This is a genomic window from Bradyrhizobium sp. CB2312, from assembly GCF_029714425.1.
GTDB lineage: Bacteria > Pseudomonadota > Alphaproteobacteria > Rhizobiales > Xanthobacteraceae > Bradyrhizobium.
Genome location: NZ_CP121668.1, coordinates 171334 through 227641 on the forward strand (window position 1 = coordinate 171334; position 56308 = coordinate 227641).

At 65.0% G+C, this 56308-nt stretch carries 54 protein-coding genes and 1 pseudogene (1 of these 55 cut by a window edge); 31 read left to right on the forward strand and 24 right to left on the reverse strand.

The window, feature by feature from the left end; all coding sequences use genetic code 11:
- Positions 1–25 precede the first annotated feature (25 nt).
- Both QA642_RS00805 and pncA read left to right on the forward strand, forming a co-directional pair.
- On the forward strand, positions 26–967 hold the full coding sequence (locus QA642_RS00805) for a hypothetical protein (protein ID WP_283082951.1): 942 nt from the start codon (positions 26–28) through the stop codon (positions 965–967).
- A gap of 269 nt (positions 968–1236) precedes the next feature.
- On the forward strand, positions 1237–1959 hold the full coding sequence (gene pncA, locus QA642_RS00810; protein WP_283082952.1) for a bifunctional nicotinamidase/pyrazinamidase: 723 nt from the start codon (positions 1237–1239) through the stop codon (positions 1957–1959).
- A gap of 141 nt (positions 1960–2100) precedes the next feature.
- Here the strand turns inward: pncA and grpE are convergent, their stop codons facing one another.
- Entirely contained in the window at positions 2101–2700 is a 600-nt protein-coding gene (gene grpE / locus QA642_RS00815; RefSeq protein ID WP_283082953.1) for a nucleotide exchange factor GrpE, read from the reverse strand.
- Positions 2701–2809: 109 nt separating this feature from the next.
- On the reverse strand, positions 2810–3898 hold the full coding sequence (hrcA, locus tag QA642_RS00820) for a heat-inducible transcriptional repressor HrcA (protein ID WP_283082954.1): 1089 nt from the start codon (positions 3896–3898) through the stop codon (positions 2810–2812).
- Positions 3899–4067: 169 nt separating this feature from the next.
- On the opposite strand from hrcA, the gene rph reads away from it, so the two are divergent.
- Genes rph through hemW form a run of 3 tightly spaced genes read left to right on the forward strand, consistent with a single transcriptional unit; the run spans position 4068 to position 6628 of the window.
- A complete protein-coding gene (gene rph, locus QA642_RS00825) occupies positions 4068–4781 on the forward strand; it encodes a ribonuclease PH (protein ID WP_283082955.1) in 714 nt (237 codons plus the stop codon).
- A 10-nt stretch (positions 4782–4791) separates the two neighbouring features.
- A complete protein-coding gene (rdgB, locus tag QA642_RS00830; protein WP_283082956.1) occupies positions 4792–5427 on the forward strand; it encodes an RdgB/HAM1 family non-canonical purine NTP pyrophosphatase in 636 nt (211 codons plus the stop codon).
- A 16-nt stretch (positions 5428–5443) separates the two neighbouring features.
- Positions 5444–6628 carry a radical SAM family heme chaperone HemW gene (gene hemW, locus QA642_RS00835; RefSeq protein WP_283087126.1) on the forward strand — a complete coding sequence of 395 codons (1185 nt, stop codon included), beginning with the start codon at positions 5444–5446 and terminating at the stop codon, positions 6626–6628.
- A gap of 118 nt (positions 6629–6746) precedes the next feature.
- Here the strand turns inward: hemW and QA642_RS00840 are convergent, their stop codons facing one another.
- Positions 6747–7982 (reverse strand): penicillin-binding protein activator, encoded by a 1236-nt coding sequence (locus tag QA642_RS00840; protein WP_283082957.1) that lies wholly within the window; start codon positions 7980–7982, stop codon positions 6747–6749.
- 339 nt (positions 7983–8321) lie between these two features.
- On the opposite strand from QA642_RS00840, the gene rsmI reads away from it, so the two are divergent.
- Genes rsmI through gshB form a run of 3 tightly spaced genes read left to right on the forward strand, consistent with a single transcriptional unit; the run spans position 8322 to position 10615 of the window.
- Positions 8322–9272 (forward strand): 16S rRNA (cytidine(1402)-2'-O)-methyltransferase, encoded by a 951-nt coding sequence (gene rsmI, locus QA642_RS00845; protein WP_283082958.1) that lies wholly within the window; start codon positions 8322–8324, stop codon positions 9270–9272.
- A complete protein-coding gene (locus QA642_RS00850; protein ID WP_283082959.1) occupies positions 9259–9660 on the forward strand; it encodes a YraN family protein in 402 nt (133 codons plus the stop codon). The genes rsmI and QA642_RS00850 overlap by 14 nt, the downstream gene beginning before the upstream one ends.
- 10 nt (positions 9661–9670) lie before the next feature.
- Positions 9671–10615: a glutathione synthase gene (gshB, locus tag QA642_RS00855; RefSeq protein WP_283082960.1), complete on the forward strand. Its 945-nt coding sequence runs from the start codon at positions 9671–9673 to the stop codon at positions 10613–10615.
- Positions 10616–10639: 24 nt separating this feature from the next.
- On the opposite strand, the gene QA642_RS00860 is transcribed toward gshB, so the two are convergent.
- The gene (locus QA642_RS00860) at positions 10640–11482 is read right to left on the reverse strand and encodes an AraC family transcriptional regulator (RefSeq protein ID WP_283082961.1); all 843 of its coding nucleotides are present in this window, start codon (positions 11480–11482) and stop codon (positions 10640–10642) included.
- A 405-nt stretch (positions 11483–11887) separates the two neighbouring features.
- Here QA642_RS00860 and QA642_RS00865 point away from each other — a divergent pair, with 405 nt between their 5' ends.
- The 5 genes from QA642_RS00865 to QA642_RS00885 all read left to right on the forward strand — a co-directional run bounded on the left by QA642_RS00865 (position 11888) and on the right by QA642_RS00885 (position 17248).
- On the forward strand, positions 11888–12265 hold the full coding sequence (locus QA642_RS00865) for a hypothetical protein (protein ID WP_283082962.1): 378 nt from the start codon (positions 11888–11890) through the stop codon (positions 12263–12265).
- A gap of 554 nt (positions 12266–12819) precedes the next feature.
- Positions 12820–13638 (forward strand): Flp pilus assembly protein CpaB, encoded by an 819-nt coding sequence (gene cpaB / locus QA642_RS00870; protein WP_283082963.1) that lies wholly within the window; start codon positions 12820–12822, stop codon positions 13636–13638.
- Between the two features lie 13 nt (positions 13639–13651).
- Positions 13652–15175, forward strand: a complete 1524-nt coding sequence (locus QA642_RS00875) for a type II and III secretion system protein family protein (protein ID WP_283082964.1) — start codon at positions 13652–13654, stop codon at positions 15173–15175.
- Positions 15176–15227: 52 nt separating this feature from the next.
- A complete protein-coding gene (locus QA642_RS00880; RefSeq protein WP_283082965.1) occupies positions 15228–15962 on the forward strand; it encodes a CpaD family pilus assembly protein in 735 nt (244 codons plus the stop codon).
- On the forward strand, positions 15959–17248 hold the full coding sequence (locus QA642_RS00885; protein ID WP_283082966.1) for an AAA family ATPase: 1290 nt from the start codon (positions 15959–15961) through the stop codon (positions 17246–17248). The genes QA642_RS00880 and QA642_RS00885 overlap by 4 nt, the downstream gene beginning before the upstream one ends.
- A gap of 34 nt (positions 17249–17282) precedes the next feature.
- Here the strand turns inward: QA642_RS00885 and QA642_RS00890 are convergent, their stop codons facing one another.
- A complete protein-coding gene (locus QA642_RS00890; protein ID WP_283082967.1) occupies positions 17283–18056 on the reverse strand; it encodes a tetratricopeptide repeat protein in 774 nt (257 codons plus the stop codon).
- Positions 18057–18136: 80 nt separating this feature from the next.
- Positions 18137–18382 carry a PilZ domain-containing protein gene (locus tag QA642_RS00895; RefSeq protein WP_011083489.1) on the reverse strand — a complete coding sequence of 82 codons (246 nt, stop codon included), beginning with the start codon at positions 18380–18382 and terminating at the stop codon, positions 18137–18139.
- A gap of 225 nt (positions 18383–18607) precedes the next feature.
- On the opposite strand from QA642_RS00895, the pseudogene QA642_RS00900 reads away from it, so the two are divergent.
- From QA642_RS00900 to QA642_RS00915, 4 genes and pseudogenes are all read left to right on the forward strand, one after another.
- Positions 18608–20145: pseudogene (locus QA642_RS00900) on the forward strand (YifB family Mg chelatase-like AAA ATPase).
- A 109-nt stretch (positions 20146–20254) separates the two neighbouring features.
- Positions 20255–20722, forward strand: coding sequence for a hypothetical protein (locus tag QA642_RS00905; protein ID WP_283082968.1), 468 nt, complete (start codon positions 20255–20257; stop codon positions 20720–20722).
- 152 nt (positions 20723–20874) lie between these two features.
- Positions 20875–23100 carry a PAS domain-containing hybrid sensor histidine kinase/response regulator gene (locus QA642_RS00910; protein ID WP_283082969.1) on the forward strand — a complete coding sequence of 742 codons (2226 nt, stop codon included), beginning with the start codon at positions 20875–20877 and terminating at the stop codon, positions 23098–23100.
- 200 nt (positions 23101–23300) lie between these two features.
- Positions 23301–23930, forward strand: coding sequence for a histidine phosphatase family protein (locus tag QA642_RS00915; protein ID WP_283082970.1), 630 nt, complete (start codon positions 23301–23303; stop codon positions 23928–23930).
- A gap of 12 nt (positions 23931–23942) precedes the next feature.
- On the opposite strand, the gene coaA is transcribed toward QA642_RS00915, so the two are convergent.
- The 7 genes from coaA to hisB all read right to left on the reverse strand — a co-directional run bounded on the left by coaA (position 23943) and on the right by hisB (position 28736).
- Positions 23943–24899, reverse strand: coding sequence for a type I pantothenate kinase (coaA, locus tag QA642_RS00920; RefSeq protein ID WP_283082971.1), 957 nt, complete (start codon positions 24897–24899; stop codon positions 23943–23945).
- An 84-nt stretch (positions 24900–24983) separates the two neighbouring features.
- Positions 24984–25310, reverse strand: coding sequence for a phosphoribosyl-ATP diphosphatase (locus QA642_RS00925; protein ID WP_283082972.1), 327 nt, complete (start codon positions 25308–25310; stop codon positions 24984–24986).
- Between the two features lie 77 nt (positions 25311–25387).
- A complete protein-coding gene (gene hisF / locus QA642_RS00930) occupies positions 25388–26161 on the reverse strand; it encodes an imidazole glycerol phosphate synthase subunit HisF (RefSeq protein ID WP_027561669.1) in 774 nt (257 codons plus the stop codon).
- 3 nt (positions 26162–26164) lie between these two features.
- Positions 26165–26902 carry a 1-(5-phosphoribosyl)-5-[(5-phosphoribosylamino)methylideneamino]imidazole-4-carboxamide isomerase gene (gene hisA, locus QA642_RS00935; protein ID WP_283087127.1) on the reverse strand — a complete coding sequence of 246 codons (738 nt, stop codon included), beginning with the start codon at positions 26900–26902 and terminating at the stop codon, positions 26165–26167.
- Positions 26899–27549 (reverse strand): imidazole glycerol phosphate synthase subunit HisH, encoded by a 651-nt coding sequence (gene hisH / locus QA642_RS00940; RefSeq protein WP_283082973.1) that lies wholly within the window; start codon positions 27547–27549, stop codon positions 26899–26901. The genes hisA and hisH overlap by 4 nt, the downstream gene beginning before the upstream one ends.
- Positions 27546–28076 (reverse strand): DUF2628 domain-containing protein, encoded by a 531-nt coding sequence (locus QA642_RS00945; protein ID WP_283082974.1) that lies wholly within the window; start codon positions 28074–28076, stop codon positions 27546–27548. The genes hisH and QA642_RS00945 overlap by 4 nt, the downstream gene beginning before the upstream one ends.
- 66 nt (positions 28077–28142) lie before the next feature.
- Positions 28143–28736 carry an imidazoleglycerol-phosphate dehydratase HisB gene (hisB, locus tag QA642_RS00950; RefSeq protein ID WP_283082975.1) on the reverse strand — a complete coding sequence of 198 codons (594 nt, stop codon included), beginning with the start codon at positions 28734–28736 and terminating at the stop codon, positions 28143–28145.
- A 244-nt stretch (positions 28737–28980) separates the two neighbouring features.
- On the opposite strand from hisB, the gene hslV reads away from it, so the two are divergent.
- The 5 genes from hslV to QA642_RS00975 all read left to right on the forward strand — a co-directional run bounded on the left by hslV (position 28981) and on the right by QA642_RS00975 (position 33531).
- Positions 28981–29541, forward strand: a complete 561-nt coding sequence (hslV, locus tag QA642_RS00955; RefSeq protein WP_235542088.1) for an ATP-dependent protease subunit HslV — start codon at positions 28981–28983, stop codon at positions 29539–29541.
- A 186-nt stretch (positions 29542–29727) separates the two neighbouring features.
- On the forward strand, positions 29728–30213 hold the full coding sequence (locus QA642_RS00960) for a GNAT family N-acetyltransferase (protein ID WP_283082976.1): 486 nt from the start codon (positions 29728–29730) through the stop codon (positions 30211–30213).
- Positions 30210–30827, forward strand: coding sequence for a DUF2585 domain-containing protein (locus QA642_RS00965; RefSeq protein WP_283082977.1), 618 nt, complete (start codon positions 30210–30212; stop codon positions 30825–30827). Before QA642_RS00960 ends, QA642_RS00965 begins: the two co-directional genes overlap by 4 nt.
- Positions 30828–30876: 49 nt before the next feature.
- The gene (gene hslU, locus QA642_RS00970; RefSeq protein WP_283082978.1) at positions 30877–32181 is read left to right on the forward strand and encodes an ATP-dependent protease ATPase subunit HslU; all 1305 of its coding nucleotides are present in this window, start codon (positions 30877–30879) and stop codon (positions 32179–32181) included.
- A 225-nt stretch (positions 32182–32406) separates the two neighbouring features.
- Complete coding sequence (locus QA642_RS00975; RefSeq protein WP_283082979.1) at positions 32407–33531, forward strand: hypothetical protein; 1125 nt, start codon at positions 32407–32409, stop codon at positions 33529–33531.
- Positions 33532–33536: 5 nt separating this feature from the next.
- On the opposite strand, the gene QA642_RS00980 is transcribed toward QA642_RS00975, so the two are convergent.
- The 3 genes from QA642_RS00980 to QA642_RS00990 are packed head-to-tail and all read right to left on the reverse strand — an operon-like array spanning position 33537 to position 36320.
- Positions 33537–34127 carry a Smr/MutS family protein gene (locus tag QA642_RS00980; RefSeq protein WP_283082980.1) on the reverse strand — a complete coding sequence of 197 codons (591 nt, stop codon included), beginning with the start codon at positions 34125–34127 and terminating at the stop codon, positions 33537–33539.
- On the reverse strand, positions 34124–35647 hold the full coding sequence (locus tag QA642_RS00985; protein WP_283082981.1) for an MltA domain-containing protein: 1524 nt from the start codon (positions 35645–35647) through the stop codon (positions 34124–34126). The genes QA642_RS00980 and QA642_RS00985 overlap by 4 nt, the downstream gene beginning before the upstream one ends.
- Entirely contained in the window at positions 35625–36320 is a 696-nt protein-coding gene (locus QA642_RS00990; RefSeq protein WP_283082982.1) for a Tim44/TimA family putative adaptor protein, read from the reverse strand. The genes QA642_RS00985 and QA642_RS00990 overlap by 23 nt, the downstream gene beginning before the upstream one ends.
- 408 nt (positions 36321–36728) lie before the next feature.
- Between QA642_RS00990 and secB the strand changes: the two genes are divergently transcribed.
- Positions 36729–37217 carry a protein-export chaperone SecB gene (secB, locus tag QA642_RS00995; RefSeq protein WP_283082983.1) on the forward strand — a complete coding sequence of 163 codons (489 nt, stop codon included), beginning with the start codon at positions 36729–36731 and terminating at the stop codon, positions 37215–37217.
- A 22-nt stretch (positions 37218–37239) separates the two neighbouring features.
- Here secB and dnaQ read toward each other — a convergent pair whose 3' ends face one another.
- The 4 genes from dnaQ to QA642_RS01015 are packed head-to-tail and all read right to left on the reverse strand — an operon-like array spanning position 37240 to position 40057.
- On the reverse strand, positions 37240–37956 hold the full coding sequence (gene dnaQ, locus QA642_RS01000; protein ID WP_283082984.1) for a DNA polymerase III subunit epsilon: 717 nt from the start codon (positions 37954–37956) through the stop codon (positions 37240–37242).
- A 30-nt stretch (positions 37957–37986) separates the two neighbouring features.
- Positions 37987–38586, reverse strand: a complete 600-nt coding sequence (coaE, locus tag QA642_RS01005; protein WP_283082985.1) for a dephospho-CoA kinase — start codon at positions 38584–38586, stop codon at positions 37987–37989.
- A 23-nt stretch (positions 38587–38609) separates the two neighbouring features.
- Positions 38610–39218 carry a Maf family nucleotide pyrophosphatase gene (locus QA642_RS01010; RefSeq protein WP_283082986.1) on the reverse strand — a complete coding sequence of 203 codons (609 nt, stop codon included), beginning with the start codon at positions 39216–39218 and terminating at the stop codon, positions 38610–38612.
- A complete protein-coding gene (locus QA642_RS01015; RefSeq protein ID WP_283082987.1) occupies positions 39218–40057 on the reverse strand; it encodes a pyruvate, water dikinase regulatory protein in 840 nt (279 codons plus the stop codon). The genes QA642_RS01010 and QA642_RS01015 overlap by 1 nt, the downstream gene beginning before the upstream one ends.
- Before the next feature lie 459 nt (positions 40058–40516).
- Between QA642_RS01015 and hemJ the strand changes: the two genes are divergently transcribed.
- The 7 genes from hemJ (at position 40517) to QA642_RS01050 (ending at position 49242) form a co-directional block, all read left to right on the forward strand.
- Positions 40517–40951: a protoporphyrinogen oxidase HemJ gene (gene hemJ / locus QA642_RS01020; RefSeq protein WP_283082988.1), complete on the forward strand. Its 435-nt coding sequence runs from the start codon at positions 40517–40519 to the stop codon at positions 40949–40951.
- Between the two features lie 249 nt (positions 40952–41200).
- Positions 41201–42466: a transcription termination factor Rho gene (gene rho / locus QA642_RS01025; RefSeq protein ID WP_011083462.1), complete on the forward strand. Its 1266-nt coding sequence runs from the start codon at positions 41201–41203 to the stop codon at positions 42464–42466.
- Between the two features lie 316 nt (positions 42467–42782).
- The gene (mnmE, locus tag QA642_RS01030; protein ID WP_283082989.1) at positions 42783–44132 is read left to right on the forward strand and encodes a tRNA uridine-5-carboxymethylaminomethyl(34) synthesis GTPase MnmE; all 1350 of its coding nucleotides are present in this window, start codon (positions 42783–42785) and stop codon (positions 44130–44132) included.
- 527 nt (positions 44133–44659) lie between these two features.
- Positions 44660–46540 carry a tRNA uridine-5-carboxymethylaminomethyl(34) synthesis enzyme MnmG gene (gene mnmG / locus QA642_RS01035; protein ID WP_283082990.1) on the forward strand — a complete coding sequence of 627 codons (1881 nt, stop codon included), beginning with the start codon at positions 44660–44662 and terminating at the stop codon, positions 46538–46540.
- A gap of 141 nt (positions 46541–46681) precedes the next feature.
- Positions 46682–47323 carry a 16S rRNA (guanine(527)-N(7))-methyltransferase RsmG gene (gene rsmG / locus QA642_RS01040; protein WP_283087128.1) on the forward strand — a complete coding sequence of 214 codons (642 nt, stop codon included), beginning with the start codon at positions 46682–46684 and terminating at the stop codon, positions 47321–47323.
- 29 nt (positions 47324–47352) lie between these two features.
- Positions 47353–48207 carry a ParA family protein gene (locus QA642_RS01045; protein WP_283082991.1) on the forward strand — a complete coding sequence of 285 codons (855 nt, stop codon included), beginning with the start codon at positions 47353–47355 and terminating at the stop codon, positions 48205–48207.
- A 147-nt stretch (positions 48208–48354) separates the two neighbouring features.
- Complete coding sequence (locus tag QA642_RS01050; protein WP_283082993.1) at positions 48355–49242, forward strand: ParB/RepB/Spo0J family partition protein; 888 nt, start codon at positions 48355–48357, stop codon at positions 49240–49242.
- A gap of 289 nt (positions 49243–49531) precedes the next feature.
- On the opposite strand, the gene holA is transcribed toward QA642_RS01050, so the two are convergent.
- The 3 genes from holA to leuS all read right to left on the reverse strand — a co-directional run bounded on the left by holA (position 49532) and on the right by leuS (position 53835).
- Positions 49532–50560, reverse strand: coding sequence for a DNA polymerase III subunit delta (holA, locus tag QA642_RS01055; RefSeq protein ID WP_283082994.1), 1029 nt, complete (start codon positions 50558–50560; stop codon positions 49532–49534).
- Between the two features lie 112 nt (positions 50561–50672).
- Positions 50673–51224 carry an LPS assembly lipoprotein LptE gene (lptE, locus tag QA642_RS01060; protein WP_283082995.1) on the reverse strand — a complete coding sequence of 184 codons (552 nt, stop codon included), beginning with the start codon at positions 51222–51224 and terminating at the stop codon, positions 50673–50675.
- Positions 51211–53835, reverse strand: a complete 2625-nt coding sequence (gene leuS / locus QA642_RS01065; protein WP_283082996.1) for a leucine--tRNA ligase — start codon at positions 53833–53835, stop codon at positions 51211–51213. The genes lptE and leuS overlap by 14 nt, the downstream gene beginning before the upstream one ends.
- 191 nt (positions 53836–54026) lie before the next feature.
- Here leuS and QA642_RS01070 point away from each other — a divergent pair, with 191 nt between their 5' ends.
- Positions 54027–55073, forward strand: a complete 1047-nt coding sequence (locus tag QA642_RS01070; RefSeq protein ID WP_283082997.1) for a GGDEF domain-containing protein — start codon at positions 54027–54029, stop codon at positions 55071–55073.
- Positions 55074–55169: 96 nt separating this feature from the next.
- Here the strand turns inward: QA642_RS01070 and QA642_RS01075 are convergent, their stop codons facing one another.
- Positions 55170–56308: the 3' portion of a diguanylate cyclase gene (locus tag QA642_RS01075; RefSeq protein WP_283082999.1), read on the reverse strand. 565 nt of this gene lie beyond the right edge of the window; the window shows 1139 of its 1704 coding nt (coding positions 566–1704); its start codon lies beyond the right edge, outside the window — the gene reads right to left on this strand; it ends in the stop codon at positions 55170–55172.

Sequence of the window (56308 nt, forward strand, 5' to 3'; positions counted from 1 at the left end):
TCAATGTGAACCAATCAGAGTCCCCATGAAGCTGATCCGCCCCCTCGCTGCGCTCGCCCTCGTGATTGCCTCGGCGCTGCCGGCCCTTGCTGCCGACGCCGTTTACCCGCCCGGACTTCGTCTCGGCATGGTGCCGCTGGTCGGGCTGAGCACGGCCAAAACCTTTCCGGGCTTCGAGAGCGAGGACGGCAGCGTCAAGGTGCTGATCACCGAGCTGCCGCCGGCGGCCTATGGCGAGGTGGTGAGCGCCTTCAATTCCAATCCGGCCGGCACTGGTGGCGTCAAGCAAGACAAGATCGAGACCCCGGCGGGTCTTGCCTATTTCACCACCGAAAGCGGCAAGGCCGGCGACACCCCGGTGAAGCGCTATTCGATGATCGTGCCGGGCGCTGGCTTCTCCGGCTATGTCGCGGTCCAGATTCCGGAGAACGCGACCAAGATCTACACCGACGAGGCGGTGCGGCAGATGTTCGCCAGCGCCACCACCCGCAAGCAGGTCTCGGCCGAAGAGCAGATCGCGCTGATGCCGTTCAAGATCACCGATCTTGCCGACTTCAAGGACATCCGCACGCTGGCGCCGGGCTCCAGCATCATCCTCGCCGACGGCAACGAGAGCGCCGGCTACGAGCAGAAGCCGTTCATGATCCTCGGCCTGATCGGCGCCACGCCGCAGCAGGCCGACGACCGCGCCCGCTTCGCCCAGGAGGCGGCGCTCCAGATCCCCGGTGTGCGCGAGTCGCGCGTCACCATGTCAGAGCCGATCCGCATCAATGGCCAGCAGGGTTTTGAGACCCGGATCGACGGCGTCAGCGGCAAGGACAAGATCCCGGTGACCGTGGTGCAGTGGATCCGCTTCTCGACCGGCGGCGCCTCGCTGCGCATCATCGCCAGCGCCCCGCGCGACCAGTGGCAAGCCGCCTTCACCCGCTTCCGCGCCGTGCGCGACGGGATCCAGCCGAAGGGGTAGCGGCATCTCCGAACGAGATGCGCTCCCTCCCCCGCTTGCGGGGGAGGGCTGGGGGGAGGGTGTCTCGGCAATCGAGAACCCCCAAGGGGAGAAAGCCCTCACCCGCCGCGCTCTGCGAGCGCAGCGACCTCTCCCGCAAGCGGGAGAGGTGCAGCGAGCACGCCGCAAGAGCCCAACCCCTCACCAACGCCGGCTGCATTTTCGGGCTTCAGTTCGCTCGCGCGCGGAACTAGGCTTTGCCTCCATTGGCTCACAAGGGGAGGCGAACGATGCTGGATCGGCGACAAATCCTGGCGGCGCTTGGGACGACGGCGCTCGCGGCTCTCACTCCGACCGCACTCTTCGCAGCGGCATCGATCAAGCCGGACGACGCCTCCGCGCTGCTCGTGATCGACGTGCAGAACTGCTTCCTGCCTGGCGGCAGCCTCGCGGTGAAGGAGGGCGAGCAGGTGGTGCCCGTCATCAACAGAATCGCGAAAGGTTTTGCGAATGTGGTGATGACGCAGGACTGGCACACGCCCGGCCACATCTCGTTCGCCTCGGTGCATTCCGGCAAGAAACCGTTCGAGACCGTCGATCTTCCCTACGGCAAGCAGGTGCTGTGGCCAGACCATTGCGTGCAAGGCACCGACGGCGCCGCGCTGTCGAAGGACCTCGCGATCCCGCATGCCGAGCTGATCATCCGCAAGGGTTTTCACAAGGACGTCGACAGCTACTCGGCCTTCCTCGAAGCCGACGGCAAGACCTCGACGGGCCTTGCCGGCTACCTCAAGGGCCGCAAGATCAAGCGCGTCTTCGTTGTGGGATTGGCGACAGATTTCTGTGTTGCCTGGACCGCGCTCGACGCGCGCAAGGCTGGCTTCGAGGTCTATGTCGTGGAGGATGCCTGCCGCGGCATCGACACGCAGGGCTCGCTGGCCAAGGCCTGGGCCGATATGGCCAAGGCCGGCGTGAAGCGGATCCAGTCGGCGGATATCGCGGTGAGCGCGTAGCCGGCGCGCATCCGCCAGACCCTCATCCTGAGGAGCGCGCTCCTTAGCGCGCGTCGAAGGATAGAGGCCCGCTGCTGCAGCCGGACCTGCATGGTTCGAGACGGCGCTGACACGCCTCCTCACCATGAGGGGTTAGAGCGCTCAGTTGACGTCGTTGCTGTTGGCCGCGGCCTTCGCGCCGCCCTTGGCGACACCGACTAGGGCCGGGCGCAGCACGCGCTCGCCGATGGTGTAGCCGGCCTGCACGACCTGCACCACGGTGCCCGACGGCACCGACGCATCGGGCACTTCGAACATCGCCTGCTGGAAGTTCGGGTCGAACTTCTGGCCCTGCGGGTCGAACTTCTTCACGCCATGCTTTTCCAGCGCGTTGAGCAGCGATCGCTCGGTGAGCTCGACGCCCTCGATCAGCGAGATCAGGCCGGGATCGGCCGCGGCCCGCGCCTCGGCCGGAACGGCATCGAGCGCGCGCTGGAGATTGTCGGCGATGTCGAGCACGTCGCGGGCAAAGCCGGTGATGCCGTAGAGACGGGCGTCCGCGACCTCCTTGGTGGTACGCTTGCGTAAGTTCTCCATCTCGGCCAGCGTCCGCAGCATGCGGTCACGCGCCTCGGCGGCTTCCTTCTGCAGCAGCTCGACCGAACCCGGCTCGGGATCGTCGGGCATGATGTAGGGTTTCGACACCACGGGCTCGCCGGTCGGTGCGGTCGTGTCTTCGGGTTGCCGGTCTCGATCGGTCATCGGCTCAAATCTCGAACTCGTTTCCAGGGATTGTTGGCAAGGATTGTTGGCCCGGATATCGTGCCTAAGCGCACGAAAATCAAGCGCCCGTGATCGGCACAAATGCCGGTCAGCCGCCCAGAAGGCGGCTGACGATGCGGGCGGCGTAGTCCACGGTCGGGATCACGCGGGCATAATTCAGCCGCGTCGGCCCGATCACGCCCAAAACGCCGACGATATGACCGGCGGCATCCCGGTACGGCGAGATGATCGTGGAGGAGCCGGACAGCGAGAACAGCTTGTTCTCGGAGCCAATGAAAATCCTCACGCCCTCGGCGGTCTCGGCGCGGCCCAGCAGGTCGATCACGCCGCGCTTGGTCTCGAGATCGTCGAACAACAGGCGCACCCGCTCCAGATCCTCCAGCGCGTGCAGATCTTCGAGCAGATTGGCGTGGCCGCGGACGATGAGCTGGCGATCCTCGTTCTCGCCGCCGGACCAGCTCGCGATTCCGGCCGAAATCACCTTCTGCGTCAGCTGATCGAGCTCGGCGCGAGCCTCGCCGAGCGCAGTCTCGAGCTCGAGCCGCGCTTCGGCGAGCGTGCGGCCGCGAATGCGCGCATTGAGGAAATTACCGGCTTCCGTGATCGCGGAGGAGGGAACTCCGGGCGGCAGCGCCAGCACGCGGTTTTCGACCTGGCCGTCTTCGCCGACCAGGATCACCAACGCCTTTTCCGGTTCCAGCCGGACGAACTCGATGTGCTTCAGTCGCGCATTGGATTTTGGCGTCAGCACCACGGCTGCGGCCCGCGTGAGACCCGATAGCCGCGTCAAGGCCTGATCCAGCGCCGCCTCGACCGACTGTGCCTGGCCGACCGATGCGAGCTGGCTCTGGATCGACGCGCGCTCGGCCTCGTTGAGATCGCCGACCTGCATCAGGGCATCGACGAAGAAACGCAGGCCGAGTTCCGTCGGCAAGCGGCCGGCGGAGGTATGTGGCGCGTAGATCAGGCCGAGCTGTTCCAGATCGGCCATAACGTTGCGGACCGAGGCCGGCGACAGCGGCATCGCGATCAGCCGCGAGATATTGCGCGAGCCGACGGGCTCGCCGGTCGCGAGATAGCTTTCGACAATTTGACGAAAGATGTCGCGGGAACGCTCGTTGAGCTGGGCGAGGCCTGCGTGCGGCGCGATCAGATGGATCGGATCGTGATGGGCCACAGACGGTAACTCCTCTCAGATGCTCATAATTTGTCCATCCAGGACGGTTCTGACAAGCGTGGCGTTTGCGGGGTGGAAAACCGGGGGTGAAAAAACCTTGCCGCCCACCCTCACCCCACCTACAAGCACCGCGAACCGCCCATTTCCGCGAGTTTTTGGAGGATTTCCCATGCGGCCAAGCCGCCGTGCGCCCGACGAATTGCGCCCCGTGACGCTGGAGCGTGGCGTGGTCAAATATGCGGAGGGCTCGTGCCTGGTGAAATTCGGCGACACCCATGTGCTGGTCACCGCCACGCTGGAGGACCGCCTGCCGCCATGGCTGAAGGGCCAGGGCCGCGGCTGGGTCACCGCCGAATACGGCATGCTGCCGCGCGCGACCTCGGAACGCACCCGCCGCGAGGCCTCCGCCGGCAAGCAGAGCGGCCGCACCGTCGAGATCCAGCGCCTGATCGGCCGCTCGCTTCGCACTATCGTCGACCTCGAAGCGCTCGGCGAGCGCCAGATCACGGTCGATTGCGACGTGCTCCAGGCCGACGGCGGCACCCGCACGGCCTCGATCACCGGTGCCTGGGTCGCGCTCGCCGATTGCATCAACTGGATGAAGGCGCGCAACATGATCAAGGCCAACGTGCTGCGCGACAACGTCGCCGCGATCTCCTGCGGCATCTACAACGGCACGCCGGTGCTCGACCTCGATTATGCCGAGGATTCCGAGGCCGAAACCGACGCCAATTTCGTGATGACCGGCGATGGCCGCATTGTCGAGGTGCAGGGCACCGCGGAACGCGAGCCGTTCACGCAGGACGAGTTCCTCAAGCTGATCGCCCTGGCGCAGAAAGGCATCGCGCGTCTGGTGGACTTGCAGAAACTGGCCGTGGCGTAGTCAATAAGCCATGCACCGCCGAATCACCGGAAAGCTCGTCATCGCGACCCACAATCCCGGCAAGCTCGCCGAGATGAAGGAGCTGCTCGCGCCTCACGGCATCGAGGCGGTGTCGGCCGGAGAGCTCGGCCTGGACGAGCCGGAGGAAACCGGCAACGATTTCCGCAGCAACGCCGCGATCAAGGCGATCGCGGCGGCAAAGGCGACGGGGCTTCCGTCCTTCGCGGATGATTCCGGCATCGTGGTCGACGCGCTCGACGGCGCGCCCGGCATTTTCTCCGCGCGCTGGGCCGGTCCGACCAAGGATTTCAACGCGGCGATGGCCCAGATCGAGCGGCTGCTGCAGGAGCGCGGGGCAAGCACGCCCGCAAAGCGCACCGCGCATTTCGTTTCCGCGCTCTGCGTCGCCTGGCCCGACGATCATCTCGAAGAGGTCGAGGCGCGCGTCGACGGCACGCTAGCTTGGCCGCCGCGCGGCACCGCCGGTTTTGGCTACGATCCGATGTTCCTGCCTGACGGGCACGACCGCACCTTCGGCGAGATGACCAGCATCGAGAAGCACGGCCTGCCGCCGCTCGGCCTTGCCCTGTCGCACCGCGCCCGCGCCTTCGTGAAACTGGCGGAGATCTGCCTTGAGCCGCGCTAGAGCGTTTTCGAGCGAAGTGGATACCGGTTCGCGCCAGGAAAACGCGTCGAAACAAGAATCCGAAGCCTTCGGCGTCTACGTGCACTGGCCGTTCTGCCTGTCGAAGTGCCCGTATTGTGACTTCAACAGCCATGTCCGCCACGCCGCCATCGACGAGGCACGCTTTGCCTCCGCTTTCGCGCGCGAGATCGAGACCACGGCCGAGCGCGCGCCCGGTCGCGAGGTCACCTCGATCTTCCTCGGCGGCGGCACACCGTCATTGATGCAGCCTGCAACCGTCGGCGCCGTGCTCGATGCCATCGGCAAGCATTGGATTGTTGCGAGCGACGTCGAGGTGACGCTGGAAGCGAACCCGACCAGCGTCGAGGCCACACGCTTCGCCGGCTATCGCGCCGCCGGCGTCAACCGCGTCTCGCTCGGCGTGCAGGCGCTGGACGATGCCTCGCTGAAGGCGCTCGGCCGCTTGCACAGCGCGCGCGAGGCGCTCGATGCCGTCGCCATCGCGCGCCGCTCCTTCGACCGTTATTCGTTCGACCTGATCTACGCCCGCCCCGACCAGACGCCGGCGATGTGGGCCGACGAGCTGCGTCTCGCCATCAATGAAGCGGCCGAGCATCTGTCGCTCTATCAATTGACGATCGAGGAAGGCACGCCGTTCTTCGGCCTGCACCAGGCCGGCAAATTGAAGACACCGGACGAAGCCGTCGCGCGCGCGCTCTATGACGTGACGCAGGAAACCTGCGACAAGCTTGGGCTACCCGCCTACGAGATCTCCAATCACGCGCGGCGCGGCGCCGAGTGCCGGCACAATCTGGTGTACTGGCGCGGCGAGGAATATGCCGGCATCGGGCCGGGCGCGCATGGCCGTCTCGACATCGACGGCGTGCGCCATGCCACCGCCACCGAGAAGCGTCCCGAAGCGTGGCTGCTGCGGGTCGAGACCAATGGTCACGGCGTCGTCACCGACGACCTCCTCAACAGCGAAGAACGCGCCGACGAATTTCTGCTAATGGGATTGCGCCTCGCCGAGGGCATCGACCCCGCGCGCTACAAGGCCCTCGCCGGTCGTCCGCTCGACGCCGGCCGCATCGCGCTGCTGCGCGAGGAAGGCGCGATCACCGTCGATGCAACGGGCCGCCTGCGGGTGACGAGCAGCGGATTCCCGGTGCTCGATGCAGTGGTCGCGGATCTCGCGGCGTAGCAAGCTCTTGTGGGGTGGGCAAAGCGAAGCATGCCCACCGTTCCATGCGACTTAGCTGAGAGATGGTGGGCACGGCGCAAGTGCGCCTTTGCCCACCCTACGGCACCGTCGTCCTGAACTATGCCCCAAAGCTCTTCGGCGAACCCGCGACCGCAACGCCGCCGCCGGTCGTCACCTTCATCACCGCAAGGCCGCGCTCGTTGGTGCCGTCGGCGCGGAAGCGGAACAGGCCGTCGATGCCGGCAAAGCCCGAGGCGTTGGTGAGCACATCCGCCGAGAATCGCGTGGTGCCCTGCGTGCGGGCGAGCGCGGCGACGAGGGCGACGGCGTCATAGGCAAGCGTCGCGGTGCGCACCGGCTCGGCGCCGTATTTGGTTCGGTAGCGGCCGGAGAAGGCGCGGAAGCCGGCCGGATCGGGCGCGGCGTAAAGACCGCCTTGCAACGCCGAGCTGGCATAGACGCGCGGATTGTCCCACAGGCCGGTGCCGAGCAGCTGGATGTTGCGCAAGTTCGCGCCGGCCGCGGTCATCGCATCGGCCACCGCGACGACGGCATCGCCGTCGTCGGCAATGAACAGCGCATCGGCGCTGCCGATCTGCTGCGCCACGGCGCGCGCCGGGGTGGCGCGATCCGCGCCATATCTTTCGAATGCGACAACGCGTCCGCCACGCCGCGGCACCGCCGCCTTCACCGCGGCCTCGACGACATTGCCATAGGCATTGTCGGGCACGAGGACGGCGACGGAGCGTTTGCCGATGCTGGCGGAGTACTCGATGATGCGATTGACGTCGGACTCCGGCAGGAAGCTCAGCAAATACACGCCGCGGCCGGCGATGCTGGAATCGGTCGAGAACGCGATCACGGAAATGCCGCGCGTGCGCGCGACCTGAGCCACCGCCGGCACCGACTGCGCGAACAACGGTCCCAAAATGATCTCGGCCCCTTCCTCGACCGCCTGCTGCGCGCCGGCCTGCGCGCCCTGCGGGGTGCCATTGTCGTCCTTGATCAGCAGCTGGATGTTCGGGTTCTGGAACTCAGCCAGCGCCATCTCGGCCGCATTGCGCATCGATTGCGCGGCAAGGCCGGCATTGCCGGCGGCCGAGAGTGGCAGGATCACGGCAACCTTGACCCCGCCGGTGCCGGCGGTCGTCGCCTGCTGCGGCGGCCCGGCCGGCTGGGCCGGGGGCGGGGAGGAGCTGCTGAAGGGATTGGAGAACTGGCTGAGGCTCTGCTGCACGCCGGCGCAGGCCGAGAGCAGGGGGGCGCCGAGCAACAAGCCTAGCGCACCCCGCCGGGTCGCCCCGGACATTCGGGGCCCCTCAACGGGAGATTTCGGATCACGCGGGCCCAGCATTGCAGCTTCTCTTCTAACCGGCGATCGCCAGCCGGTCACAACATTCATGGCCGCGACAGAAGCCGCGGATTCCGACATATTGTCGGCAAATAGTTAACCAAAACAAAAGGATAATGACCGCTTAACGCGCCCGCACCTGTAAGTCCTGGCTGTCCGCCGACCGTCACGACAGCATCAAGGCGGCGTTTCCGCCGCGAATATGACGCTGACACTTCATACCCTCTCGAATGTGATCCCGGATGGATCACATTCCCGTCCTTCCGTATCTTGGGCTTGGCCACGATCTTTTTCGGAGAACCGGTTCCCAGCCCCGGGGATCATGCCTAAGTTCGATTCATTATGCGCGCAAAGCCGGCCCCGATAAATACGCCTGAAGGCCCAGACGCCGCTCCACGCGGCTTCTCCATCGACGCCTATCGGCTCCCGGCCCCGAAGGCGGCGCCGGGCCTCTATCTGGTCGCGACCCCGATCGGCAATCTCGGCGACATTACGCTGCGCGCGCTCCAGACCCTTGCCGGCGTCGACGTCATCGCCTGCGAGGACACCCGCATCACGCGCCGCCTGACCGAGCGCTACGATATCGCCGCCCAGCTCAAGCAATATCACGAGCACAACGCCGAAGTGGCGCGCCCAAAAATCCTGGAGGCGCTTGCCGCGGGCGGCTCGGTCGCGCTGGTGTCGGACGCCGGCACGCCGCTGATCTCTGATCCCGGCTTCAAGCTGGTGCGCGAGGTCTGCGCCGCCGGCCATGCCGTCTATGCGCTGCCGGGCCCGTCCTCGGTGCTGGCGGCGCTGTCGGTCGCCGCGCTACCGACCGACCGTTTCTTCTTCGAGGGTTTCTTGCCGGCCAAATCAGCCGCGCGAAAATCGCGTCTGGCCGAGCTCGCCCGCATCGATGCGACCCTGGTGATGTTCGAATCCGGCAACCGCGTGCAGGATACGCTGGCCGAGCTCGCCGAGATCATGGGCAGCCGCGAGGCCGCGATCTGTCGTGAGCTGACTAAGCTGCACGAGGAGATTTCGCGTGCAACGCTCGCCGAGCTGGCACGTGACGCCGAGGGGCTGGAGACGCGCGGCGAGTTCGTGCTGGTGATCGCTCCGCCGGCGGCCGACGCCGAGGTGCTGAACTCGGATGCGCTGGACGATCTCCTGCGCGAGCAGCTGGCCGCGCACAGCGTCAAGGACGCGGTTGCGCATGCGGTCGCGCTCTCGGGCCGGCCGCGCCGCGAGGTGTATGCCCGCGCGCTCGAGATCGCCAAGGATCTGCGGGGCGGTGATGGCGAAGGCTAGGGGCGATGCGGAACCGAAAGTCGCCTCGCCCGAGCGCGTCGCCGCGTTCCGCACCGGCATCTCGGCCGAAAGCCGCGCCGCGGCCTATCTCATCGCCAAGGGCTACCGCATCCTGGCCAAGCGTTACCGCACGGCGCATGGCGAGATCGATCTCGTGGCGCGCCGCCGCAATTTGATCGCCTTCATCGAGGTCAAGGCCCGCGCCAGCCTGGATGACGCGGCTTACGCGGTCACCCCGCGCCAGCAGCAGCGCATCATCGACGCCGCGCAAGGCTGGCTCGTAGCGCATCCCGAGCATGCCGAATTCGAATTGCGATTCGACGCCATGCTGATTGCGCCGCGCTCACTTCCGCGCCATGTGTTGGCGGCATTCGACGCCTCGACCTGAAAGGCAGACCATGAAACTCAACGTCGCCGTCCAGATGGACCCCATCGCCCGCATCAACATCAAGGGCGATTCCACTTTCGCGCTGCTGCTGGAGGCGCAGAAGCGCGGCCATGGCCTGTCCTATTACACGCCCGACAAGCTCTCGATGGTCGGCGACGAGCTGGTCGCGCCGGTGCAGCTTCTGACAGTGCGCGACGAGTCCGGCGACCATTTCACCCTCGGTGAGCACAGGCGCGAGGCGCTCAACGGCTTCGACGTGGTGCTGCTGCGCCAGGATCCGCCGTTCGACCTCGCCTACATCACTTCGACCCATTTCCTGGAGCGCATTCATCCGAAGACGCTGGTGGTCAACGATCCCGCCTCGGTGCGCAATGCGCCGGAAAAGCTGTTCGTGATGAATTTCCCGCAGCTGATGCCGCCGACCCTGATCTCGCGCGACTTAGACGAGATCAACGCGTTCCGCGACAAGCACGGCGCCGTTGTGATGAAGCCGCTGCACGGCCATGGCGGCGCGGCGGTATTCCGCGTGATGCCGCAGGACATGAATTTCGGCTCGCTGTTCGACATGTTCTCGGTCACCTTCAAGGAGCCCTGGGTGATCCAGCAGTTCATCCCCGAGGTGAAGCACGGCGACAAGCGCATCATCCTGGTCAACGGCGAGTTCGCCGGCGCGGTGAACCGCGTGCCTGCCGCCGACGATCTCCGCTCCAACATGGTGCGCGGCGGCGCCGCCAAGGAGACCGAGCTCACGCCGCGCGAGCGCGAGATCTGCGCGACGATCGGTCCGGCGCTGCGCGAGCGCGGACTGCTGTTCGTCGGCATCGACGTCATCAACGACAATCTCACCGAGATCAACGTGACCTCGCCCACGGGCATCCGCGCCATCGCGCGGCTCGGCGGCCCTGACGTCGCGGCGAAGATCTGGGATGCGATCGAGCAGAAGCGAAAGAAATAGCTTCGGAGCCTTGGGTCGGCTCCTTCAGCCGAAAAATCCCCGAGCGCGCCGGGCTGTGTCGGACGGATACAATCCAAAGGCCGCACGGTAGGACGCCGCAAACCGGCCCATGTGGGTAAAGCCCCACTTCAGCGCGACTTCACTGACCGGAAGCAGATTCTCCGGTCGCGACAGCTCGTCGTGGATCGCTTCGAGTCGAATTCTGCGCAAATAGGCGACCGGCGTCGTTCCGTGGATCCGGCGAAATCCCGATTGCAGCAACCGACTGCTGATCCCGACGTTCCCGGCAATATCGGCGATCGTCAGCGGCAGATGCAGGTTGGCCCGCATGTATTCGACGGCCCGCCTGACGTGACGGGGCGGCACATCCATGGGCTGGCGGTTCAACCGCTCGATCAGCCGATGCGGCACGTTTTGGAGGACTAGCTGGATCACGGCCTCCGACAACAGAGCGCTGGCTTTCGGCGAACGTGCCAGGATCCCGTCATGGAGGCCGGTCGTGCTGGCGCGAACGAGCTGAAGCAGCATCTGCCCGGCGCTGGTGGACAGCTCGATCTTGGGCGCGAGATTGAGGTCTTCCAGAGCCGTGCCCGCGAACGTCGCGGACAGCACCTTGGTGACGACGCCGGTATGCACCGTCAGCGTCACGCTCGAATACCGTCCATCCACCGCTTCGACCCGCTGCTTCTGCAACGTCGGAAGCGATACGATGGCGATGTCGGAGTCCATACGTTGCACGTTTTTTCCGGCAATGAGCATCTCGGCCTTGCCGGCATTGAGAAGGCTGATCGCAAGCTCTCCCGATGAATTGCCGTAGGCGTAGCGCCAGTCCCACCCCGCGGACAGCTCCGCCCTCACGACATCCATGCCCGCACCAATCGCGACATCCGCATGCCAGCGAAATGATCCATCCGGCCGCGGCGAGGAATGCGCATTGATTCCGTGAGGCCGCAGTATCTCGAGCAACTCCTGAAACGACGACCCTGATCGCGCGGGAGGTGCGGCAAGTATGTCTTCGACCATGCAAATCCCAATCGTTGGTCTTTTGCTGTCCTAGCACAACTCGGGTGAATTCAGATCGCGCTCTCAATATCCGATTTCCGAAAGAGGATATCCAGATCGCGCATCGATCGGCCTAGCCGGAAACCGAAGGCTTCCATCCCGAACGCGCCGGAGTCCATGGACTTGCGGCGCGATCGGCCTAAATCGCTTCGACCACCTCAAACAGGTTATGGAAGCATGCTTACCAGAACAATTTGCGCGGTCACGCTGATGGCCCTTTCGTCGATGCCGGCGCGGGCCGACAGCTGCGCAGACCACTATCAGATGAGCGGCGTTCCGCTGGTGACGGGCACGACCCACAAGGTCTGGATGATCTTCCCGTCGGTCAATCCCACCCTTGCCCTCGACAGGGTCTCCCGTGCCGTCATGGCGGAAGGCTTCGTCAACGTGAACGTGGACAAGGCGCTTGGCACGCTGACCACTCAGCAGGAAACGACCGGATCCGGGCGGCCGCAGACACTTCGCGTCGTCGTGCGCAAGGACGTCAAAGGCAGCCGCGTCGATGCGGTCTTCATCATGCCGCCGGGACAGGTGGCTCCAGGCATCAGCGCCAACCTCTGCCGTGTCGTGGACGCAGCCGGCCAGTGAACGCCGCGTTCAAGGGAAGCGGGAGGCAGGCGGCCACCTGCCGCCACAGCATATGAAGCAGGAAATTCGATGCGAAAACGCGCTCCATTAGCTCTGTCCGAGCGACGCGCTCCATCACCGTCACCCTGAGGTAGCCGCTCCTTCAGCGGCCCTCGAAGGGCGGTCGCCCGGCTGCATCGGGGCCGTTCATCCTTCGAGGCTCACCCTGCGATGCGATGCATCGCAAGCCTCGCACCTCCAGCGACAATGGCTTTGCCATTGCGCGAGGATGACGGATTACGTCTTGATCACCGCGCGGCATCAGCTCGCGCATCACTAACCACCCGTTCACCAAGATGCCTCGCGCCTCATGCGAACGCAGGAGCGGGCCCGCGTGAAACTACGGGGTCGCTGGCCGACCGGATAACGCGGCGTTCACCATCTGCCCAAAACCAGCAGCGTGACCGGCGATCACATTCGGGCTCGCAACACCCCTTATACTTTTCCTCCCTACTCATCGACGCAGGGGAACCCGCCAGGTGCGGTTCGAGTGCCCCGCGTAAGAGTAGCAGCGTATGAACACCGCACGCATCATCGTTCTCGTCATCGCACTGGGCGCCGGCGGCGTCGCTGCGTATCTAGCGAGCGGCTATCAGAACGCGCCCGCGCCCGTCGTTCCCGTCGTCGAGAAGCTGCCGACGATCGAGGTCCTGGTCGCCAAGAACGACATCCAGCTCGGTCAAGCCGTGAAGCCCGAGGACCTGGTATGGCAGGCCTGGCCGGCGGCGACCGCGAGCAGCGCCTTCATCCGCCGCGACAGCAGGCCCGAGGCGCAGACCCAGCTCGCCGGCTCGATCGCGCGCGTGCCGCTGATGCAGGGCGAGCCGATCCGCGAGCAGAAGCTGGTCAAGGCCGATGGCTCCGGCTTCATGGCCGCGATCCTGCCGTCGGGCATGCGCGCCGTCTCCACCGAGATTTCCGCCGAGACCGGCGCCGGCGGATTCATCCTGCCGAACGACCGCGTCGACATCGTGCTGACCCGCCGCCTGAAGAATCCTGACGGCGCCAACAGCAATGGCCCGACCGGCGGCAACGACCTCATCCTGTCCGAGGTCATCCTGACCAATATTCGCGTGCTCGCGATCGACCAGGCGCCGAAGGAGAAGGACGGCCAGAACGCCGTCATCGGCAAGACCGTCACGCTCGAGCTCAGGCCCGACCAGGTCGCCACGCTCTCGGCCGCACGCCAGGGCGGCACGCTGACACTCGCGCTGCGCAGCATCGTGGATGCCAATGCCATCGACGGCACGCCTGAGGAGGCGGTCAGGCGTCCGGGCGGCGTGAACGTGATCCGTTACGGGGTGCAGGCGCGGCAGCTGACGTCACAGAAGTGATGATGGGGATAGCATGAACTACGGGGAAGGTCGGATGGGCCTGCGCATTCGGGGGAAGCGCGCGCGCTCGTCCTTAGCAGGGGCAATGCTGATGCTGGGGCTGGTCGCGGCCCCCAATTTCGTCGCTGCGGCGGATGCGCCGGTCGGCGATCAGGCGCCGATGCAGGCGCCACCGGATCTCGCGGTGTCTCCGGTCGCGACCATCGCGCCGGCCCGCACGCGTTTCCTCTCGCTTGGTGTGGGCAAATCCGTGGTCATCGACCTGCCGCGCGAGGTCAAGGACGTGCTGGTGGCCGATCCCAAGATCGCCAACGCGGTGATCCGCTCGGCCCAGCGCGCCTACATCATCGGCGGCCAGGTCGGCCAGACCAATGTCGTGTTCTTCACCGCCGACGGCCAGCAGGTCGCCGCCTACGACATCGCGGTGAAACGCGACCTCAACGGCATGCGTTCGGCGCTGCGCCAGTCGCTGCCGGGCGTGCAGATCGAAGGCGTCGGCGACAGCGTGATGCTGACCGGCTCGGTGTCGAGTCCGGTCGAGGCCCAGCAGGCCGGCGACGTCGCCGCCAAGCTCGTCGGCGGCGCGGACAAGGTCGTCAACAACATCGTCGTGCGCGGCCGCGACCAGGTGATGCTCAAGGTCGTCGTCGGCGAAGTCAGGCGCGACATCGTCAAGCAGCTCGGCGTCGATCTCAGCGCCAGCCTGAACGCCGGCACCGCGGTCGTGAATTTCAACAACTCCAACCCGTTCTCGGTCTCCGGCGGCCCGCTCGTCAGCAGCAACGGGCTCGGTGTTACCGGACTCGCAAAAGGCGTCGCCACCGTCAACGCCACGATGCGCGCGATGGAAAGCGCCGGCGTGATGCGGACGCTGGCCGAGCCGAGCCTGACGGCGATCTCCGGCGAGTCCGCCACTTTCATCGCCGGCGGCGAATTCCCGATCCCTGCGGGCTATTCCTGCGATCCGGTCACCCACGTCTGTACCACCCAGATCACCTACAAGAAGTTCGGCATCTCCCTGAACTTCACGCCGGTCGTGCTCAGCGAGGGACGTATCAGCCTGCGCGTGATGACCGAAGTCTCGGAGCTGTCGAATCAGAACGCCATCTCCGTGACGCAGGCGGTGTCCGCGGGCCAGACCAGCTCGATCACCATCCCCTCGATCCAGACCCGCCGCGCCGAGACCACGCTGGAAATTCCCTCGGGCGGCTCGATGGCGATGGCCGGCTTGATCCAGCAGCAGACCAAGCAGGCGATCAACGGCCTGCCCGGCGTCGATCAGGTGCCGATCATCGGCGCGCTGTTCCGCAGCCAGGACTTCGTCAACAATGAGACCGAGCTGATGGTGATCGTGACGCCCTATGTGGTGCGCGCGGTCGCCCAGAAGGAATTGTCGCGGCCCGACGACGGCTTCGCGCCGGCCTCGGACGCGCAGACGGCGCTGCTTGGCCGCGTGAACCGCCTCTATGGCATCACGGCCCGCCGCGTCGATCCGATCGACGGCGTCCACGGCGATTTCGGCTTCATCATCGACTGAGACCGACGGCTTGGGGGCCGGGGCGAGACACGGGGCAAGAGGGGACAAGGCGATGACGAAGATGACAGCCGATCGACGTCGCAGCTTGCGGATCGCGCTGGCGCTGACGGGGCTCTCCGTCTTGCTCGGCGCCTGCAACACCACTGGCGAAATCGTCACCCAGACGGTGCCGACCGACTACCGCCAGCGCCACCCGATCGCGGTGCAGGAAGGCAAGAAGTCGATCGTGATCTTCGTCGGCAAGGCCAGAGGCGGCCTCTCGACCGCGCAGCACGCCGACGTCGCCGGTATCGCCCGGGACTGGGTGCGCGAAGGCACCGGCTCGGTCGTGGTCGACGTGCCCGTCGACACCGCGAATTCGCGCGCTGCTGCGGCGACCTATCAGGAGATCCGCGCCGTGCTCGCCTCCGGCGGCGTGCCGTCACGCGCCATCGTCCAGCATCGCTACCGCCCTGAGGATCCCGGACTGCTACCGACCATCCGTCTGAGCTATTCGAAGATCACGGCTGTCGCCGGCCCCTGCGGGCTGTGGCCGGAGGACATCGGGCCATCCATCCTCGACCCCGGCTACAACGAGAACCATCCCTACTTCAATCTCGGCTGCGCCAACCAGCGCAACCTCGCGGCCATGATCGACAATCCCGCCGACCTCGAGCAGCCGCGCGCGGAGACGCCGGCCTATACCGCACGGCGCGAAATCGCCTTCGACCGCTACCGCAAGGGCTCGACGACCGCGACCACCTATCCAGAGTCCGACAGGGCCAAACTGAGCGACACAGGCAAATGACCAGCGTCCACGACGAAGAGGCGGACGATCCGCAGCACCCTGAGGAACACATTGCGCCGGTTCCTCGCATCTCCGTGCAGGCCTTTTGCGAGACCGAGCAGACGCTCCAGGCGGTGACCGCCGCCGGCCAGGACCGCCGGCTCGCCAAGGCGCATCTCACCGCCAAGAGCGGCGGCCTCGCCGCGGCGATCGAAGTCTACGATTCGATGCCGACGCCGAACGTCATCGTGATCGAATCCGACGGCACGCGCGACATCCTCGAGGGTCTCGACGATCTCGCCGGCGTCTGCGATCCCGGCACCCGCGTGGTGGTGATCGGCAATCCCAACGACACCGCGCCCTATCGCGAGCTGGTCCGCCGCGGCGTCAACGACTATGTCGTGGGGCCGGTCGAGACGCTCGACGTCGTCCGTTCCATCTGCAGCCTGTTCTCGGCGTCCGAAGCCATCATCACCGGCCGCGTCATCGCCGTGGTCGGCGCCAAGGGCGGCGTCGGCGCATCCACGGTCGCGCATAACGTGGCCTGGACCATCGCGCGCGACCTCACGCTCGATTCCGTCGTGATCGATCTCGACCTCGCCTTCGGCACCGCGGGCCTCGACTACAACCAGGACCCGGTGCAGGGCATCGCCAATGCGGTGCTGTCGCAGGACCGGCCCGACACGGCGCTGATGGAGCGCCTGCTCGCCAAATGCACCGACCGCCTCAGCCTCCTTGCTGCACCCGCCACACTTGACCGCGTCTACGATTTCGGCGCGGAAGCTTTTGACGCGGTGTTCGACACGCTGCGCATGACCACGCCGTGCATCGTGCTCGACGTGCCCCATCAATGGTCGGGCTGGACGCGGCGCGCGCTGGTCAATGCCGACGACATCGTGATCGTGGCCGAGCCTGATCTCGCCAACCTGCGCAACACCAAGAACATGCTCAGCGTGCTCAAGGCTGCGAGGCCGAACGACCGGCCGCCGCTGTACTGCATCAACCAGGTCGGCATGCACAAGCGCGCGGAGATCGAGGTCAAGGCATTCGCCAAGACCATGGAGAGCCAGCCGCTCGCGGTGATCCCGTTCGATTCAAAGCTGTTCTCGACCGCAGCCAATAACGGCCAGATGATCGCGGAGGTCTCCAGGAGCCACCGCACCACCGAGCTATTCCAGAATATGGCGAACCGCCTCGCCGGCCGCGGCGAGGTGAAGAAGCCGAAGCGCTCGCTGCTCGGACCGCTGCTGAAGAAGCTGAAGGGCCGGTCAAGCCGCAGCTCCGCGCCCCACCGCAAGGCGTCGTAGAGACCAGGAATTGTAGGGGTGATGGAGAGGGCGGTTACTTGTCCGCCCGCTGCTGCTTCTTCGCCAGCAGCTGCCGCAGCGCGGTGACCTTGGCCGCGGCCTGGTCCGGCGGCAAATCTGCCTTCACGAGGATTTCAGCCTCGGCCTCGCGGCCCTGCAATCCCAGCACGAGCGCGAGATTGGCACGGACCCGCGCATCGTTCTGATTGCGCTGATAGGCGCGGCCGAGCACCTGTTCGGCCTTCGGCAGATTGTTTTGCAGCATGTAGGACAGGCCGAGATTGGACAGCACGGTCGGCTCGTCGGGCGCGATCTTCAGCGCCGCGGCGTAATATTGCTGCGCCTCCTCGTTGCGGCCGAGCTGATCGAGCGCCGCGCCCTGCGCCGACAGGATGCGCCAGTCCGGATCCTCGGGCGAATGCGCGCGGCCGAGCACGTCGAAGGCCTGCTGGAAATTGCCGTTGTCGGCGAGCGCGCGGCCGTAGCCGGCGAGCAGCGCCTTGTTGCTGGGATGAGCGAGCACGGCCTGCTCCAGCACCGCGACCGCCTGCGCGCGCTGGCCGCTCTCGCGTAGTGCCTTGCCATATTCCAGCGCGACGTTGGGATCACTGGGCTTGGCGCGATAGCGCTCGCGCAAGGCATCCATGTCCGACTTCGGGTCGGCCTTGGCGGCCGCCTCCGGCTTGCCGCCGAGCGCGCCGGTGACGTCCTCGAGGCCGGTGGTCTGACAGCCGCCGAGGGCAAGGGCCAGCAGCGCGGAAAACAGATATCTCGCCGGGGGAGAGGCAACGAACAAACGCTTGGACATACTCTGATCACTCGGCGACTGATCAGAGATGCTTTGCCGATTAACGCTAAAGTCCCGTTAAGGACGCGGTCCTTTGGACCTTAGTCGGTGAATTCGGCGCCGAATTCGCAGCCGATACGCCAGCGCAGGCGGCATTGGCGGGAATAGTCCGGCGCGAAGATGATGGTGAATTGCGGCGGCACTTCCAGGAATTCCGCCACGACCTTCACACCGCCGTCGGAGATATCCGTGATCGTGCAATCCCGCGGCAGCGAGCCCGCGCCAAAATGAATCTTGGCGAGCCGGCTGCACACCCGACGTTCGCTTCTCCGGCGATTTGCAAGCATTTGAACTGTTCACCCGTTAGATCACGGCCCATCCCGCAGCCCTAGGAGTACCGGACATTCGTTGGAATGTGCTGAGGACAGCCGCTCGCATTCGAGGCTTAGTGTCCGCTGCCCGTTTACCGCTTGTTAGGGCTTGCCGCGCCCCGAAAATGTTCCCGTATTGTTCTTGCGGGGCCCCGCGCCTCCTGCTACCCTCGATTGTGCAAGAGGGCAGGCTGGTTCGGCATGGTTCAACGGGTTTCTACCGTCGCCTTTGAGGGGATCGAGGCCCGTGCGGTCGACGTGCAGGTGCAGGTCGCGCCGGGCCTGCCGGCCTTTGCCATCGTCGGTCTGCCCGACAAAGCGGTGTCGGAAGCGCGCGAACGCGTGCGCTCGGCGCTGATCGCCTCGGGGCTCGCGCTGCCGGCGCGGCGGATTATTGTCAATCTGGCGTCGGCCGACCTGCCCAAGGAAGGCAGCCATTACGACCTGCCGATCGCGCTCGGGCTGATGGCGGCGATCGGCGCGATCCCGCCGGATGCGCTGACGGGCTTTACCGTGCTCGGCGAGCTCGGCCTCGACGGTTCGATCGCGCCGGTGGCCGGCGTCCTGCCGGCCGCGATTGGCGCCAATATGCGCGAGGAAGGCTTGATCTGCCCGGCGTCTTGCGGCTCCGAAGCGGCCTGGGCGAGCCCCGACATCCAGATCATCGCGGCAAGCTCGCTGATCCAGATCGCCAACCACTTCAAGGGCACGCAGGTGCTCTCGCGCCCTTCGCCAAAGGTGCACGAGGCCGCCGCCTTTACGCTCGACCTGCGTGACATCAAGGGCCAGGAGAGCGCCAAGCGCGCGCTGGAGATCGCGGCCGCCGGTGGACATCATCTCCTGATGATCGGCGCGCCCGGCGCCGGCAAATCGATGCTGGCGGCGCGCCTGCCCTCCATCCTTCCTCCGTTGTCGCCGGGCGAGCTGCTCGAAGTGTCGATGATCGCGTCCGTTGCCGCGAGATCGATGGCGGCGCGCTGACCGCGCGGCGGCCGTTCCGCTCGCCGCATCATTCCGCCAGCATGGCGGCGCTCACCGGCGGCGGCATGCGCGCAAAACCCGGCGAGATCTCGCTGGCGCATCAGGGCGTGCTGTTCCTCGACGAGCTGCCGGAGTTCGATCCGCGCGTGCTGGATTCGCTGCGCCAGCCGCTGGAGAACGGCGAGGTCGCGGTGTCACGCGCCAATTACCGCGTCACTTATCCGGCGCGCTTCATGCTGGTCGCGGCGATGAATCCGTGCCGCTGCGGCAATGCGTTCGAGCCGGGCTATGCCTGCAAGCGCGGCCGCATCGACCGCTGTACCGGCGATTACCAGGCGCGCATCTCCGGCCCGCTGATGGACCGCATCGATTTGCGCATCGAGGTGCCCGCGGTGACCGCGGCCGATCTGATCCTGCCGCCGCCGGCGGAAGGATCTGCCGAAGTCGCCGCGCGCGTTGCGGCGGCGCGCGACATCCAGCTTGCACGCTATGCCGATGCCGGCTTGCCCAATGTCCGCACCAACGCCGAAGCGCCCGCCTCTGTGCTGGAGAACGTCGCCAAGCCCGACACGCAAGGCCAGAAACTGCTGCGCGATGCCGCCGAGACCATGCGGCTGTCGGCGCGCGGCTATCACCGCGTGCTGCGCGTGGCACGCACGCTCGCCGACCTCGACAATGCCGACAAGATCGGCCGGCTGCATCTCGCCGAAGCCTTGTCCTACCGCGCACTCGCGGAGGATGTGCGGCAGATCGCCTGATCATTCCGCGCGTCAACCCGGCGGTAACGAGTTTCCTTTACGCTCTGCAAACCATAAGGCCATGCGTTCTTAGGGGACAGTTCCCGAGCGGCCTGGTGAGTAGAGTGTCATGTTGCGTTTCAAGATCCTGGCCTCGGTTGTTCCCTTGTTGGCGGCTGCGGTGTTCGCCCGCGGCGAGATCGGATCGGTCTCGCATCCCTGCATCGTCATCGGCGAAACCTCGGTCGAGCTGACATCGCTGTTCTGGACCGCCGGCGTGCATGTCGCCTTCACCGACGATCCCGAAAAGGCGACGGTGCGGGTCCAGATCACCGACGATGCGGATGCTGCGGACTTCGCCGTCGTCGACGACGGCCTCGGGTCCGAGCCGGATTCCTGCGAGGCCACTTCCTCGAACCGCCTCGTCTCGATCGCCGCACAGCCGGTCGACGGCGGCCCGGTGATCTATCTCTCCACCGAGGGGCCGGCGGATTACCGTATCTTTGTGCGCTCGCGGACGTTCTCGCAACGCGAGGCCGCGGCCCTGATCGTCGGCGCCCGCGGCGGCCACCGCCACCTCCAGGCCGCCTCGCTCTAGGTTTGAGCATGATCTTTCCGGATCATGCTCTGAGGCATTAACACCTCGTCAACCCTGTTTGGAGGCAACCCCAAAGCCTCAAACTGTTCGCAAGGTCGGCACGACATCGTCGCTCGCGCTGGCGGCGGGGTTTCGGATAAGGGTCGGTGGAGATGGATCGGACGTTCCGGATCAAGGTGCGCTTGCGCCGCTTCAGGCGGCGTCATCCCCGCATAGCCTTCGCGATCCGCTCCTTCATGATCTTCTCGGCGACCTTCGGCGGCGCCTATGGTTTCGTCACCGGCAGCCGGTCCGAGAATTCCGGCTACGATCCCCACGCCTTTGCGATCGGTGCGAGCTTCCTGTTCGCGCTCGCCTGCCTCGGCCTTGCCACGCTGAGCATGCGCCTGCGCTTCGTTAACAAGCGGATGCGCAAGCTCGCTGCGCATAACGAGGCGCTGATCGACCGCAATTGGGAGCTGAAGGAGGCCGAGGAGCGCGCCCGCAGCCTGTTCGAGCAGCAGGGCGATCTGATCGTACTGCGCGACACCCAGGGCTGCATCACCTTCGCCAATGACGCCTATTGCGCGCTCGCGGGGCAGCCGCGCGGCGCGCTGGTCGGCACCCGCTTCGATTTCGACGTGCTGGAGCAGGGCGACAGCGCCCGCGAGAGCAGCGGCACGCGCGTCCACGACCAGAAGATCGCAACTCCGCTCGGTGCGCGCTGGATCGCCTGGCGCGAAGGCTATGTCCGGCTCGATGCCGGCCAACCCGCCGAATTGCAGAGCGTCGGGCGCGACGTCACCGACCGCACCGAGAGCGAACGCGCGCTGTCGGACGCGCGCGACCAGGCCGACGCCGCCAACCGCGCCAAGTCGCGCTTCCTGGCGATGGCCTCGCACGAGATTCGCACGCCGCTGAACGGCATCATCGGCATGGGCGGCCTGTTGCTCGACACCAATCTGACGCCGGAGCAGGCGACCTATGCCAGGGCGGTGAAAACCTCTGGCGAAGCGCTGATGGCGCTGATCGAAGAGCTGCTCGACTATTCCAAGATCGAGGCCGGCAAGCTCGATCTCGAGCTGCGCCCGTTCGCGCTCTCCACCCTGATCGAGGAGATCACCGAGCTGCTGGCGCCGCGCGCGCAGGCCAGGCAGCTCGAGATCGCCGCCTATGTCGACGAGCGCCTGCCGCTGGAAGTGGTCGGCGACGCGGCGCGGCTGCGCCAAGTGCTGCTCAACCTCGCCGGCAACGCCATCAAGTTCACGGCAAAAGGCGGCGTCGCGCTGATCGTCGAGCCCGGCATCTGGCCGCACGAGATCAGTTTTCTGGTCCGCGACACCGGCATCGGCATCGCGCCAGACGCGCAGCAGCGCATCTTCCGCGAATTCGAGCAGGCCGACGAGCGCGTCGCGCGCACCTATGGCGGCACCGGCCTTGGCCTTGCCATCAGCGAGCGCATCGTCAAGCGCATGGGCGGCCGCATCACGCTGACGAGCGAGCCGGGCAAGGGTGCAACCTTCGAGGTCGCGCTGCCGCTGGCGGCATCGCAAGGCAGCGCGGGACAGACGGCATTCCCGAGCCCCGACCTCACCGGCAAATCGATCCTCCTGGTTGCCGACGGCATCGAGGCCTCGCTGATCGCGCGGCGTCTCGAGCGCTGGGGCGGCCAGACCTGCATGACCTCCGATGCGTCGGTCGTGGAAGCGCTGCTGCCGGAGCGATCCTGGCACGCCATGCTGGTCGATCGTGCGATCGGCGCGACCATCGCCGACCGGCTTGGCGGGCTGGGGCGCGCGCATGCGGCGCAGCGGCTGGTGCTGCTGACGTCGAGCTCGCGCCACGAGAAGTTTTCGGCTGATTTCACCGGCTTCCTGGTCAAGCCCTTACGCACCGCCTCGCTCGCCGCACGTCTCGCGCTGACACCCGAGGTCGCCTCGCCCGACCTCGCGCCGGAGCCACCGGCCGACTCCACCGGCGCTGCACCGGCAAAGGGCTTGTCGATTCTCGTCGCCGAGGACAACGAAATCAACGCGCTGCTGATGCGCTCGCTGCTGACAAAACTCGGCCACCGCGTCGTCATCGCCGTCCACGGCGAGGCCGCGCTGGAATCCTGGCTGGCGGCTAGCTCGGCCGGCACGCCCTATGATCTCGTGCTGATGGACATCCAGATGCCGCAGCTCGACGGCATCGAGGCAACCAAGCGCATCCGCGCCCACGAGGCCGTTACCAGCGGCCAGCACACGCCGATCCTCGCGCTCACCGCCAATACGCTGGTGGAAGACCGCTACGCCTGTTTCGAGGCGGGCATGAACGGCTTTCTGATCAAGCCGCTCGACCGGGAGAAGCTCGACGAGGCACTGGCGGGGCTGGCAGCGTCACGGCATCTGGCGATGTAGTCCCCGCTCCCTCGCCGTCATCGCGAGCGCCGCGAAGCAATCCAGAATCTTTCCGCGTAGGCAGTCTGGATCGCTTCGCTGCGCTCGTAATGACGATGCGGTGATACGCGCGCCTGCCCGACCGACAATCTTTGATTGAAATCGAACCCACTGCGCGTCATCATCCTTCGGGGGCTCGGTTTCCGACGAGGATATCGCGCATGAATGTACTCTACCGGCTCTCCGTCATTGTCTTTCTCGCTGTTAGCTCCCAGGTCGCCGCAGCGGGTACGTCGGAGCTCATCGCTGCGCTGAAGCAAGGCGGGTACGTTCTCGTCTTTCGGCACACCGCGACCGACGACAGCCAGAAAGACGTCTATCCCTTCAAGTTCGACGACATGAGTGCCCAGCGCCAGCTGAGTGAAAAGGGCAGGGATATGGCGCGTCAGATCGGAGCGGCGATCCAGGAGCGCGCGATTCCGATTGGCGATGTCTACACAAGCCGTCTGAACCGCGCGATCGAAGCCGGCAGGCTGATTACTGGCAAGGAATGCAAGCCGGTCGACGCATTGACGGACAGCAGCAATGCCAGCACGTCGGGAATGGCAAACCCCACCGCTGCGAACGCAAAGGCCGGGGCGGCCGTGCGCCAGCTCGTCGATCAATCGCCGGCGCCCGGCACGAACACCGTCCTCGTCACTCACAAGACGAACATCGCCGATGCCTTCGGCAAGGAGGCCGGGGAAGTACAGGAGGGCGAAGCCTTCGTCTACCGGGCCAACGGCTCGGGGCCCGCGACCTTTGTCGCACGCGTCAAGTCCGCGGATTGGACGGCGAAGGCCGGCAAATAGGAGGCGGCGAAGCTACAGCCGCCTGAGCGCCACGCTCTCCACCGCGTGATCCGCGCCCTTCTTCAGGATCAGCGTCGCGCGGGGCCGCGTCGGCAAAATGTTGTCTTCGAGATTGGCGAGGTTGGTGCGCTCCCAGATCGCGGTGGCGGTGGCGGTGGCTTCCTCGTCCGACAACAGCGCATAGCGATTGAAGTAGGACTTTGGATTGGTGAACGCGGTGTCGCGCAGCGCCAGGAAGCGCTTGATGTACCATTGCCGCAGCGCCGCCTCGTCGGCGTCGATATAGACTGAGAAATCGAAGAAGTCGGAAACGACGGGCACCGCCTTGCCGTCACGCGGCAGCTTGCCGGTCTGCAAGACGTTGACCCCCTCGACGATCAGGATGTCGGGCTGGTCGACCTCCGCCCATTCGTTCGGCACGATATCGTAGGTCAAATGCGAATAGACAGGCGAGCGGACATGGCGGCGGCCCGATTTGATATCGGACAGGAAACTGAGCAGCAGCGGCAGATCATAGCTCTCCGGAAAGCCCTTCTTCTGCAAAATGCCTTGCTGCTCGAGCAGGGCCTTCGGGTAAAGAAAACCGTCAGTCGTGATCAGCTCGACCTTCGGACGCGGCGACCAGCGTGCCAGCAGGGCCTGGAGCACGCGGGCCGTGGTGGATTTTCCGACCGCGACCGAGCCGGCAACGCCGATGATGTACGGGACTTTGCGATCGCGAATGTTGAGGAACTGGCGCTCGGCGTAATACAGCCGCTGCATCGCATCGACATAGATCGAGAGCAGGCGCGACAGCGGCAGGTAAATGTCCTCGACTTCCTTGAGATCGAGGCGGTCGTGCAGTGAACGCAGCCGATCGAACTCGCCCGGCTCCAGCGTCATCGGCGTATCGTCGCGCAACCGCGCCCATTCTTCGCGCGTATAGACGCGGTATGGATTGTATTGCTGCTCGGGTGCGCGGATATCCATGACGCGACCTTTCCGTTAAGAGGAGAGCATGATCCGGAAAAGTGTGAAGCGGTTTTCCGAAAAGATCATGCTCAAACAAACCCTCTAGCTGCCGCTCTTGCGCGACGCCTTCTCTTCCAACCCTGACATATTCGTACGCTTGTCCAGCGCCGCTTCCACCTCTTCCAGCTTTACGTCGCGGGACTTGAGCAGCACAAGGAAGTGATAGAGCAGGTCGGCACTTTCAGCGATCAGATGCGCGCGATCGTTTTCGACTGCTGCGATTACGGTTTCGACTGCTTCCTCACCGAACTTCTTGGCGCAATGCTCGGCGCCCTTGTCGAGCAGCTTGCGGGTATAGGAGGCCTCGCCACCGGACGCCGCGCGGGCGTCGATGGTCTCGGCGAGATGATGGATCGTGAAACGCGCCATACAGAACACTCAAATACACGTCCGGCCGAACGGGCCGGTCCCGCCGGCCTATGTAGCATTTTTATGAAGCGGAGTCGTCAGGCATCGAGGCGCATGGCTAGCCCGCGCCGGGCCATATGCTCCTTGGCTTCGCGGATGGTGAATTCCCCGAAGTGGAAGATCGAGGCGGCCAACACGGCCGTGGCATGGCCGTCGCGGATCCCGTCGACGAGGTGGTCGAGATTACCGACGCCACCCGAGGCGATCACGGGAACGGGAACGCTGTCGGCGATCGCCCGGGTCAGCGGAATGTCAAAGCCCTGCCTGGTGCCGTCGCGATCCATCGAGGTGAGCAGGATCTCGCCGGCGCCGAGCGAGACCACTTCCTGGGCATATTCGATCGCGTCGATGCCCGTGGAGTTGCGCCCGCCATGGGTAAAAATCTCCCAGCGGTCGCCGCCCGGGCGCTTGACGCGCTTGGCATCGATCGCGACGACCACGCACTGCTCGCCGAATTTCTCGGCGGCTTCCTTGACGAACTCGCGGCGCGACACCGCGGCGCTGTTGATCGAGACCTTGTCGGCGCCGGCGCGCAGCAGCGTCTTGATGTCGTTGACCTCGCGCACGCCACCGCCGACGGTGACCGGCATGAAGCAGGCCTCGGCGGTGCGCCGGACCACGTCCAGCATGATGCCGCGGTTCTCATGGGTCGCGGTGATGTCGAGGAAGGTGAGTTCGTCAGCGCCGGCGGCGTCATAGGCGATCGCGGCCTCGACGGGATCGCCGGCATCGCGCAGGTCGACGAAGTTGACGCCCTTGACGACGCGGCCGTCCTTGACGTCGAGGCAGGGGATCACGCGCACCTTGAACATGTGTCAGCTCCTGCGCGCGTCGCGGATCAGGGTGAGGGCGGCGGCGGGGTCGAGTCGGCCGTCGTAGAGCGCACGGCCGGCGATCGCGCCGGCGAGCTTTTTCGCCCGCGGCGTCAGCATCGCCTTGATGTCCTCGATCGAGGCGAGACCGCCGGAGGCGATCACCGGAATCGAGATCGCGTCGGCCAGCGCAATCGTCGCATCCAGGTTCAGACCCTTGAGCAGGCCGTCCCGCGCGATGTCGGTGAAGATGATGGCGGCGACGCCGGCATCCTCGAAGCGCTTTGCGATCTCCAGCACGGTCACCTGCGAGGTCTCGGCCCAGCCTTCGACCGCGACCTTGCCGTCGCGCGCGTCGAGCCCGACCGCAACGCGGCCGGGGAATTTCTTCGCAGCAGACTTCACCAGTTCGGGATCGCGCACCGCGGCGGTGCCGATGATGACGCGAGTGATGCCCTTGTCGAGCCAGGCTTCGACGGTCTTGAGATCGCGAATGCCGCCGCCGAGCTGCACCGGGATCTTGATCGTCTTCAGCATCGCCTCGACGGCCTCGGCATTCACCGGCTTGCCGGCAAACGCACCGTCGAGATCGACGACGTGGAGATACTCAAAACCCTGCTCGGCAAAGCTCTGCGCCTGCGCTGCTGGATTGAGGTTGAAAACGGTCGCGCGCGCCATGTCGCCTTGCTCGAGGCGCACGCACTGGCCGTTCTTGAGGTCGATCGCGGGGAAGAGAATCACGGTTTCCATCGCAAGAAGTTCGAGATCAGGGCCAGACCAAAACGCTGGCTTTTCTCGGGGTGAAACTGCGTGCCGACCGCGGTGTCCTTGGCGACGATCGCGGTGACAGGCCCGCCGTAGTCGGCGCGCGCGAGCACGTCCGCCTCGCTGGCGGGGTTGAGGTGGTAGGAGTGCACGAAATAAGCGTGCTGGCCCTTGGGGCCGAGCGGCAGCCTGTTCAGCACCGGATGCTCGCGCAGCACCTCGAGCGTATTCCAGCCCATGTGAGGGATCTTCAGGTTTTCATCGCGCGGCGTGATCTTCTCGACGTCGCCGCCGATCCAGTTCAGGCCTTCGGTGATGACATGCTCCTTGCCGCGGCTCGCCATCAGCTGCATGCCGACGCAGATGCCGAAGAACGGCCGCGCCTTGACGCGCACGGCTTCCGTGATCGCCTCGACCATGCCGTTGACCGCGTCGAGCCCGCGCCGGCAATCGGCGAAGGCGCCGACGCCCGGCAGCACCAGACGGTCGGCCTCATAGGCCTGATCGGGATCGCTGGTGACGAAGACCTTTTGCGGGTTCTCGAGGCTGCGCGCGGCACGCTCGAAGGCCTTCGCGGCGGAATGCAGATTCCCGGAACCGTAATCGATGATGGCGACGCTCATCTTGACCCTCCCGGTTCTGGAAACAAACCAATGATGCCGCCGGCCGGAATTGGCGGCGGGTTCGAGAATTGCTGACCCGGCGTGCTGCGGGTCGGCGGCGGACCGCCGCGGTCGACGGCCCATTGATCGTTGACGATGCCGTGCTGCTTCTGGCTCCAGCGCTCGAAGAAGCGGCGCTCGGCGGTGTCCTCGTCGTCGGCAATGACGACGTCGAGCTGCCGCCACTTGCCGCGCGACAGGGTCCAGCGGCGCAGGCTCGAGGCCTCAAGACCCATCAAGAGCGCGATGATGATATTTGCGAAAAAGATGGCGGGGCGGCCGACGCCGAGGCTGTGCAAGCCGGCATCGAATGCAGCCAGGAAGATGATCCAGCCGATCAGAGCCAGCCAGAGCCGATTCCACAATAGCCAGAACGGCCCCAACACCATCGCCCAGAAATGAAAACCGTCGCGCACGAACACGAACTTGTCGGTCGCGCGCAGATCGGCTCCGGCAGGAGAGGGAGCATGAACTGTGTAGACAGGCATGGCGATGCCCCGTGCTCGAGAATTGAGTAGAAAGCGCAAGCGGCGCGTGCCGCCGGCCGGAAGACGTCAGCCGCCGAGCGAGCCCTTGGTGGACGGAATCTCGCCCACGGCCTTCGGATCGATCGCGACCGCGGTACGCAGCGCTCGCGCCAGACCCTTGAAGCAGGACTCGGCGATATGGTGGCTGTTATCGCCATATAGGGTCTCGACGTGGAGAGTCACGCCGGCGTTGATGGCGAAGGCCTGGAACCATTCGCGCACCAGCTCGGTGTCGAACTCACCGATCTTGTCGCGGGGAAAGTCGGCCTTGAACACCAGGAACGGGCGGCCCGAGATGTCGATGACCACGCGCGACAGCGTCTCGTCCATGGGCATGTGCACGCCGGCATAGCGGGTGATGCCCGCCATGTTGCCGAGCGCCTGCTTGACCGCCTGGCCGAGCGCGATGCCGGTGTCTTCGGTGGTATGGTGATAGTCAATGTGCAGGTCGCCGACCGCCTTGACCGTGAGGTCGATGCGGGAATGGCGGGCGAGGAGATCGAGCATATGGTCGAAAAAGCCGATGCCGGTCGCAATATTGCCCACGCCGGTGCCATCGAGGTTCACGGAGACCTCGATGTCGGTTTCCTTGGTCTTGCGCTTGATCGTCGCGGTGCGCATGGAAAATCGGTTTCCACGTTGGTTTTGAGCATGATCTTGTCGGAAAACCGGTAGCCACTTTTCCGGATCATGCTCTTTGAGCCGAAAACGCCAGTCTCTTAACAGCCAAATGACGCCTTCGCTACTGCGGGAACGGCTGGCGAGGCCTCTACTTCTGCCTATGGTGAGCGAAATTCGGCCCGGAACGGCCCGTTGTGCCCCCGCTCCCGACCCCCTAAATCAGGCCGGACAACGAGGGTCACTTATGCAGGATTCCCAGAACAGCTCGCCGGGCTGGCACGGCACCACGATTTTGACGGTCCGCAAGGGCGGCAAGGTGGTGGTCGGCGGCGACGGCCAGGTCTCGATCGGCCAGACCGTGATCAAGTCCAACGCCAAGAAGGTCCGCAAGCTCGGCAAGGGCGACGTCATCGGCGGCTTTGCCGGCGCCACCGCCGATGCCTTCACGCTGTTTGAGCGGCTGGAGAGCAAGCTCGAGCAATATCCGGGGCAATTGACCCGGGCCGCAGTGGAGCTGGCCAAGGACTGGCGCACCGACCGCTACCTCCGCCGGCTGGAGGCCATGATGATCGTGGCCGACAAGGACGTCTCGCTGGTCCTGACCGGCACCGGCGACGTGCTCGAGCCCGAGGCCGGCGTGATGGCGATCGGCTCCGGCGGCAACTACGCGCTGGCGGCCGCGCGCGCCCTGATCGACACCGACAAGGACGCCGAGACCATCGTCCGCCGCTCCCTCGACATCGCCGCCGACATCTGCGTCTACACCAACCGCAATTTGACCATTGAAAGCCTGGTGACCGGGTAGGTCTTATCTGTGACTGAACAGCGGAGCTCCTGGCTGGCTGCAACCTCTCCCGCTTGCGGGAGAGGTCGCGCCGAAGGCGCGGGTGAGGGCTCTCTCCTCTAGGGGATTGTCCCAATGCGGAGACACCCTCTCCCCGACCCTCTCCCGCAAGCGGGAGAGGGAGTGCAGCATCATCGACGGCCCTAAATGACCGCCACCTACACCTTCCGCCCCATGACCGCAGCCGACCTGCCGCTGATCCGGCGCTGGCTGGGTGAGGCCCATGTGCGGGAATGGTGGGGCGATCCGGACGAGCAGCTTGCGCTCGTCGGCGTCGATCTCATTGAGCCCGCCATGGACCAGTTCATCGTGTTGGCCGGCGACAAGCCGTTCGGCTATCTTCAGTGCTACCGCCTGACCGCCTGGAATTCGGGCTTCGGGCCGCAACCGGAGGGCACGCGTGGGATCGACCAGTTCATCGGCGAAGGCGACATGATTGCGCACGGCCACGGCTCGGCGTTCATCCGCCAGTTTGTCGATGAGCAGTTTCGCAGCGGCCTGCCCCGCATGGTCACTGACCCTGATCCGCTCAACGCACGTGCGTTGCGTGCTTACGAGAAGGCCGGCTTCATCCGCGACCGCATGGTCGAGACGCCGGACGGGCCGGCGCTGCTGATGGTGCGCGAACCATGACGCTGGTCCACGCGCGCGAGAGCAAGGCCGCCTTCCCGGCGCTGGCATGGGTCGGCATCGCGCTGCTGCTGCTGGCGCTGCAGGCCGCGGTCCTGTTCGCGATGGGGCGTGTGCCGATCTGCACCTGCGGCTATGTCAAGCTCTGGCACGGCGTGGTGAACAGCTCGGAAAACTCGCAGCACATCGCCGACTGGTACAGTTTTTCGCACGTCCTGCACGGCTTCCTGTTCTACGGCCTGACCTGGTTGCTGTTCGCGCGCCTGCCGCTGCTGCGCCTCTCCTGGCCCGCCCGGTTGATCATCGCCATGCTGATCGAAGGCGCCTGGGAGATCGTCGAGAATTCGCCGTTCATCATCGAGCGTTACCGCGCCGGCACGATCTCGCTGGATTATTACGGCGACAGCATCGTGAATTCGATTTCTGACACGCTGTTCATGATGCTCGGGTTCCTCGCCGCGCGCGTGCTGCCGGTAACTGTAACCGTCCTCACCGGGCTCGCCTTCGAAATCATGCTGGCGCTTCACATTCGCGACAATCTGACGCTCAATATATTGATGCTGATCCATCCGATCGAGGCCGTAAAACAATGGCAATCGGGCCCGCCCATCATCTGACCTAAAATGCGGCTTGTCCTTGGCCGCCTCCCGCCCTAGCTAAGCAGACATGACAGACTTCTCCCCCCGCGAAATCGTATCCGAACTCGACCGTTTCATCGTCGGCCAGGCCGATGCCAAGCGCGCCGTCTCGATCGCGCTGCGCAACCGTTGGCGGCGGCAGCAGCTCGAAGGCTCCCTGCGCGAGGAGGTGCTGCCGAAGAACATTTTGATGATCGGCCCCACCGGCGTCGGCAAGACCGAGATCGCGCGGCGATTGGCAAAACTTGCGAATGCGCCGTTCCTGAAGGTGGAAGCGACGAAGTTCACCGAGGTCGGCTATGTCGGCCGCGACGTCGAGCAGATCATCCGCGATCTCGTCGAGGTCGCGATCGCCCAAGTCCGCGAGCGCAAGCGCAAGGATGTGCAGGCGCGCGCGCAGCTCGCCGCCGAGGAGCGCGTGCTCGACGCGCTGGTCGGCGCCAATTCCAGCTCCGCGACGCGCGAATCCTTCCGCAAGAAGCTGCGCGCCGGCGAGCTCAACGACAAGGAAATCGAGATCGAGACGCAATCGTCCGGCGGCGGCATGCCGATGTTCGAGATCCCGGGCATGCCGGGCGCGCAGATGGGCGCGATCTCGATCGGCGACATTTTCGGCAAGCTCGGCGGCCGCCCCAAGACGCGGCGGCTGACGGTGGAAGGCTCGCACGAGATCCTCGTCAACGAGGAATCCGACAAGCTGCTCGACGCCGATCAGCTGACGCTGGAAGCGATCAGCGCCGTCGAGAACAACGGCATCGTGTTCCTGGACGAGATCGACAAGATCTGCGCGCGCGAAGGCCGCGCCGCCGGCGACGTCTCGCGCGAGGGCGTGCAGCGCGATCTGTTGCCGCTGATCGAAGGCACCACGGTCTCGACCAAGCACGGTGCGGTCAAGACCGACCACATCCTGTTCATTGCCTCCGGCGCCTTCCACGTGGCCAAGCCGTCGGATTTGCTGCCCGAATTGCAGGGCCGCCTGCCGATCCGCGTCGAATTGCAGGCGCTGACGCGCGACGACATGCGCCGCATCCTGACCGAGCCCGAGGCCTCGCTGATCAAGCAATATGTCGCGCTGATGCAGACCGAGGGCGTCACGCTCGACATCACCGACAGCGCCGTCGACGCACTCGCCGACGTCGCGGTCGCCGTCAACTCCACCGTCGAGAACATCGGCGCGCGGCGGCTGCAGACGGTGATGGAGCGGGTGCTGGACGAGATCTCCTTCACCGCCCCCGACCGCAGCGGCGAGACCGTCAAGGTCGATGCCGATTTCGTGCAGAAGCACGTCGGCGACCTCGCCAAGAACGCGGATCTCAGCCGATTCATTTTGTAAATCGGCCAGGGTCGGTTATCTCTATCCGCCGTCGTCCCTGCGAAAGCAGGGACCATAACCACCAGCGGTCCTTGTTGAAAAAGATGGCGGCTCCGATTCCGGCACACACGACCTCCTGTGGTTATGGGTCCCGGGTCGCGCGGAGCCTGTCATCGGTCCGCGCTACGCGCGGACCCGGTGGCTTGTCCGGGACGACAGCGGAGTATGGTGCACGGCGGGTGCCGCGTGCTCGCTGACATCGAGAAAAATCCCTGGCGCGTCCTGCTCGCGATCAACGCGGCGGTCATCGTCGGCGTGTTCATTCACAAGATCCTGCTGCCGCCTTACGTTCCCTACATCCACCTCGTCGTCGACTACCATTTCGGCTTCATCAAGCGCGCGCTGATCGGGGCGATCGTCGCGCTGTTCACGGACAAGGTGCCGGTGTGGCTGGTGTTCGCGATCTCAGGCGCGGCGTGGTTGGTGACGCTGGGGCTATTCCTCAGGCTCTTCCAGAAGACGTTCGGCTTCTCCAATAAGACGCTGCCGCTGTTCGTCCTGATCGCGGGCTCGCCGTACTTCCTGAAGAACTTCATGCACACGCTCGGCCATTTCGACATCTATGGCTGCGTGTTCGCGCTCATCCTGCTGCTGATACCGGCCGGCTCGCTGCTGTTCGTCGCAACGGCCGCGCTGTTCGCGATCATCCTGGTGCTGATCCACCACATCCATCTGCTGATGTATGTGCCGACGATCATCACCATCGTCGGGATCAGGCATTATCTCGGGCACGGCATCACCAGAACGAATATCGCATTCGGTTTTGCGGCGCTGCTGTGCGTGAGCGCACTGTTTCTCGCGGCGCAGTTTCTGGGAACGATGCCGATCCCCGAGGCGGACTTCCTCGCCTATCTGAAGAGCCGCATGGCCGATCCGTCCCGTACCAGCCTGCTCCAGTTCAGCTACATCTGGTATCAGCCGCTGTCGAAGGAGGTGTCCGACACCTGGAAATGGCTGCCGCACAACATGCTCGGCCTGCCGGTGTTCGCGCTGCTGCTCTGGCTGCACACGCCGCTGTGGCGCTATTTCGCCGACCTGATCGCCGCGCTCGCGAGCAAGCTGCACCGGCGTCTCGTCATCGCGGCGCTGACCGGCATCAGCCTCGCCTATCTCATCATGTTCGCGATGGTGTTCGACTATTCGCGCTGGATGTCGAACTGGGCGGTCTGCATGTTCCTGATCCTGCATGCGGTGAAGACGCTGCCCGCCGCGCGCGAGACCGCGCTGATCCCGCCGGACGACAACAGGACCAACATCTTCGGCTTAGTCCTCACCCTGATCCCGCGCGTTGGGATCGTGCGACCGTTCTAGCGGATTTAAAACCTCGCCCGCCTGATCCGCACATACAGCGCACCCTCGCCGCCGTGGCCGATGGCGGCTTCCTCGAAGCCGACGACGAAGGCGCGAAATTCCGGCAGGCTCAGCCATTCCGGCACTTGCCGCCGCAGCACGCCGCTTTCGCCGCCGCTGCGACCCTTGCCGGTGATGACGAGCACGAAGGTCAAGCCGTCATGATGGGCACGGTGCAGGAAGCCGGTGAGGGCGCGATGGGCGCGGGTCTGGGTCATGCCGTGCAGGTCGAGCCGCGCCTCGATCTCGCTGCGGCCGCGCGACAGTTTTGTGCGCTCGCGCTTGCCGAGCGGCGCCAGCGGCGGCATCGCCGGCTTTGCCAGGCGCGGCGCGGGCGCAGCAGCAACCGGCCGCGGTGACGGCGCAGGCCGCGGCACCGGCGTGGCGGGTGAAGGCTCGGTGCGCGGCGTGGCCGGCGCCTTTGCCACGCGCAGTTTCTTCAGCGGCTTGACGTGTTTGGCGACGAGATCCCACAGCTCGCGCTCCTCCTCGCTCAGCGCGCGGCGGCGCGGCGAGGGACGAGGCTCCAGCACGGGCGGACGGGACGATCGCTTCATTGCTGCCGATGGGACCGATTCTTCACCGGCCGCCGCGGCTCGGAAGCGGGCTCGATCACGGGACGTGGCACCGGCAGCGGGACCGGGTTAGCAACGGCCACCGTTTCACCTCTACCCTGAGCCGCCGGCATGGCCGAATCCTTCGCGGGCCCGGTTTGCGGAAACAGTTTTGCGATCTTCTCCGACGGCCTGGGATCCGGCACCGGCAGCCGCGCGGCGCGCGCCGCGGGATCGAGCCCCTTCGGCACCAGCATGACAAAGTGCATGGGATGGCGGAGCCGCCCAGAGACGCGGCCGGCCTCGTGGCCGGCACCAAAGTAGAGATCGGCGCGCGCGGGGCCGATGATGGCCGAGCCGGTGTCCTGCGCGATCATCAACCGATGGAACGGCGTCTTGGAGCGTTCGGAATCGATCGGCAGCTCGCCCTCGATGAAGAACGGCGTGCCGTAGACATGCAGCGACTTGTCGACCGCGATCGAGCGTCCCGCGGTGAGCGGGATGCCTTGCGCGCCAATCGCCTCGTCCTTGTCGGAAAGATTGACCTCGCGGAAGAAGATGTAGGAGCGGTTCTGGCGGCGCAGCTCCTTGGCGCCGTCAGGGTTTTGCGCCATCCACTCCCTGATCCTCTGCATCGACATCTCTTCCTTCGGAATGATGCCGCGCTCGATCAGGATGCGACCGACGGCGGTGTAGGGATAGCCGTTATAGGCGTCGTAGTTCAGGCGGACCGTGCCGCCGTCGTCGAACTTGATCCGCGCCGAGCCCTGGATCTGGGCGAACAACAGGTCAGTCGGATCCTTCAGCCAGGCGATCTCGAGCCCGCGCCCGGCGATCTTGCCGTCCTCGATCTCGCCGCGATCGTAATAGGGCACGAGCTTGCGGCGGCCGATCTTCCGATACACCGGCCCTTTGTTGGGCAAGCTGACCGCGTCCTGCTTGTAGCCGCGCACGAACAGGTTCGACGGGCGGCGATAGACCGGCACGTTGAAGACGTCGGTCTGCGTGCGCGATCCCTCCAGCACCGGCTCGTAATAGCCGGTGACGAAACCGTCGGGCTCGCCAAGGCGGGAGATGCGCAGCGGCGCGAAATTCTGCTCGAAGAAGGTTTTTGCTTTCGCGTCATCGCTGAGGTCGAGCGATTTGGCGGCGCGGCAGGGCTCGTTCAGCGAAGCGCCGAGCGCCTTCGGCTCGAGAGCGCCCGTCTGTGCATTGATCGACTTGCAGCTGGCGCGGAACGTCTTGTAGGCGGCGAGATGATCGTCCTCGCTCCAACCCTTCACGTCGGCCCAGGCCAGCGGCAGATATTGCGTGCCGGGAATCTCAAATGGCAGGGGAAGCTGCGGATAGGGCAGAGCCCGCGGAGGGTGGGCAGGCAATTCCGGGAGATGATGGTGATGGCTGCGATAGTGGCGCCTCGCCGCCTCTGCGCCGAGCGAAAACGACGATAGCGCGACGACACCTGCGCAAAGCGCCGTCGCGCTATTCTTCAGAAGAGTCTTAATTCGCGCTTCCGGTGCCAACCAGCTTCCAGTTCGGATCGCGAGAGGTGGTGTCGCGGGCGAAAGTCCAGATGTCGGTGATGTCGGCCACCGTGTCGGCGCTGCCGTCGACGATGGTGCCAGTCTTGTCGCGGGTCGCCGAGATCATCTGCGAGACGAAGCGCACGGTGAGCTGGGCGGTACGGTCGCGCAGCTCGGCGCCGACGAGCTCGGCCTTGTCGATCGAGACGAAGCGGGTCTCGGTCTTCTGCTCGTTCTTCTCGCGCTCCTTGATCGCGGCGTCGAAGCTCTCATAGACCTCCGACGACAACAGGTCGCGCAGCGCGCGGCGGTCGCCATTGGCAAAGGCCAGCACGATCATCTCGTAGGCGCCGCGGGCGCCCGAGATGAAGTGGCGCGGGTCGAAGGTGGAATCCTTGTCGACGATGGCGTCGAGGCCCTGCGCCAGCGCGGTGCCCGGTTCAGTCAGGCCCTTCCAGCGATCGGAAGGCGGGGCCGGCTCGGTCGCCGGCGCCAGCGGAGCCTGGTCGATCACCTTGCCCGGCATGGTCACGACGTTCTTGTCCTGGGCGCCCTGGAGCGCGTTGCGGTCGAACGGCGGCCGCTCGTTGCCCGTACGCTGCCCCAGCACGCTGCGCAGCCTCAGGAAGATAAAGACCGCCAGCGCCAGGAAGATGATGGTGTAGATGTCCACGTCGTATTCGCTTTCTGGTCTTCTGTAGAAGGGTCTAGGATCGTCGCCGGGAAAATCAATCCGGCCAGTAGACCGTTCCATACGGGAACGGCAAGTCTACATCACCATTTTTGGCCCACGTCAGGTCCATGGGATGTAGGCACGGAATCTTGCCCGGCCAATGGCGCCTTTTGGCACAGCGGCGAGTGTAGCGCGTTTTATGCTTAAGGGGAAACCAGATCGTGCCCGGAAATCGCGCATCTTCAATCATTTAAGGCGCAATTTCGTCAAAAGGCCGGGCCGAGCGTCACAGATGTGGGCGCGGCCCGGATACCGCCATCCGGCGCCGTTCGTCCTTGTGGAACGAGGCGGCCCTATGTTAGCCAACCGCCGCGAAATTCAGCCCCAATCGGGTAAGGAGAGACTTTCATGACCAACGGTAACGGCACCCCTCCCGAGGCGGCCCAGGCTCCCCAGCTCAACGTGCTGGCGCAGTATACCAAGGACCTGTCGTTCGAAAATCCGAACGCGCCCACCTCGCTCCAGCAGCAGAGCCAGCCGCCGCAGATCAACATTCAGATCAATGTCAGCGCCAACAATCTCAGCGAAACCGAATTCGAGGTGACGCTGTCGGTCGACGGCAAGGCCGAGTCCGCGGGCAAGATCATGTTCTCGTTCGAGCTCGCCTATGCCGGCGTGTTCCGCGTCGCCAACGTGCCGAAGGAGAATCTGCATCCGCTGGTCATGATCGAGTGCCCGCGCCTGCTGTTCCCGTTCGCCCGCGAGATCATCGCGACAGCCGTGCGCGACGGCGGGTTCCCGCCCCTGATGCTGGATCCGGTCGATTTCGTCGGCCTCTATCGCCAGAACATGGAGCGGCAGATGGCTGCCCAGGGCGGTCAGACGGGCCAAGCCTGATCAGCAGGCCTAATCAGCGAGCCTAGCCGGCCGCAGCAGCGGCCGGAGCGGCGAGATACTCGTTCCAGATGGCCTTCTCGCCGAGCGTCGCGATGAAGGCCTTATGGGCCTCGCGCTCGGCTTCTGAAACCCGCGGCGCAAGCGGCACCAGCCGCTGCCGCCGCGGCGCATCGCCGGTGGCGCTGACGCGAATCTCCTCGGCGTCCGACGCCAGCAGCAGCTGCGACTGCCGCGCCCCGACCAGATCGACATAGACTTCGGCCAGAAGCTCGGCGTCGAGCAGCGCGCCGTGCTTGGTGCGGTGTGAGTTGTCGATCGAATAGCGCGAGCAGAGATCGTCAAGCCGGTTCGACACGCCGGGATGCTTGCGTCGCGCCAGCAGCAGGGTATCGACCAGCTGCTCGCGCGGGATCGCAGCGCGCTTGATGCGGTCGAGCTCGGCATTGATGAAGCTGATGTCGAACGAGGCGTTGTGGATCACCAGCGGCGCATCGCCGATGAACTCCAGAAACGCGTCGACCACCTCGTGGAACAGCGGCTTGGTCGACAGGAATTCGGCCGACAGCCCGTGCACCGCAAAGGCTTCCGCCGGCATATCCCGCTCAGGATTGATATAGACGTGATACGTCTGTCCCGTCGGCATGCGGTTGAAAATCTCGACGCAGCCGATTTCGACCAGGCGGTCGCCGCGAAGCGGATCAAGGCCGGTGGTTTCGGTGTCGAGAACGATTTCGCGCATGATCTTGAGGAAGCCGGGTGGGACGGCGAATCAGGCCCGCCGCTGCGGCATTTTAACGACCTCGGCCAGGATGTGCGCGATTTGCGCGCGCACGGGTTCAAGTCCGTGTGACGTATCCACCACGAAATCGGCCCGCTTGCGCTTCTCCGCGTCCGGCGTCTGCTTGGCTATGATGGCGTCGAGCTTGGCCTCGTCCATCGTGCCGCGCGCCAGCACCCGCTCGCGCTGAAGTTCCGGCGAGGTCGAGACCACGACCACGGCGTCGACGCGCTTCTCGCCGCCGGTCTCGAACAACAGCGGGATATCCAAAACCACGACCGGCGCCTTGGCCGCTTCCGCGTCGGCAAAGAATTTTTGCCGGGACGCGCCGAGCATCGGGTGAACGATCTGCTCGAGCTGCTTGATCGCGGCGGGATCGTGCACCACGCGCGCGGACAGCTTGGGTCGGTCGACCTTGCCGTTCACGGTGGTGCCGGGGAAGGCTGCCTCGATCGCCGGAGCCGCTTCGCCCTCATAGAGCTGATGGACGGCGGCATCGGCGTCGTAGACGGGTACGCCGGCCTCCGCAAACAAGTTTGCGGTGGTGGATTTGCCCATCCCGATCGAGCCGGTCAGTCCGAGGATTCGCATCAGCGCCGAGCCATTCTTGCCGTTCAGACCGCAACTAACCGTTCACGCCGCAGAAACGCAAGCAGCGGCAATAGCGGCAGGCCGAGAATGGTGAAATGGTCGCCCTCGATGCGCTCGAACAAATGGACGCCGAGGCCTTCGAGCTGATAGGCGCCGACGCTGGTGGTGACGGCGTCGCCGGTGGCGTCGAGATAAGCGGACAGTTCAGCATCGGTCATTTTGCGCATGGTCATGCGGGCGACCGAGACGTCCTCGAAAACGATCTTGCCGTCGCGCGCCATGGCCACGGCGGAATTCAGCTCGTGGCTGTTGCCGGCGAGATCGCGCAGCTGCTCCAGCGCCTGGGCGCGGCCGGCGGGCTTGTTGAAGAGGCGCTCGCCAAGCGCCAGCGTCTGGTCGGCGCCGATCACATAGCTTCCCGGATGATGGACCGAGACCGCCTTCGCCTTCTCGCGCGCCAGCAGCAGGCCGATCTCGCGCGGATTTGAAAGGTTGGACGCAGCCTGGATGCCGCGCTCGTCGATATCAGCGGTGACGGCCTCGAATGCGAGCCCGGCGTTCGCCAGCAGCATCTTTCTCGCGCTGCTTTGCGAGGCCAGCACCAACGGAGATGTGCCGCGCCAGAGAGCCATTATTCCGACGGCCGGTTGCGCTGGCGATCGCTGTAGAGCTTCATGATCGCCGCCGCGGTTTCCTCGATCGAGCGGCGCGTGACGTCCAGCAGCGGCCAATCGTGCTTGGCGCTGAGCTTGCGCGCAAACGCGACCTCCTCGGTGACCGATTGTCGGTCGGTGTAGGTGTCGCTGCCGGACTCGGCTCCCAGGGAGAGCAGGCGGTTCTGACGGATCTGGATCAGGCGTTCCGGCGTCGCGTGCAGGCTGACGACCAGCGGCCGTGTCAGCTTCTCCAATTGCTCGGGCACCGGAATGCCGGGAACCAGCGGCACGTTGGCGGTGCGGATGCCGCGATTGGCGAGATAGATCGACGTCGGCGTCTTGGAGGTGCGGGACACGCCGACCAGGACCACGTCGGCATCGTCGAGGCCTTCGACGTGCTGGCCGTCGTCGTGAATCATCGTGTAGTTCAGCGCGTCGATGCGCTTGAAATATTCCGCATTGAGCACGTGCTGGGCGCCGACGCGGCCCGTGGTCGCAGCGCCGAGATAGGCTTCGAACAGCTGCATCACCGGGCCGATGATCGACAGGCTCGGAACGTTGATTTCCTTGCACTTGTCCTCGAGCCTGGACACCAGATCCTTCTCGAGCAGCGTGAACAGCACGATCCCCGGCGCCTCCTCGATCTCGTCGAGCACGCGGTCGAGCTGCTTCTGGCTGCGCACCAGCGGATAGACATGCTCGACCGGGGTCACGTTGGCATATTGGGCGGCGACAGCGCGCGCCACGGTGATCAGGGTCTCACCGGTCGAGTCGGAAACGAGGTGCAGATGGAAATAATTGTTCGAGGTCGGCACAAAAACCCTTTGAATTGCGTTGGGGCGGTTTGTGGATTTCTGTGGAGCTTAACCGCTCGGAAAGGGATGTGCGACACCAGGGGCGGGACAAGTGCCAATTTTCTTCACACCGCTGCCCATCAGAACAAGTCCGGCGCCCTCGCGGCGCGGAAGCGGGATTGCGCGGACAACTCCCTTGATAAGCTGCCGACGGAGACGTGCAAGCCTTTGAAGCTGGCCAACTTATCGGAAGTCGCCCGAGCTCGCCGGGATATGTTGATGGATGTGAACAAGCGAGCGTGAACCCGCGGACGGCATTGCGTGAGTCCAATCCACGGTCACTCAGACTCAAACCTTAAGAATCTAAGATTCTAGATTTGAGGAAGGCGCTACGGACGGATATGTGTGCAGGGTAAGACCTTAACGAGTTCTTACTATCCCCAGCCTTCCCTAGGCTGGGCAGGAATCCGGGCGCAGAGCATGTTCGAAGACGTCTATCTCTGGATCAAGGCGCTGCATGTGATCGCCGTCATCTCCTGGATGGCGGGCATGCTCTATCTGCCGCGACTGTTCGTCTATCACTGCGAGGCCGAAATCGGCTCAAAGCAGTCCGAGACGTTCAAGACCATGGAACGCCGGCTGCTCAAGGCGATCATCAACCCCGCCATGATCGTCACCTGGCTCGCCGGGCTCTATCTCGCCTGGTCCGGCCACTGGTTCACTTTCGGCTGGCTGCACGTAAAACTGGCACTCGTGCTGGCGATGTCCGCGGTCCACGGCTTTTTTTCCCGCTGGGTGAAGGACTTTGCTGCCGACCGGCGCCCGCGCAGCCAGAAATTCTATCGGATTATCAATGAGGTGCCGACCGTCCTGATGATTGTCATCGTCATCATGGTGATCGTGAAGCCGTTCTAGGCAGCCGCGCGACGTTTAGCTCAGCGCTTCGTCTTGCAGAGCCGGGAGCGATTTTCTATATTATCGGCATCCCACCCAACGCAGGCGGATGTGGTTGTGTCTGAGCTTTCCAGAGGCCGGACACCGCATCAGGTTTGAAGCCTCACCCGGCACTCTCCTTGCCAGACCTGCGGACCTTACCTTCTCACGTCCGCATTTCAGAGCCTCCTCGCACCCCCCTCTCCAAGGTTACCCCACAGGACCACCCCAATGCGGGAAATTAAACTCCAGGACCTCAAGTCGAAGACGCCGGCCGAGCTCGTCTCGTTCGCGGAAGAGAATGGGGTCGAGAACGCCAGCACCATGCGCAAGCAGGAGCTGCTGTTTGCCATCCTCAAGCAGCTCTCGCTCGCCGAGACCGATATCGTCGGCGAAGGCGTCGTCGAAGTTCTCTCCGACGGCTTCGGCTTCCTCCGCTCGCCCGACGCGAATTATCTGCCCGGCCCTGACGACATCTACGTTTCGCCCTCGCAGATCCGCCGTTTCGGCCTGCGCACCGGCGACACCATCGAAGGCCACATCCGCAGCCCGAAAGAGGGCGAACGCTACTTCGCGTTGCTGAAGGTCAACACGCTCAATTTCGAGGACCCGGAAAAGGCCAAGCACAAGGTCAATTTCGACAACCTCACCCCGCTGTTTCCGAATCAGCGTTTCCGCATGGAAATCGACGATCCGACGCGGAAAGACCTATCTGCGCGGGTGATCGACATCGTAGCCCCGATCGGCAAGGGCCAGCGCGCCCTGATCGTGGCGCCGCCGCGCACCGGTAAAACCGTGCTGATGCAGAACATCGCGCACTCGATCACGCACAATCATCCCGAATGCTATCTGATCGTGCTCTTGATCGACGAGCGTCCGGAAGAAGTCACGGACATGCAGCGTTCGGTGAAGGGCGAGGTCGTGTCGTCGACCTTCGACGAGCCGGCGGTGCGTCACGTCCAGGTCGCCGAGATGGTGATCGAGAAGGCCAAGCGCCTGGTCGAGCACGGCCGCGACGTCGTGATCCTGCTCGATTCGATCACACGCCTCGGCCGCGCCTATAACACCGTGGTGCCGTCATCCGGCAAGGTGCTGACCGGCGGTGTCGACGCCAACGCGCTGCAGCGGCCGAAGCGCTTCTTCGGCGCCGCCCGCAACATCGAGGAGGGCGGCTCGCTGACCATCATCGCGACCGCGCTGGTCGATACCGGCAGCCGCATGGACGAAGTCATCTTCGAAGAGTTCAAGGGCACCGGTAACTCGGAACTGATCCTCGATCGCAAGGTCTCGGACAAGCGCACCTTCCCGGCGATCGACATCTCGCGCTCCGGCACCCGCAAGGAGGAGCTCATCACCGATCCGCAGGTGCTCAAGAAGATGTACGTCCTGCGCCGCATCCTCAATCCGATGGGTACGATGGACGCGATCGACTTCCTGCTCGACAAGCTGCGCTCGACCAAGAGCAATTCGGAATTCTTCGACTCCATGAACACCTGAGTGCAGTGCAGCAAGAGATCAGAGGGCGCCTTCGGGCGCCCTTTTGTTTGTGCGGTGTTGCTGCGGGAAAAGTGCAGCATGGCGGACGGCCGGCGCGAAAATCCGCGTCCATTGGAAGCTGTTGATATCTTTGCGTAATAGTTGACTTTCGCCACGGATTTGCTCCGAGCTTAGACCAGTTTAGCAGCAAAATGCTGCATCCTATATTGCATCGCAATATGCCTGTTGCTGCGGACGAGAGCGCAGCAAAACGGCAGCCTTCGGCCTCTGAAGAACGGACCGTTTGCCTTTTCCCCGCCAGCCGGACAAATAGGCCATGCATCCGCGAGACCAGACCATCTTTGCGCTGTCGTCCGGCCGTGCGCCAAGTGCGATCGCGGTGGTGCGCGTCTCGGGCCTGCAGGCCGGCGCAGTTCTGATGACGCTCGCGGGCAAGCTACCGGCACCGCGGCAGGCCAGCCGGCGGCTGCTGCGCGACGGCGCGGGCGAGCCGATCGACGATGCGGTCGTGCTCTGGTTCCCGGGGCCGGGCAGTGCGACCGGCGAGGACGTCGCCGAATTCCACGTCCATGGCGGACGCGCGGTGCTGGCCGCACTCTTCGCCGCTATTTCGCTAATTCCGAATACACGCACGGCCGAGCCGGGCGAGTTCACGCGGCGATCCTTCGAGAACGGCAAGCTCGATCTCACCGAAGCCGAAGGCCTCGACGACCTCATTCATGCCGACACCGACCGGCAGCGGCGCCAGGCGCTGCGTCAGCTTGAAGGGCTGCTCGGCAAGCGCGCTCGCGACTGGCGCGAGCGGATCATTGAGGCGTCCGCGCTGATCGAGGCCGGCATCGATTTCTCCGACGAAGGCGATGTGCCGGCCGAGCTGATGGCGCCGGCGGTGCGGGCGATCAAGGCGCTGCATGATGAAATTGCAAAAGTCCTTGCGGCACAGGGACATTCGGAACGCCTGCGCGACGGCCTCGTGGTCGCGATCGCGGGCGAGCCGAATGTCGGAAAGTCCACGCTGATGAACCAGCTCGCGCGCCGCGAGGTCGCGATCGTCTCGCCGCACGCCGGCACGACGCGTGACGTGATCGAGGTGCAGCTTGACCTCGACGGCTATCCCGTCACTGTCATCGACACCGCCGGAATCCGCGAGACCGACGATCCGGTCGAGCAGGAAGGTGTGCGTCGGGCACGGGCGCGGGCGGAAGACGCCGACCTCGTGCTGTGGTTGGTCGAGGCCGAGCAGGTCGTCGATTCGGATGCGATGCGGTCGCTTCGGAAATCCGGAGGCGACCAGTCAGATGGCGCGGCCTGGATCGTGCGCAACAAGATCGATCTGGGATCCGGAGCCGCCACGCCACCGGGCGAGTTCGCGATCTCGGCAAGCCGGGGGGATGGCATCGCGGCGTTGGTGGACGCGCTCGTGAAATTCGCCGCCGAGTTTTTCGGAGCTAGCGAGGGCGCCTTGGTGACCCGGGTGCGCCAGCGTGAGCTGCTGGGCCAGGCGCGAGATAGCTTGCGCCGGAGTCTGGACCTTGTAGAAGAGGGCGAGGAGCTCGCCGCGGAAGAGCTTCGTTCCGCCGCCTATGCTTTGGGGCGGCTCCTCGGCCGGGTGGACGTCGAGGACGTCCTTGGGGCCATTTTCCAGAAATTCTGTATCGGAAAGTAGCGCTAGTTCTTCATTCTAGAACTAGTGCTTGTTCCATTGTTTGTGTTTGACGTGAAACAATCTGGCGAGCTGGCTCGATCGGGTTTCGCGTGTCAGCGAGCGGCGGTCGCTACCGAGAGGGCAGCAGGTTCCAACGCGCCGATCGACCTCGCTGCGGGAACAGTGCCCGCTGGAGGACAACGAAGCTCGCCGCGATCTCCGTCATTGCGAGGGGCTCTTGCGACGAAGCAATCCAAGCTGTTTCCGCGGAGGCAGCCTGGATTGCTTCGCTACGCTCGCAATGACGGCGTCGCGGTCGTCTCGCTCTCTTCGATGTATCCAGCGTCTGGGCGGGACCGTCACTGTATCCCCGTCACCGATGCGTGTTGTTTCACGTGAAAGAGCAGCCCGTTCAATGTCGCACCTACTGTGCATGGGGTTGTTTTCAAGAAAATGCTCTAGCTCCAGCGCCGTCCGTTTCACGTGAAACACCGACCCCGCCCAGTTTCTACTTCCGGCTTTCATACCTCTGAGCTAGAAGTTCGCCCATGCGAACAGAGCGAGAGAGCTTCGACGTCATCGTGATTGGCGGCGGCCACGCCGGCTGTGAGGCCGCGGCTGCGTCTGCCCGGATGGGCGCGGCGACCGCTCTGGTGACGCACCGTTTCGCCACCGTCGGGGCGATGTCCTGCAATCCCGCGATTGGCGGTCTCGGCAAAGGCCATCTGGTCCGCGAGGTCGATGCCCTCGATGGCCTGATGGGCCGCGTCGGCGATGCCGGCGGTATCCAGTTTCGCGTCCTCAACCGCCGGAAGGGTCCGGCCGTCCGTGGTCCCCGGGCCCAGGCCGACCGGAAGCTTTATGCCGTCGCGATGCAGGCGGCGATCCGGGAGACCGAAGGTCTTTCCGTCATCGAAGGCGAGGCGGACGAGCTGATCGTGGTCGACGGCCGGGTGACCGGGCTGCGCCTGGCAGACGGCCGGGAGCTTCGGGCAGGGGCCGTCGTCGTCACCACTGGCACCTTTCTCCGCGGCCTGATCCATCTCGGTGAGAAGAACTGGCCTGCCGGACGGGTCGGCGAAGCCCCGGCGATGGGTCTTTCGACCTCCTTTGAGCGTGCCGGCTTCACCCTCGGACGGCTCAAGACCGGCACCCCGCCGCGCCTGGACGGCACCACGATCGACTGGGCTGCGGTCGAGATGCAGCCGGGAGACGAGCCGCCGGAGCCGTTCTCGGTGATGACCGAGCGGATTACGACCCCGCAGATCCAGTGCGGGATCACCCGGACCACGGCTGCGACCCATGAGGTGATCCGGGCCAATGTCCATCGCTCTCCGATGTATTCCGGCCAGATCAAGAGTTCCGGCCCGCGCTACTGCCCCTCGATCGAGGACAAGATCGTCCGCTTCGGCGACCGCGATGGCCACCAGATCTTCCTGGAGCCGGAAGGGCTGGACGACAGCACGGTCTATCCCAATGGCATCTCGACTTCGCTGCCGGAGGAGGTCCAGCTCGCAATCCTCGCCAGCATCCCCGGCCTCGAGCGAGTGAAGATGGTCCGGCCAGGCTACGCCATCGAATACGACCACATCGATCCTCGCGAGCTCGACCCGACCCTCCAGACCAAGCGTCTGCGCGGCCTGTTCCTGGCCGGGCAAATCAACGGCACCACCGGATACGAGGAAGCCGCCGGGCAGGGTATCGTGGCCGGCCTGAACGCCGCGCTCGCCGCCAGTGGCTCTGCTCTGACCGTGTTCGACCGCGCAGACGGCTATCTTGGCGTGATGATCGACGACCTCGTCACCCGCGGGATCACCGAGCCCTATCGGATGTTCACCTCGCGCGCCGAGTACCGGCTGACGCTGCGCGCCGATAATGCCGATCAGCGTCTGACTGAAAAGGGGATTGCTCTGGGATGCGTCGGCAGGGCCCGGACCCAGCATCATCGCGGCAAGATGGATGCTCTGAACGCCGCCCGGACGCTCTCGAAGTCGCTGACCATCACGCCCAACGAGGCGATCAAGCACGGACTGTCCCTGAACCGGGACGGCCAGCGCCGCTCGGCCTTCGAGCTGATGGCCTATCCGGAGATCGGCTGGAGCCAGGTCCGATCGATCTGGCCCGAGCTGTCGGCGATCGATCCCGTCATCGCCACCCACCTCGAGATCGACGCCAAGTATGATGTCTACCTTGAGCGCCAGAGCGCCGACGTCGAGGCCTTCCGGCGTGACGAGGGGATGGTGCTGTCGGATGTCGACTACAAGCTGGTCCCAGGTCTCTCCAACGAGGTCCGCGCCAAGCTGGAGAAGGCCCGCCCGTTCACGGTCGGCCAGGCCGGCCGGATCGATGGCATGACGCCGGCGGCGCTCGGCATCCTCGCGGCCTATCTCCGCCGCGAAGCTCGAAAGACCTCCAAGGCAATCGCATAGGCGTTTCACGTGAAACAGCGCGGACCGGGCGGAGACAGACCGCTATCGCGACGACCCGGAACAGGTGAGGGCGCCGCTCGCCGAGCTGAGCCGGCGCCGGCCAAACCGAAGGTCGACAAGGCCAGCGTCAACGATCGGTCGCTGGACGCCGCCATCGCCGCCGACAAGAACGCGGCGCTTAAGCTCGCTCCGGTTTCACGTGAAACCGAGGACCGACTCGATCGCTACATCGCGCTGCTCCGCGAGTGGCAGGCCAAGACCAATCTGGTCGCGCCCTCGACCTTGCCGCACCTCTGGACGCGGCACATCGCCGACTCGCTTCAGCTCGTCGATCTCGCGCCATCGGCAAAACGCTGGGCCGACCTCGGCAGCGGCGGCGGCTTTCCCGGCGTTGTGCTCGCCTGCGCCATGGCCGATACGCCGGGCGCCAGCGTCCATCTCGTCGAGCGAATCGCCAAGAAGGCCGCCTTTTTGCGCGAAGCGCTTCGTGTCACCGCATCGCCGGGGCTCGTACATCTCGCTGAGATCGGGGATAATGTGGATAGAATCACCGGCCCCGTCGATTGCGTCACCGCGCGTGCGCTGGCTCCGCTACATCAACTCATCGGCTTTGCGGAGCCGCTGATGCGCCAGGGCGCAAAGGCGTTGTTTCTCAAGGGTCAAGATGTAGAGGCTGAATTGACCGAAGCCGCTAAATATTGGAATATTCAGCCGCGACTCCACCAAAGCCGGACAGGGGACGGCTGGATCGTCGAGTTGACTTCAGTTGAACGGCGCGGGTGAGACGTTCAGGGGTTGAGTGGGGAATTTCGATGACCGTGATTGACGAGCCGCAGCAAGAACAGACCGCAGAGGTCCCGCAAGGCCACCCGCGCATCCTGGCGCTGGCGAATCAGAAGGGTGGGGTGGGAAAAACAACCACAGCGATCAATCTCGGCACGGCGCTCGCCGCGATTGGCGAGCGTGTCCTGATCGTCGATCTCGATCCGCAGGGCAACGCCTCGACCGGCCTCGGCATCGACCGCCGAAACCGTTCCTGCTCGACCTATGACGTTCTGATCGGCGAAGCGAGCTTGCGCGAAGCAGTGGTTTCGACCGCGGTGCCGCGGCTGCACATCGCGCCCTCTACCATGGATCTCTCCGGCCTCGAGCTCGAGCTCGGCACCACGCCCGGCCGCGCCTTCAAGCTGCGAGATGCGATCGGCGCGCTCAACAACAACGTCTCGCCGGACGCCGACTACACCTATGTGCTGATCGACTGCCCGCCCTCGCTCAATCTGCTCACTGTGAACGCGATGGCGGCGTCGGACGCGATCCTGGTGCCGCTGCAATGCGAGTTCTTCGCGCTCGAAGGTCTGTCGCAATTGCTGCAGACGGTGGAGCAGGTGCGCTCGACGCTCAACCCGACCCTGTCGATCCACGGCATCGTGCTGACCATGTTCGACTCGCGCAACAACCTCTCGAACCAGGTCGTCGCCGACGTCCGCCAGTTCATGGGCGAGAAGGTCTACAAGACCATGATCCCGCGCAACGTGCGCATCTCCGAAGCGCCGTCCTACGGCAAGCCGGTGCTGGTCTACGATCTCAAATGCGTCGGCAGCGAAGCTTACTTGCGGCTCGCCACCGAGGTGATCCAGCGCGAGCGCGAGCTGCGCACGACGCATTGAAGCGACGTTGTTCGTAGGATGGGTAGAGCGTAGCGAAACCCATCACCCCAAACGCAAACGGCGATGGGTTTCGCTTCGCTCTACCCATCCTACAAGTTTCGAAATTCAGTTCTGGAGTGCTGCACCGTGAATCCAAGGGAGCTGGCGATGGCCGACGAAGCGCGTTCGCGACTGGGCCGGGGTCTTGCGAGTCTGATCGGTGATGTCGGCGGCGAGGCTCAGCACGTCGATCGTCCGCGCGCGCAGCGCAAGGTACCGATCGAGTTCATCAAGGCCAATCCGCGCAACCCGCGCCGCACCTTTTCAGACACCGAGCTGAAGGAGCTCTCCGAGTCCATCAAGCAGCACGGTGTGATCCAGCCGATCGTGGTGCGCCCGGTGAAGGGTGCGCAGGACCGCTTTGAGATCATCGCCGGCGAGCGGCGCTGGCGCGCGTCGCAGATGGCGGGCCTGCATGAAGTGCCGATCGTCCCGGTCGACATCAGCGACAGCGATGCGCTGGAATTCGCGATCGTCGAGAACGTACAGCGCGAAGACCTCAACCCGATGGAAGAGGCGCTCGGCTATCACGCGCTCGCCAACGAATTCAAACGCAGCCAGGACGACATCGCAAAGGTCGTCGGCAAGAGCCGCAGCCACATCGCCAACATGATGCGGCTGACCAAGCTGCCGGCCGAGGTGCAGGCCCTGATCACCAGCGGCGATCTGACCGCCGGTCATGCCCGCGCGCTGATCGGCGTGCCCGATCCGCTCGCATCCGCCAAGCGCATCGTCGAGGAGGGTCTCAACGTCCGCCAGGCCGAGGCGCTCGCACATGAAGAGGGCGTGCCCGAGCGCAAGCCGCAGAAGGCGCGCTCGACCGGTGGCAAGGAAAAGGACCCCGACACGATCGACTTGGAAAAGCGCGTCAGCGACGCGCTCGGCCTCAAGGTCACCGTCAATCACCGCGACCCCGGCGGCTCGGTCCAGATCAACTACCGCAACCTCGATCAGCTCGACGAGGTGATGAAGCGGCTGGCAAAGGGCGTGCTGTAACTCTCTCGTCCCGGCGAAGGCCGGGACCCATACCGCGTGATCCATCGATCGCGGAAAGTCACAGTACCGAACTACGTGTCTTCGCCAAACCTCTCCCTGTGGTTATGGGTCCCGGCCTTCGCCGGGACGACGGCTGAGTGTGTGGCGCGCGCCTGCATCCGCATCGTCATTGCGAGCGCAGCGAAGCAATCCAGAATCGTTCCGCGGAGGGACACTGGATTGCTTCGCTGCGCTCGCAATGACGGATGCAGAGAGTCGTGCTCGCAATGACGTGTAGAGAGAGCGGGACCTATCCCCGCCGCTTCGCGTTCGCGGCGATCGCCATCAGCGTGCGCTGGGCGATGGCGGCGGCGAGGGTCGATTGCTTGCGGGTGTCGAGCGCGGCAGACGCGAGCTGCTCGATGATGGCGGCGAGCCGCGCCACGCTGAAATTGCGCAGTGCCGTTTCGACCATGGGCTTTCGTGAAAAATGCAGCCGCGGAAAGCCGCCGCCGAGCACGGCGGAGGCAGGCTGGCCGTCGGCGATCGCGAGCGCGGATTTGTGCAGCCACGCCGCCTGGCGCTGCGCGGCGGAGATGATCACGCCGGGATAAGTGCCGGCGATCATGGCTTTTGCGAATTCGGTCTCGACGATATCGGGCCGGCCGGCGAAGGCGCCGTCGACGATCGGATCGAGCTTCAGCTCGGAGGCGTCGGCGACCACGGACATCACGTCGTCCAGCGTGATCTCGCCTTTGCCATGAGCATAGAGCGTCAGCTTGCGCAGCTCGTTGCGCGAGGCCTGGCGGTCGCCACCGAGGAAGGACATCAGCGCGGCGCGGGCGTCGTGCGCGATGCGCAAATTCGCAATGCGCAGCTCGTCTTCCACCAGTTTTGCGAGGTCGCGCTCGGTGTCGGGATAGCAGCCGATCGCCACCGCCGTCTTGGCCTTCTCGCAGACCTTGCGCAGCGGCGATTCCGGCCGCAGCTCGCCGGCCTCGATCACGATGCGGCAATCCTTCACGCTCATCTCCGCCAGCGTGTCGACGCCGCTGGCAAAGCTGCGCGAGCCGGCGCGGATGCGGATGGCCCGGCGGCCGCCGAACAGCGGCACGGTCATGGCTTCATCGACCAGGCGTGACGGCTCGGCCGAGAGCTCGTCGCCGTCGAGCTTGACCAGCGAGAAGGGGTCGTTGGGATCATCGACCGCGGAGGCGATCAGCGCATCGGCACGCTCGCGCACGAGGCCGGCGTCAGGTCCATAGAGCAGGATGATCGGACGGCCCGCGTCAGGACGGGCGAGGAAGGCGTCTATCTCTTTTCCGCGCAGCGCGACCATGTTGCCTCAACGGCGTCATTCCGGGGCGCGCGACGCGCGAGCCCGGAATCCAGAGGTTGGGGATCGAGATTCCGGGTTCACGCGTCGCGTGCCCCGGAATGACGGAAGGGCTTTACGTGCCCGCGGTGAAGAACGCGGCAAGCCGGGTCGTGATGTTCTCGGCGATCTCGTTGGCGGCGCGATCCTCGGCGTCGCGCACGGCGCGGTTGCGGGCGAAGCGCTGATAGGAGCCGGGCATGTCGTAGGACACGCGCGAGAACGTGGTGCCGGTCATCACCGACTTGCCGGTCGCGACCTCGATCAGATTGTACTGGGCATCGATGCCGTAGTTTTCGCTGGTCGGCAGGGCCGTATTGGGATCGACCAGCAGCGACGACTTGCTGGACGTGAAGCGGATGTCGAGGCGGTGGGTCGGCGGCATGCCCGTGGCGGTGCCGTAGAGCTTGAAGGCCAGGGCATTGCGGACCTCGACGCCGACGCGGGCCTCGCGGGAGGCGTTGGGCTTGTTGATTGGCGGAAGCTCGACCCCCATCAGCTTTTCGCGCAGGCCGGGGGTGCCGTCGTTCCGCTCGGCATACATCGGCTGGAAGCAGCCGGCCGTCAGTGCCGCCAGAGCGACGACCGCCAGCAAGCGGGCTGCGATACGGATCCTAGCCGACAACATTCACGATCCTCTTGGGGACGATGATCACTTTGCGGACAGGCTTGCCGTCCAGGGCCAGCTTTACCGCATCGAGGGCCAGAACGGCAGCCTCGATTTCCGGATTCTGGGCCGCTGTTGCAACTGTGACCTCACCCCGCTTCTTGCCGTTGACCTGGACCACCAGGGTCACGCTGTCTTCAACCAGCAAATCGCGTTCGATTTGCGGCCAATTGGCCTCCGAAACCAGCCTGGAATGCCCCAGAACCTGCCAGCACTCCTCGGCGAGGTGCGGCATCATCGGGGAGAACAGCTGGACCAGGATCTGGCTCGCCTCCCGGATCGCCCAAGCCAAATCGGGGGCCGGCTGGCCGGGACGCTGGAGCACCTCCGAAAAAGCATTGGCGAATTCGCGGATATGGGCGAGGCAGACATTGAAGTGCAGCCGCTCGATGCCGGTGGTGACCTTGTCCAGCGCACCATGGGCGGCCTTGCGCAAGGCGGTCGCATCCGCCCCGAAGCTGGCCGGGCGGTCCGCCGGCGCGGCCTTGCCGAGATCCACGGAGTCGTTCACCAGCCGCCACAGCCGCTGCACGAAGCGCGAGGCGCCCTGGACGCGCTCGTCGCTCCAGATCACGTCGCGGTCGGGCGGAGAGTCCGACAGCATGAACCAGCGGGCGACGTCGGCGCCATAGGTCTCGATGATGTCGTCGGGATCGACCGTGTTCTTCTTCGACTTCGACATCTTCTCGATCGGACCGATCGTGACGTCTTCGCCTGAAGCCAGCAGCGTGGCGCGGCGGCCATTGCCGCCGACCTCGATCTTCACTTCGGCCGGCTGCACATAGGTGCCGTCGGCCGTCTGGTAGGTCTCGTGCACCACCATGCCTTGCGTGAACATGCCGGCGAACGGCTCGTCCAGCGCGATGTGTCCGGTCGCCTTCATCGCGCGGGTGAAGAAGCGGCTGTAGAGCAGATGCAGGATCGCGTGCTCGACGCCGCCGATATACTGGTCGACCGGCAGCATCCGGTTGGCGACCGCAGGCGTCGTCGGCGCGTTCTCGTTCCAGGGATCGGTGAAGCGCGCAAAGTACCAGGACGAATCCACGAAGGTGTCCATGGTGTCGGTTTCGCGCTGGGCCTTGCCACCACATTTGGGGCAGGTGACGTGCTTCCAGGTCGGGTGATGGTCGAGCGCATTGCCCGGCTTGTCGAAGCTCACATCCTCCGGCAGCACCACCGGCAGGTCTGCATCCGGCACTGGGACCACGTCGCACTTCGGACAGTGGATGACGGGAATCGGGCAGCCCCAATAGCGCTGGCGCGAAATGCCCCAGTCGCGCAGGCGGAAATTGACCTGGCGCTCGCCGACCGGCGCGTTGCCGCGCAACTCGGTCTCGAGACGCTTGGCGACCTCTTCCTTGGCCTGATCGATCGTCATGCCGTCGAGGAAGCGCGAATTGATCATGCGGCCGTCACCGTCATAGGCGGTGTCCGTGATGACGAACGTCGTGGGGTCCTGGCCTTCGGGGCAAACGACGGGCGTGTTGCCGAGATTGTATTTGTTGACGAAGTCGAGGTCGCGCTGGTCGTGCGCGGGGCAACCGAAGATCGCGCCGGTGCCGTATTCCATCAGCACGAAGTTCGCGACATACACTGGCAGCTTCCAGGAGGGATCGAACGGGTGCACCGCGCGGATGCCGGTGTCAAAACCCTGCTTCTCCGCGGTGTCGATGATCTCCTGCGCGGTGCCGATCTTCTTGATGTCGGAGATGAATTCCGCAAGCTTCGGGTTCTTCGCGGCAGCCGCCTGCGCCAGCGGATGATCCGCCGAGATCGCCATGAATTTCGCGCCGAACAGCGTGTCGGGGCGCGTCGTGAAGATCTTCAGCTCGCTCTCGCCGGCAGGTGTCGTCGCCTGATCGAGCGCGAAGCGGATCAAGAGGCCCTCGGAGCGGCCGATCCAGTTGCGCTGCATCAGCCGCACCTTGTCGGGCCAGCGGTCGAGTCCATCGAGCGCCGACAGCAGCTCCTGCGAGTACTTCGTGATCTTGAAGACCCACTGGCTCATCTCGCGCTGCTCGACGATCGCGCCCGAGCGCCAGCCGCGGCCGTCGATGACCTGCTCATTGGCGAGCACGGTCATGTCGACCGGATCCCAGTTGAGCTTGCGCTTCTCACGCTCGGCGAGGCCCGCGGCGAGCATGTCCAAGAACATCTTCTGCTGATGCTTGTAGTAGCTGGGGTCGCAGGTCGCGAATTCGCGTGACCAGTCCAGCGACAGCCCGATCGAGCGGAGCTGCTTCTTCATCGCGGCGATGTTGTCGTAGGTCCAGGCTTTCGGCGCGACCTTGCGCTCGATGGCGGCATTCTCGGCCGGCAGGCCGAACGCATCCCAGCCCATCGGGTGCAGCACGTTGTAGCCCTTCGCGCGCATGAAGCGGGCCAGCACGTCGCCGAGCGTGTAGTTGCGGACATGGCCGATATGGATGCGCCCGGACGGGTAGGGGAACATCTCGAGGACGTAGTATTTCGGCCGCGAATCATCGTTCTTCGAGACGAAGATCGCCTGTTCGTCCCATTGGCGTTGCCAGCGCGGTTCGGCGTCGCGGGCGTTATAGCGTTCGGAGGTCATGGAATCGTTGGTTTTCTTGGATTCGGCCGTCTAAAGACGGCGGACTAGGCCATAGAAGTCCTCGGGGGGTCAATGGGTTGCCGCGATTGGGAACTTTGGCCCACCGCCTCCGCATAAGTACTGAGCCCCTTGTTGGGGGCTGATTAAGGGCTCGGTGCGAGGTTGCGGCCTGCTAAGACCCCGATGCCGCGATGGATTCCAGCTTCGACGATCCCGATTACGACTATGCCGCGTCCATCGCCGGACGGGCGATACAGGCCATGGCCGAACAGCGGATTCCGCCGACGCCGATCAATTTCGCGGTCTGGTTCCAATATTTCGCGGGCAGCCATGACGATCTGCGCAACGCCATCGATCTCCTGATCGACCACAATCGGCCCTTCGATAACAGGACCAGTCTGGATCTGTTCGAGACCTATGTCGCGCCTCAGGTGAATACCGTGGTTACCGCCACGTCGGAGCGGCTACATACCCTGATGGGTACGGCGAGGGAGTTTCTGACGACCGCAATCGCCGACAATCATTCCCAGATGCAGGCGATCAGCGAGGTGGCCGACCAGGGCAAGGCCGGCGTCGATCCGAAGGTGCTGGTCGCCCAGCTCATGAACGAGCTGGCGCGGGCCGCGACCAGGGCGACGCGGCTCGAGGCCGGTTTTGCCGAAAAGACCCGCGAGCTCGACGTGATCCGCGATTCGCTGTCGAGGTCGGAGGAGCGCGCCCGCACCGACACGCTGACCGGCCTGGCAAATCGCCGCGCGCTCGACGAATTCCTGCGCAAGGCGCAGGCGACGGCGGATTGGGGCGAGCCGCTCAGCGTGCTCCTGCTCGACATCGACCACTTCAAGACCTTCAACGACAATTTCGGTCATGGCGTCGGCGACCAGGTATTGCGGCTGATGGCAAAGGTGTTGCGCGAAAAGGTCCGTCCGCAGGATCTGCCGGCGCGCTATGGCGGCGAGGAGCTGATCGCGGTGCTGCCGGACGCCGACCTTGCCACCTGTACCGAGATTGCCGAGCGCATCAGGCGCGCGATCGCCGAATGCACGATCACGCGCCGCTCGACCGGCGAGACTCTGCCCGGCATCAGCGTGTCGATCGGCGTTGCGCAGTACCGGGCCGGGGAAGCGATCACTGATCTGATCGAGCGCTGCGACCGCGCGCTCTATCTCGCCAAGGGCGGCGGCCGCAATCGCGTGGTGACCGAGATCGAGCTCGATCGCGCCGGCGCTGCGGGCTAAGCATGATCCGGAAAAGTGCGGAGCGGTTTTCCGGAAAGATCATGCGTAAACAACAACCTGAAGCGCGATGACGATTCATCCAAATCTCATCGCGCTTTAGGCGCTGGCGACCATCATCATCTCGGCGGCGCCATTCTCGATCGCCTGCACGCCGTGCTCGACGACGTTGTTGCGGCCGCGGTGCTTTGCGGCGTAGAGCGCGGCGTCGGCGGCTTCGATGAGATCGCCGGGACGCAAGGCCTCGTTTGGCGTGGTCGCGGCAACGCCGATCGAGACGGTGACGATCATGTGGCTGGACGTGATGTGCGGCAGGCACAGCTTCAGCACGGCCGCGCGCACCTGCTCGCCGATCTCGACGGCGCGGTCCACGTCGGTGTTCGGCAACAGCAGGCAGAACTCCTCGCCGCCATAGCGCGCGGCAAAGCCCATGGTGTCAGCGGCGATGCCGGACAGCGATTCGCCGAGCCTGGTCAGGCAGGAATCGCCTTCGAGATGGCCGTAGGTGTCATTGAAGAGCTTGAAGTGGTCGACGTCGATCATCAGCAGCGCGAGCTCGCTGCCATATTGCTGCGCGCGCATCCATTCGAAATCGAGCCGGCTCTGGAAGCCGCGGCGGTTGGCGAGGCCCGACAGCATGTCGATCGAGGCCATCACGGTCAGGCGGTCGTTGCTCGCGATCAACTCGCGCTCGCGCTGGCTGAGCTGCGCCGCCATCGCATTGAAGGCGCGGGCCAGCGGCACGAACTCGGCCGGCAGCCGGTTGCGCGCGGCACGCGCTGAAAGATCGCCTTCGCCGAGGCGCTTGGCCATGTCGGCCAGCATCTCGATCGGCTTGATCACGAGCTTCTCGGCGGCGATCAGCGCGCCGAGCAGGACGAACAGCACGACGAAGGCGAGCTGGAGATAGGCGGTGCGAATGTCGCGGCTGACCGCTGCCGACACCTTGTCCTCGTCAATGCTGGCGATCAGGCGGGCATTGGTGCCGGCGATGCGAATGTAGCTGACCGCGCGGCGCGAGCCGTCGGCCGCGAGAAAGGACAGCGAGCCTTCGTCCTGGTCCGACCGCAATGCCTTGTCGGCGATCGCCGACATCAGCGGCATGTTGTCGAGGGGGCGGCCGACCGCGCCATGCTGGTCGGCGGGCGCGGCCAGCACGGTGCCGGCGCTGTCGACCAGCACCGCGGTGATGCCGTCGCGGCCGCCGAGATTGCTCATGACCTTCGACATCCAGTCGA

Bases quoted from the DNA above. Each gene is read 5' to 3' on its own strand.
- mnmG (WP_283082990.1), top strand. From the start codon at position 44,660: ATGCGAACAGAGCGAGAGAGCTTCGACGTCATCGTGATTGGCGGCGGC.
- coaE (WP_283082985.1), bottom strand. From the start codon at position 38,586: ATGCGAATCCTCGGACTGACCGGCTCGATCGGGATGGGCAAATCCACC.
- hisH (WP_283082973.1), bottom strand. From the start codon at position 27,549: ATGAGCGTCGCCATCATCGATTACGGTTCCGGGAATCTGCATTCCGCC.
- QA642_RS00945 (WP_283082974.1), bottom strand. From the start codon at position 28,076: ATGCCTGTCTACACAGTTCATGCTCCCTCTCCTGCCGGAGCCGATCTG.
- lptE (WP_283082995.1), bottom strand. From the start codon at position 51,224: ATGTTGTCGGCTAGGATCCGTATCGCAGCCCGCTTGCTGGCGGTCGTC.
- rdgB (WP_283082956.1), top strand. From the start codon at position 4,792: ATGCACCGCCGAATCACCGGAAAGCTCGTCATCGCGACCCACAATCCC.
- hemJ (WP_283082988.1), top strand. From the start codon at position 40,517: ATGTTCGAAGACGTCTATCTCTGGATCAAGGCGCTGCATGTGATCGCC.
- QA642_RS00805 (WP_283082951.1), top strand. From the start codon at position 26: ATGAAGCTGATCCGCCCCCTCGCTGCGCTCGCCCTCGTGATTGCCTCG.
- hisF (WP_027561669.1), bottom strand. From the start codon at position 26,161: ATGTTCAAGGTGCGCGTGATCCCCTGCCTCGACGTCAAGGACGGCCGC.
- QA642_RS00850 (WP_283082959.1), top strand. From the start codon at position 9,259: ATGGCGAAGGCTAGGGGCGATGCGGAACCGAAAGTCGCCTCGCCCGAG.
- QA642_RS00840 (WP_283082957.1), bottom strand. From the start codon at position 7,982: ATGCTGGGCCCGCGTGATCCGAAATCTCCCGTTGAGGGGCCCCGAATG.
- QA642_RS01050 (WP_283082993.1), top strand. From the start codon at position 48,355: ATGGCCGACGAAGCGCGTTCGCGACTGGGCCGGGGTCTTGCGAGTCTG.
- QA642_RS00865 (WP_283082962.1), top strand. From the start codon at position 11,888: ATGGCCCTTTCGTCGATGCCGGCGCGGGCCGACAGCTGCGCAGACCAC.
- grpE (WP_283082953.1), bottom strand. From the start codon at position 2,700: ATGACCGATCGAGACCGGCAACCCGAAGACACGACCGCACCGACCGGC.
- gshB (WP_283082960.1), top strand. From the start codon at position 9,671: ATGAAACTCAACGTCGCCGTCCAGATGGACCCCATCGCCCGCATCAAC.
- QA642_RS00965 (WP_283082977.1), top strand. From the start codon at position 30,210: ATGACGCTGGTCCACGCGCGCGAGAGCAAGGCCGCCTTCCCGGCGCTG.
- mnmE (WP_283082989.1), top strand. From the start codon at position 42,783: ATGCATCCGCGAGACCAGACCATCTTTGCGCTGTCGTCCGGCCGTGCG.
- hslU (WP_283082978.1), top strand. From the start codon at position 30,877: ATGACAGACTTCTCCCCCCGCGAAATCGTATCCGAACTCGACCGTTTC.
- secB (WP_283082983.1), top strand. From the start codon at position 36,729: ATGACCAACGGTAACGGCACCCCTCCCGAGGCGGCCCAGGCTCCCCAG.
- QA642_RS00905 (WP_283082968.1), top strand. From the start codon at position 20,255: ATGTTGCGTTTCAAGATCCTGGCCTCGGTTGTTCCCTTGTTGGCGGCT.
- QA642_RS00960 (WP_283082976.1), top strand. From the start codon at position 29,728: ATGACCGCCACCTACACCTTCCGCCCCATGACCGCAGCCGACCTGCCG.
- rph (WP_283082955.1), top strand. From the start codon at position 4,068: ATGCGGCCAAGCCGCCGTGCGCCCGACGAATTGCGCCCCGTGACGCTG.
- pncA (WP_283082952.1), top strand. From the start codon at position 1,237: ATGCTGGATCGGCGACAAATCCTGGCGGCGCTTGGGACGACGGCGCTC.
- cpaB (WP_283082963.1), top strand. From the start codon at position 12,820: ATGAACACCGCACGCATCATCGTTCTCGTCATCGCACTGGGCGCCGGC.
- QA642_RS00890 (WP_283082967.1), bottom strand. From the start codon at position 18,056: ATGTCCAAGCGTTTGTTCGTTGCCTCTCCCCCGGCGAGATATCTGTTT.
- QA642_RS01070 (WP_283082997.1), top strand. From the start codon at position 54,027: ATGGATTCCAGCTTCGACGATCCCGATTACGACTATGCCGCGTCCATC.
- dnaQ (WP_283082984.1), bottom strand. From the start codon at position 37,956: ATGCGCGAAATCGTTCTCGACACCGAAACCACCGGCCTTGATCCGCTT.
- QA642_RS00895 (WP_011083489.1), bottom strand. From the start codon at position 18,382: ATGCTTGCAAATCGCCGGAGAAGCGAACGTCGGGTGTGCAGCCGGCTC.
- QA642_RS00860 (WP_283082961.1), bottom strand. From the start codon at position 11,482: ATGGATGTCGTGAGGGCGGAGCTGTCCGCGGGGTGGGACTGGCGCTAC.
- holA (WP_283082994.1), bottom strand. From the start codon at position 50,560: ATGGTCGCGCTGCGCGGAAAAGAGATAGACGCCTTCCTCGCCCGTCCT.
- QA642_RS00925 (WP_283082972.1), bottom strand. From the start codon at position 25,310: ATGGCGCGTTTCACGATCCATCATCTCGCCGAGACCATCGACGCCCGC.
- QA642_RS00885 (WP_283082966.1), top strand. From the start codon at position 15,959: ATGACCAGCGTCCACGACGAAGAGGCGGACGATCCGCAGCACCCTGAG.
- rho (WP_011083462.1), top strand. From the start codon at position 41,201: ATGCGGGAAATTAAACTCCAGGACCTCAAGTCGAAGACGCCGGCCGAG.
- rsmI (WP_283082958.1), top strand. From the start codon at position 8,322: ATGCGCGCAAAGCCGGCCCCGATAAATACGCCTGAAGGCCCAGACGCC.
- QA642_RS01010 (WP_283082986.1), bottom strand. From the start codon at position 39,218: ATGGCTCTCTGGCGCGGCACATCTCCGTTGGTGCTGGCCTCGCAAAGC.
- hisB (WP_283082975.1), bottom strand. From the start codon at position 28,736: ATGCGCACCGCGACGATCAAGCGCAAGACCAAGGAAACCGACATCGAG.
- QA642_RS00880 (WP_283082965.1), top strand. From the start codon at position 15,228: ATGACGAAGATGACAGCCGATCGACGTCGCAGCTTGCGGATCGCGCTG.
- hslV (WP_235542088.1), top strand. From the start codon at position 28,981: ATGCAGGATTCCCAGAACAGCTCGCCGGGCTGGCACGGCACCACGATT.
- coaA (WP_283082971.1), bottom strand. From the start codon at position 24,899: ATGGATATCCGCGCACCCGAGCAGCAATACAATCCATACCGCGTCTAT.
- QA642_RS00915 (WP_283082970.1), top strand. From the start codon at position 23,301: ATGAATGTACTCTACCGGCTCTCCGTCATTGTCTTTCTCGCTGTTAGC.
- QA642_RS01045 (WP_283082991.1), top strand. From the start codon at position 47,353: ATGACCGTGATTGACGAGCCGCAGCAAGAACAGACCGCAGAGGTCCCG.
- QA642_RS00875 (WP_283082964.1), top strand. From the start codon at position 13,652: ATGAACTACGGGGAAGGTCGGATGGGCCTGCGCATTCGGGGGAAGCGC.
- QA642_RS00910 (WP_283082969.1), top strand. From the start codon at position 20,875: ATGGATCGGACGTTCCGGATCAAGGTGCGCTTGCGCCGCTTCAGGCGG.
- QA642_RS00980 (WP_283082980.1), bottom strand. From the start codon at position 34,127: ATGAAGCGATCGTCCCGTCCGCCCGTGCTGGAGCCTCGTCCCTCGCCG.
- leuS (WP_283082996.1), bottom strand. From the start codon at position 53,835: ATGACCTCCGAACGCTATAACGCCCGCGACGCCGAACCGCGCTGGCAA.